Source organism: Klebsiella sp. S69 (assembly GCF_016516145.1).
Lineage (GTDB): Bacteria > Pseudomonadota > Gammaproteobacteria > Enterobacterales > Enterobacteriaceae > Klebsiella > Klebsiella oxytoca.
On sequence record NZ_JACVUU010000001.1, the window covers coordinates 396264 to 453934 of the forward strand.

At 56.0% G+C, this 57671-nt stretch carries 49 protein-coding genes (2 of these 49 cut by a window edge); 24 read left to right on the forward strand and 25 right to left on the reverse strand.

Going from position 1 to position 57671, the window contains the following annotated elements; genetic code table 11:
• On the forward strand, positions 1-431 hold the 3' portion of the coding sequence (locus IAE27_RS01930) for a glycoside hydrolase family 1 protein (RefSeq protein WP_108704113.1). 994 nt of this gene lie to the left of the window's left edge; 431 of the gene's 1425 nt are visible here — the last part of the coding sequence; the start codon falls outside the window, past its left edge; its stop codon occupies positions 429-431.
• Positions 428-1267, forward strand: coding sequence for a BglG family transcription antiterminator LicT (gene licT / locus IAE27_RS01935; protein WP_004099899.1), 840 nt, complete (start codon positions 428-430; stop codon positions 1265-1267). Before IAE27_RS01930 ends, licT begins: the two co-directional genes overlap by 4 nt.
• Before the next feature lies 1 nt (position 1268).
• On the opposite strand, the gene IAE27_RS01940 is transcribed toward licT, so the two are convergent.
• The 5 genes from IAE27_RS01940 to IAE27_RS01960 all read right to left on the reverse strand — a co-directional run bounded on the left by IAE27_RS01940 (position 1269) and on the right by IAE27_RS01960 (position 7815).
• Entirely contained in the window at positions 1269-2273 is a 1005-nt protein-coding gene (locus IAE27_RS01940; protein WP_200091645.1) for a LacI family DNA-binding transcriptional regulator, read from the reverse strand.
• Positions 2274-2303: 30 nt separating this feature from the next.
• Entirely contained in the window at positions 2304-3704 is a 1401-nt protein-coding gene (locus tag IAE27_RS01945; protein ID WP_070557244.1) for a sucrose-6-phosphate hydrolase, read from the reverse strand.
• Complete coding sequence (locus IAE27_RS01950; protein ID WP_154022115.1) at positions 3704-5074, reverse strand: sucrose-specific PTS transporter subunit IIBC; 1371 nt, start codon at positions 5072-5074, stop codon at positions 3704-3706. The genes IAE27_RS01945 and IAE27_RS01950 overlap by 1 nt, the downstream gene beginning before the upstream one ends.
• A 135-nt stretch (positions 5075-5209) precedes the next feature.
• Positions 5210-6727, reverse strand: a complete 1518-nt coding sequence (locus IAE27_RS01955; protein ID WP_154022116.1) for a carbohydrate porin — start codon at positions 6725-6727, stop codon at positions 5210-5212.
• Between the two features lie 164 nt (positions 6728-6891).
• Positions 6892-7815 carry an aminoimidazole riboside kinase gene (locus IAE27_RS01960; protein ID WP_017146430.1) on the reverse strand — a complete coding sequence of 308 codons (924 nt, stop codon included), beginning with the start codon at positions 7813-7815 and terminating at the stop codon, positions 6892-6894.
• 389 nt (positions 7816-8204) lie between these two features.
• On the opposite strand from IAE27_RS01960, the gene IAE27_RS01965 reads away from it, so the two are divergent.
• From IAE27_RS01965 to IAE27_RS02020, 12 genes are all read left to right on the forward strand, one after another.
• The gene (locus IAE27_RS01965; RefSeq protein ID WP_004099916.1) at positions 8205-8594 is read left to right on the forward strand and encodes a hypothetical protein; all 390 of its coding nucleotides are present in this window, start codon (positions 8205-8207) and stop codon (positions 8592-8594) included.
• A 312-nt stretch (positions 8595-8906) separates the two neighbouring features.
• Positions 8907-9404 carry an RcnB family protein gene (locus IAE27_RS01970; protein ID WP_070557245.1) on the forward strand — a complete coding sequence of 166 codons (498 nt, stop codon included), beginning with the start codon at positions 8907-8909 and terminating at the stop codon, positions 9402-9404.
• A gap of 431 nt (positions 9405-9835) precedes the next feature.
• The gene (locus tag IAE27_RS01975; protein ID WP_004099935.1) at positions 9836-11014 is read left to right on the forward strand and encodes a M20 aminoacylase family protein; all 1179 of its coding nucleotides are present in this window, start codon (positions 9836-9838) and stop codon (positions 11012-11014) included.
• A gap of 19 nt (positions 11015-11033) precedes the next feature.
• Positions 11034-11810, forward strand: a complete 777-nt coding sequence (locus tag IAE27_RS01980) for an ABC transporter substrate-binding protein (RefSeq protein ID WP_023320502.1) — start codon at positions 11034-11036, stop codon at positions 11808-11810.
• Between the two features lie 131 nt (positions 11811-11941).
• Positions 11942-12895, forward strand: a complete 954-nt coding sequence (locus IAE27_RS01985) for an aldo/keto reductase (protein ID WP_108704112.1) — start codon at positions 11942-11944, stop codon at positions 12893-12895.
• Positions 12896-13236: 341 nt separating this feature from the next.
• A complete protein-coding gene (locus tag IAE27_RS01990) occupies positions 13237-14319 on the forward strand; it encodes a YncE family protein (RefSeq protein WP_064344981.1) in 1083 nt (360 codons plus the stop codon).
• A gap of 57 nt (positions 14320-14376) precedes the next feature.
• Positions 14377-16578, forward strand: a complete 2202-nt coding sequence (locus IAE27_RS01995; RefSeq protein ID WP_070557248.1) for a TonB-dependent receptor — start codon at positions 14377-14379, stop codon at positions 16576-16578.
• A gap of 140 nt (positions 16579-16718) precedes the next feature.
• Positions 16719-18095 (forward strand): phenylalanine transporter, encoded by a 1377-nt coding sequence (pheP, locus tag IAE27_RS02000; protein WP_004099947.1) that lies wholly within the window; start codon positions 16719-16721, stop codon positions 18093-18095.
• 150 nt (positions 18096-18245) lie between these two features.
• Positions 18246-19487: an MFS transporter gene (locus IAE27_RS02005; RefSeq protein ID WP_200091648.1), complete on the forward strand. Its 1242-nt coding sequence runs from the start codon at positions 18246-18248 to the stop codon at positions 19485-19487.
• A gap of 16 nt (positions 19488-19503) precedes the next feature.
• Entirely contained in the window at positions 19504-20532 is a 1029-nt protein-coding gene (locus IAE27_RS02010; RefSeq protein ID WP_023329401.1) for a sugar phosphate isomerase/epimerase family protein, read from the forward strand.
• Positions 20529-21680, forward strand: a complete 1152-nt coding sequence (locus tag IAE27_RS02015) for a Gfo/Idh/MocA family protein (RefSeq protein WP_070557249.1) — start codon at positions 20529-20531, stop codon at positions 21678-21680. The genes IAE27_RS02010 and IAE27_RS02015 overlap by 4 nt, the downstream gene beginning before the upstream one ends.
• Before the next feature lie 378 nt (positions 21681-22058).
• Positions 22059-22754, forward strand: a complete 696-nt coding sequence (locus IAE27_RS02020) for a helix-turn-helix transcriptional regulator (RefSeq protein ID WP_168217106.1) — start codon at positions 22059-22061, stop codon at positions 22752-22754.
• A 6-nt stretch (positions 22755-22760) separates the two neighbouring features.
• Here IAE27_RS02020 and IAE27_RS02025 read toward each other — a convergent pair whose 3' ends face one another.
• From IAE27_RS02025 to IAE27_RS02055, 7 genes are all read right to left on the reverse strand, one after another.
• Positions 22761-23444 (reverse strand): fimbria/pilus periplasmic chaperone, encoded by a 684-nt coding sequence (locus IAE27_RS02025; protein WP_070557251.1) that lies wholly within the window; start codon positions 23442-23444, stop codon positions 22761-22763.
• The gene (locus IAE27_RS02030) at positions 23441-25060 is read right to left on the reverse strand and encodes a fimbrial protein (RefSeq protein ID WP_115239851.1); all 1620 of its coding nucleotides are present in this window, start codon (positions 25058-25060) and stop codon (positions 23441-23443) included. Before IAE27_RS02030 ends, IAE27_RS02025 begins: the two co-directional genes overlap by 4 nt.
• Positions 25050-27587 carry a TcfC E-set like domain-containing protein gene (locus IAE27_RS02035; protein ID WP_108704108.1) on the reverse strand — a complete coding sequence of 846 codons (2538 nt, stop codon included), beginning with the start codon at positions 27585-27587 and terminating at the stop codon, positions 25050-25052. The genes IAE27_RS02030 and IAE27_RS02035 overlap by 11 nt, the downstream gene beginning before the upstream one ends.
• Positions 27588-27595: 8 nt before the next feature.
• Positions 27596-28273, reverse strand: a complete 678-nt coding sequence (locus IAE27_RS02040) for a hypothetical protein (RefSeq protein ID WP_070557254.1) — start codon at positions 28271-28273, stop codon at positions 27596-27598.
• A gap of 64 nt (positions 28274-28337) precedes the next feature.
• Positions 28338-28916 (reverse strand): common pilus major fimbrillin subunit EcpA, encoded by a 579-nt coding sequence (gene ecpA, locus IAE27_RS02045; RefSeq protein WP_014228280.1) that lies wholly within the window; start codon positions 28914-28916, stop codon positions 28338-28340.
• A gap of 70 nt (positions 28917-28986) precedes the next feature.
• Positions 28987-29604 carry a LuxR C-terminal-related transcriptional regulator gene (locus IAE27_RS02050; RefSeq protein WP_070557255.1) on the reverse strand — a complete coding sequence of 206 codons (618 nt, stop codon included), beginning with the start codon at positions 29602-29604 and terminating at the stop codon, positions 28987-28989.
• A 674-nt stretch (positions 29605-30278) separates the two neighbouring features.
• Positions 30279-30677 carry an NUDIX hydrolase gene (locus tag IAE27_RS02055; RefSeq protein WP_070557277.1) on the reverse strand — a complete coding sequence of 133 codons (399 nt, stop codon included), beginning with the start codon at positions 30675-30677 and terminating at the stop codon, positions 30279-30281.
• Between the two features lie 211 nt (positions 30678-30888).
• Between IAE27_RS02055 and IAE27_RS02060 the strand changes: the two genes are divergently transcribed.
• Positions 30889-31869, forward strand: a complete 981-nt coding sequence (locus tag IAE27_RS02060) for a LacI family DNA-binding transcriptional regulator (protein WP_004099966.1) — start codon at positions 30889-30891, stop codon at positions 31867-31869.
• 3 nt (positions 31870-31872) lie between these two features.
• On the opposite strand, the gene IAE27_RS02065 is transcribed toward IAE27_RS02060, so the two are convergent.
• Both IAE27_RS02065 and IAE27_RS02070 read right to left on the reverse strand, forming a co-directional pair.
• Positions 31873-33117, reverse strand: a complete 1245-nt coding sequence (locus IAE27_RS02065) for a mechanosensitive ion channel family protein (RefSeq protein ID WP_108704107.1) — start codon at positions 33115-33117, stop codon at positions 31873-31875.
• Between the two features lie 77 nt (positions 33118-33194).
• Positions 33195-34622 carry an MFS transporter gene (locus IAE27_RS02070; RefSeq protein ID WP_070557257.1) on the reverse strand — a complete coding sequence of 476 codons (1428 nt, stop codon included), beginning with the start codon at positions 34620-34622 and terminating at the stop codon, positions 33195-33197.
• 109 nt (positions 34623-34731) lie between these two features.
• Here IAE27_RS02070 and IAE27_RS02075 point away from each other — a divergent pair, with 109 nt between their 5' ends.
• From IAE27_RS02075 to IAE27_RS02085, 3 genes are all read left to right on the forward strand, one after another.
• Positions 34732-35598: a helix-turn-helix transcriptional regulator gene (locus IAE27_RS02075; RefSeq protein ID WP_023320516.1), complete on the forward strand. Its 867-nt coding sequence runs from the start codon at positions 34732-34734 to the stop codon at positions 35596-35598.
• Between the two features lie 192 nt (positions 35599-35790).
• A complete protein-coding gene (locus IAE27_RS02080; RefSeq protein WP_049593412.1) occupies positions 35791-36828 on the forward strand; it encodes a hypothetical protein in 1038 nt (345 codons plus the stop codon).
• A 91-nt stretch (positions 36829-36919) separates the two neighbouring features.
• Positions 36920-39649, forward strand: coding sequence for a sigma 54-interacting transcriptional regulator (locus IAE27_RS02085; RefSeq protein WP_154022117.1), 2730 nt, complete (start codon positions 36920-36922; stop codon positions 39647-39649).
• A 52-nt stretch (positions 39650-39701) separates the two neighbouring features.
• Here IAE27_RS02085 and IAE27_RS02090 read toward each other — a convergent pair whose 3' ends face one another.
• The 9 genes from IAE27_RS02090 to IAE27_RS02130 all read right to left on the reverse strand — a co-directional run bounded on the left by IAE27_RS02090 (position 39702) and on the right by IAE27_RS02130 (position 46314).
• Entirely contained in the window at positions 39702-40688 is a 987-nt protein-coding gene (locus IAE27_RS02090) for an SIS domain-containing protein (RefSeq protein WP_115239848.1), read from the reverse strand.
• 64 nt (positions 40689-40752) lie between these two features.
• Positions 40753-41814: an SIS domain-containing protein gene (locus IAE27_RS02095; RefSeq protein WP_049594339.1), complete on the reverse strand. Its 1062-nt coding sequence runs from the start codon at positions 41812-41814 to the stop codon at positions 40753-40755.
• A gap of 17 nt (positions 41815-41831) precedes the next feature.
• Complete coding sequence (locus tag IAE27_RS02100) at positions 41832-42686, reverse strand: PTS system mannose/fructose/sorbose family transporter subunit IID (RefSeq protein ID WP_004099982.1); 855 nt, start codon at positions 42684-42686, stop codon at positions 41832-41834.
• Positions 42687-42688: 2 nt separating this feature from the next.
• The gene (locus tag IAE27_RS02105; RefSeq protein WP_004099986.1) at positions 42689-43432 is read right to left on the reverse strand and encodes a PTS mannose/fructose/sorbose/N-acetylgalactosamine transporter subunit IIC; all 744 of its coding nucleotides are present in this window, start codon (positions 43430-43432) and stop codon (positions 42689-42691) included.
• 14 nt (positions 43433-43446) lie between these two features.
• Positions 43447-43917, reverse strand: a complete 471-nt coding sequence (locus tag IAE27_RS02110; RefSeq protein WP_004099987.1) for a PTS sugar transporter subunit IIB — start codon at positions 43915-43917, stop codon at positions 43447-43449.
• Entirely contained in the window at positions 43910-44344 is a 435-nt protein-coding gene (locus tag IAE27_RS02115; protein ID WP_004099989.1) for a PTS sugar transporter subunit IIA, read from the reverse strand. The genes IAE27_RS02110 and IAE27_RS02115 overlap by 8 nt, the downstream gene beginning before the upstream one ends.
• 248 nt (positions 44345-44592) lie before the next feature.
• Positions 44593-45246, reverse strand: a complete 654-nt coding sequence (nfsB, locus tag IAE27_RS02120) for an oxygen-insensitive NAD(P)H nitroreductase (protein ID WP_004111163.1) — start codon at positions 45244-45246, stop codon at positions 44593-44595.
• A gap of 118 nt (positions 45247-45364) precedes the next feature.
• Positions 45365-45733: an MmcQ/YjbR family DNA-binding protein gene (locus tag IAE27_RS02125; RefSeq protein ID WP_004099993.1), complete on the reverse strand. Its 369-nt coding sequence runs from the start codon at positions 45731-45733 to the stop codon at positions 45365-45367.
• Positions 45733-46314 (reverse strand): TetR/AcrR family transcriptional regulator, encoded by a 582-nt coding sequence (locus tag IAE27_RS02130; protein WP_004111165.1) that lies wholly within the window; start codon positions 46312-46314, stop codon positions 45733-45735. The genes IAE27_RS02125 and IAE27_RS02130 overlap by 1 nt, the downstream gene beginning before the upstream one ends.
• 190 nt (positions 46315-46504) lie before the next feature.
• On the opposite strand from IAE27_RS02130, the gene IAE27_RS02135 reads away from it, so the two are divergent.
• Both IAE27_RS02135 and IAE27_RS02140 read left to right on the forward strand, forming a co-directional pair.
• Positions 46505-47605 carry an MBL fold metallo-hydrolase gene (locus tag IAE27_RS02135; RefSeq protein WP_004111167.1) on the forward strand — a complete coding sequence of 367 codons (1101 nt, stop codon included), beginning with the start codon at positions 46505-46507 and terminating at the stop codon, positions 47603-47605.
• Positions 47606-47637: 32 nt separating this feature from the next.
• Entirely contained in the window at positions 47638-47979 is a 342-nt protein-coding gene (locus IAE27_RS02140) for a RamA family antibiotic efflux transcriptional regulator (protein WP_004099996.1), read from the forward strand.
• 36 nt (positions 47980-48015) lie between these two features.
• Here the strand turns inward: IAE27_RS02140 and IAE27_RS02145 are convergent, their stop codons facing one another.
• Positions 48016-50160, reverse strand: a complete 2145-nt coding sequence (locus tag IAE27_RS02145; RefSeq protein ID WP_154022119.1) for a TonB-dependent siderophore receptor — start codon at positions 50158-50160, stop codon at positions 48016-48018.
• Between the two features lie 153 nt (positions 50161-50313).
• Between IAE27_RS02145 and IAE27_RS02150 the strand changes: the two genes are divergently transcribed.
• Positions 50314-51936 (forward strand): alpha/beta hydrolase-fold protein, encoded by a 1623-nt coding sequence (locus IAE27_RS02150; protein ID WP_004099999.1) that lies wholly within the window; start codon positions 50314-50316, stop codon positions 51934-51936.
• On the opposite strand, the gene IAE27_RS02155 is transcribed toward IAE27_RS02150, so the two are convergent.
• Complete coding sequence (locus IAE27_RS02155) at positions 51865-52113, reverse strand: DUF1158 domain-containing protein (RefSeq protein ID WP_004100000.1); 249 nt, start codon at positions 52111-52113, stop codon at positions 51865-51867. The two genes, IAE27_RS02150 and IAE27_RS02155, sit on opposite strands and share 72 nt — an antisense overlap.
• 503 nt (positions 52114-52616) lie before the next feature.
• Here IAE27_RS02155 and IAE27_RS02160 point away from each other — a divergent pair.
• From IAE27_RS02160 to IAE27_RS02170, 3 genes are all read left to right on the forward strand, one after another.
• Positions 52617-55331 (forward strand): cation-transporting P-type ATPase, encoded by a 2715-nt coding sequence (locus IAE27_RS02160; protein WP_097365599.1) that lies wholly within the window; start codon positions 52617-52619, stop codon positions 55329-55331.
• Between the two features lie 69 nt (positions 55332-55400).
• The gene (locus IAE27_RS02165; RefSeq protein WP_016809129.1) at positions 55401-56483 is read left to right on the forward strand and encodes an efflux RND transporter periplasmic adaptor subunit; all 1083 of its coding nucleotides are present in this window, start codon (positions 55401-55403) and stop codon (positions 56481-56483) included.
• 10 nt (positions 56484-56493) lie between these two features.
• Positions 56494-57671 carry the 5' end (the start) of an efflux RND transporter permease subunit gene (locus IAE27_RS02170; RefSeq protein WP_200091650.1) on the forward strand. The gene runs 1915 nt beyond the window's last position, so the window shows 1178 of its 3093 coding nt (coding positions 1-1178); its start codon is at positions 56494-56496; the stop codon falls past the right edge of the window.

The following is a 57671-nucleotide window of genomic DNA, read 5'->3' on the forward strand; positions in this document are numbered from 1 at the left end:
CGGAAAATCCATGGGTCGGCAAAACCCCCTACGGCTGGGTGGTCGACCCGGTAGGGCTGCGTCTGACGCTGCGTAAAGTGTGCGAGCGCTATGGTCTGCCGATTCTGATTAGCGAAAACGGGATGGGCGCGCCGGACAAGCTGGAGCCTGACGGGACGGTGAATGACGACTATCGCATCGCTTTCCTCGACGCGCATATCGCACAGATGCGGCTGGCGATTGCCGACGGCGTCGAGCTGATGGGCTACTGTCCGTGGGCGGCGATTGACGTGGTCAGCACCCATCAGGGATACGCCAAGCGCTACGGTTTTATTTATGTCGATCGCGGCGAGGATGACCTGAAGCGGCTGCAAAGGATCCGCAAACGCAGCTTCTGGTGGTATAAGGATGTCATCGCGCAAAACGGCAACCACGACGAGTCGCAGAGATGATTGTTCAGAAGGTGCTCAATAATAGCCTCGTGCTCTCGATGGACGACGATAACAGGGAGGTTATCGTCATGGGGAAAGGCATTGGTTTCAATAGCAGGCCCGGCGATGCAATCGCCCCGGAGAAGATAGAGAAGCTATTCGTAACCCAGGCGCTCGGCGCGCGCAGCGGCTATCTTGAGGCGCTCTCCGCCATTCCGGATGAGGTCATTGAGATGGCCGCAATGATTATTTCCCGCGCCAATATGCAGCTCGCCAGCAAAGTCCGCGAGCAGATTTTCTTTACCCTCGCCGACCATCTGACTTTCGCCATCGAGCGCAGCCGCAAAGGGATCGCTATTCAGAACCGCCTGCTGCCGGAAGTCAGGCGCTTTTATCCGCAGCAGTTCCGCGTCGCCAGTGAGGCGGTGACGATTATTCGCCAGCAGTACGGGATTGAACTGCCGGAGGAGGAAGCCGGGAATATCGCCTTTCATCTGGTTAACGGCCAGAGCGAGGGCGACGACGTAGCGCAGACCATGCAGTCGGTGAAAATGCTGAAGGATATTTTTAATCTCGTGCAGTACCACTTTAAGCAGCAGATAGACACCGAATCGATAAACTACTCGCGCTTTCTGGTCCATATGCAGTTTTTCCTCCAGCGTTTACAGGAGGGGGAGCTGGACGGCGCGCGGGACAGCTTTCTGCTGGTGCAGGTGATTAAGGCGTATCCGGACGCTTACCGCTGCGCGCTGCTGATCCGCGACTACGTTAAAGCCCAGCTCGATATCACCCTCGGCGGCAACGAGCTGCTGTGGCTCACCGTTCATCTGGTGCGGATCGCGGGGCTGGATGCGTGAATCACCGATGCCGAAACTGCAGCGTCGCCGGCAGGTAGCGCTGTAGCGGTTCAGGCTTGTTGCCCTCGATCAGCTGACTGATTAAATCGTAGCAGTGCCAGGCCAGCTGGCGGTTATCCTGCTGTACGGTATCAATACGCAGCGACAGCGAATCGTAGAGATAGTGATCGTCAAAGCTCGCCAGGTGGATGTCGGAGTCGAGTAAATGGTGCTGGCTCATATAGCGCAGTACCCCTTCCAGCAGCCCGCAGGCGGCGGTAAATAGCGCCTTTGGCGGCCTTCCCAGGCGCGCGCAGAGGGCGGCGAACATCTCATAGCCGGAGCTGGGATGGTAGTTGCCGTTGATCACCCACTCCGGGCGCAATTCAATACCCGCCTGGGCCAGACCCTGCGTAAACCCGGCCAGACGATCGCGGGAGGGCGACAGACGCGGCTGGCCGCCTAAAAACCAGAACTCATCGCTATGCTGAGGCGCGATGCGGGAAATCAGCTCCGTCGTTGGGGTAATCGAATCGGTCATCACCAGCGGCAGCGCGCTTTCATTAGGACAGCGGTCAAACAGCACCACCGGCAGCTGTTCGCTGAGCTTCAGGTAGTCGGCATCGTTGTGCATACAGGAGGCGACGATCAGACCGTCAACCTGGCGGGCAATCATGTTATTGACCACCATGCTCTCCTGACCGGGGTTTTCATCGGTACAGGAGATCAGCAGCTGGACGCCTGCTTCGCGGCACAGCATCTCCAGCTCATGGGAAAAGACCGCAAAGCCGTAGTTGGTGATTTCCGGCACCACCAGGCCGATGGTGTGGCTACGGTTGTCGCGCAGCGAGCGGGCGTGGATGCTCGGCTGATAGTGCTGCTCGCGGGCAATCGCCAGCACGCGCTCGCGCGTTTCCTGCGCCACGCGCAGCTCCTTGCCACGCCCGTTCAGCACCAGGCTGGCGGTCGCTTTGGAAACGCCCGCCAGTTCGGCGATATCTTTAATGGTTACGCGTTTGGTTTTCATTACGACGCCATGAGCCTGAAAGCAAAACGCTTATTCTACCATGCATGTTCGCAGCGGCCAGTAGCAGAATGCGTCCGGCGCGCTGCCGGAGAAAATCAGCTGCGCCGGATAAGCCGGGAAGCAGCGGCTGCTCATCACCCCCTCGCCGTCGTTGATGAAAATCTCCACGCTCGACCGGTCGATGAAAATCCGCAGCGAACGGACCTCGCCGCGCCAGTAACGATAGTGCATCTCGTCGCCGGCGAGGCTGCGTCGCGCCAGGCGAATCCCGCGGGTATCGCGCTCAAGGGTCAACGCGCCGCCGAAATCGAGGCTTAACGCATCGTCCCGGGCGGTTTGCAGGGCGATCTCCATCGGCGCCAGCGGCAGGGCGTTCCCCGGCCAGCCGTGCGCTTCGCCGCGCAAAGCGGTCAGCTCGCGCAGCGGACGCTGGTAGAGCTGACCGTCGATCAACTCCAGCTCACGCAGGCAGGTCATCTGATGGATCCAGCCGTTGGCAAGAGTCGGCTGAAGCATCTCTTCGCCGTCCGGCACGCCCATCCAGCCGACCAGCAGACGGCGGCCATCGCGGGTGTGCATGGTTTGCGGGGCATAAAACTCAAACCCGGCGTCCAGTTCGTGCAGCTCGCGGTGGCTGAAAGCGGCGCGGTCGTAGTCGAAACCACCGGCCATCCATACTGCCGGATAGGTATTGAGGAAGCGCTCTTCTTCGCGAGCCATCCCCTGCGGGCAGCAGATCAGAATATGCTGGTCGCCGAGCGGAAACAGATCCGGGCACTCCCACATATAGCCGGCGTCGTCGAGGCCATTGAGGCCGTAGCCGGCGATTTCGCCCTCACTCGTCCACTGATGGAGGTCTGCGGAGCTGAACAGCAGCACCTTGCCGCGCTTTTGCCGATCCTGCGCGCCCAGTACCATGTACCAGCGTCCTTCGTGCCGCCAGACTTTCGGGTCGCGTACGTGGCCGGTGTAGCCCTCCGGCAGGGGCTGGACTGGGCCAATTTTGCGGAAGGTGCCGTCGGCGTTTTCCGTTGCCAGGCACTGCCAGGCGGTTCGGCCGCCATCGGCAAACTTCACGTTGCCGGTATAGCACAGGGTGAGCGTACCGTTGTTATCCACCGCGCTGCCGGAGTAGCAGCCGTTACGGTCATACTCTTCGTCCGGCATCAGCGCAATCGGCTCATGCTGCCAGTGCAGTAAATCGGCGGAGCTCCAGTGCCCCCAGCACTTAAATTTATGATCGCAGGCGAGCGGGTTCCACTGATAAAACAGGTGATAGCGTCCGGCAAATTCGACAAAGCCGTTGGGGTCGTTCATCAGCCCGGTAACCGGCGCATGGTGCCAGCGCGGATAGTGACTATCGGCCAGCGCGCGCGGCTGGCCCTGCATAACGGCCTGCAAAATCGCAGGCAGCCGTGATGGAAGTGACATTATTCAGCGTCCGTTTTGTATTTCAGCACCAGGGAAACCGTAAAGGCGACGCCAAAGGCGATAACCATTCCGATAATGTAGTTCAGCAGCGAGCTGGCCTGCACGATGGCCATGCCGGGGATCGCCGTCAGGCCTACCGCGGTCATGTAGACGTGCATGGATACCACCCATGCGCCGCCCGCCGCGCCGCCGATCAGCGCCGCGATAAACGGCTTCACAAAGCGCAGGTTGATACCAAAAATCGCCGCCTCGGTGATGCCAAGCATGGCGGAAAACGCTGAGGGCAGCGTAATGGCTTTAATTTTTGCGTCTTTGGTTTTGAACCACACCGCCAGGCAGGCGCCACCCTGAGCGACGTTAGCCATCGCCCAAATCGGCAGCAGGAAGTTGACGCCGATGGAGGGATTGCCGAGGAGTCCGGCTTCGATGGCGTGGAAGCTGTGGTGAATACCGGTAATGACGATAACCGAATAGAGACCGCCAAACAGCAGACCAGCTAGCCAGCCGGCGTGGCTAATCAGGGTGCTGAGGACAAACGAAATACCGTCGCCGAGCGTGCGACCGGCCGGGCCGATAATCAGCAGGGCGATAAAGCCGGAAATAATCACCGTCAGGAACGGCGTCAGTATCAGGTCCAGGGCATCGGGGATCGCGCGGCGCAGCTGCTTTTCAACGATGCTCATAAACCAGACCGCCAGCAGCACCGGGAACACCGTACCCTGATAGCCGATCATGGCGATTTCGAGGCCGAAGAAGTTCATGGTATGGAAACCGGCGGCGACTCCCCAGGCGTTCGTCAGCGCCGGGTGGGTCAGAATGCCGCCGAGCGTTGCGCCGAGATAGGGGTTACCGCCGAATTCGCGGGCGGCGGTAAAGCCAATCAGAATCGGTAGAATGATAAACGCCGCCGAGCTGCACATATCCAGCATGATGTAGATGGCGTTGCCTGGGTCAACCCAGCCGTAGGTTTTGACCATTCCCAGCAGGCCCATCAGCAGACCGGAAGCGACGATAGCCGGGATAATCGGCACGAAGATGTTTGACAGCAGGCGGGCGATGCGCTGGAACGGGTTAAGCTTTTTCGCCGCGATGTCGGCGGCTTCCGATTTACTGGACTCGCTAATACCTGCCGCCTGAATAAAAGCGGCATAGACTTTATTTACCACCCCGGTGCCGAAAATAATCTGCATCTGCCCGGCATTACGAAAGCAGCCCTTAACCCCTTCAATTTTGCCGATGGCCTGCTGGTCAGCCAGCGCGTCATCAACCAGCACCAGGCGCAGGCGCGTGGCGCAGTGCGCGGCGCTGGCGATATTTTCCTTGCCTCCCAGAAGCGGAAGCAGCGAGCGGGAAATCTGTTCAAAATCCATAGTACCCTCTGAATGCGTAAACATTTTCGTGTTGTCGTCCCGTGTTCACGGGGGCGCAGTTTCTGCGTCGTTATTGTGTCCGGGGCGACGAAGGCGTTTTGCCGCCCCGGCGGTTCCTGTCATCTGATGTAACCGTCAGAACCAGGTTTCCATCTGCATACCGAACGACCATTCGCCGCCCGAGTTAAAACCGTTGCTGCCCAGCGCGTCATCGCTGGCGTAATTATTCAGTTTTTTGCTCCAGTCCATCCAGGAGGTGTAGAAACGAATCTCCGGACGACTGAAGAAATCACCGATGCTGCCGACCTTAAAGGTTGGAGCGAAGGTGAGCTTGTAGAAGCTACCGTTCACCGCATGACGATCGTTATAACCTTCGGGTTTGAGATCCATATACTGGTAGCTGCCTTCGTAGGCGAGGGCGAAGTTCTGATTGATCTCCTGGATCAGGCGCACGTTGAACGTTGCCCACTGGTAGCTATCGCCATCGACATAGCGGTCTTTGCTGCTTTGCGCCAGGATCGCCGGGGCGATAGACCAGTTTTTGCCGATCGGCGTGGTACCGTAGCTGGCAATGCGCCATGTGTCGGCTCCCGAACGAAGGGCGCCGTCAGAGCCGATACCTTTAACCTCTGCGCCCAGGCCGTGACCGTAGAGCAGGGCGGTTTTGCTGCTACCGTCGCGCAGGCCGTAGAAACTGTCGTTATGCAGGCCGAGCAGCGCGTGTACGCCGGTATTTGCCGCATCGCCTTTCACCAGATTGCCGTTGGTATCTTTACGCTCGTCGTTATCTTTCGCCCGCAGACCGCTGACCATCATCTGCAGCGGACCGGCGAAGTGGTTCATGGTGAGGATATAGTTCTGCACGCTGTTGCTGGAATCATCGATGTCGCCGAAGTTACGCCCGTAAAGGGAGAAATTACTGCGCAGGCTGTCGTTCCACTTCACGTCGTAGATACCGCCGCCGGTACCGGCGAGAAACACGACGTCAGAGTCGATCCAGTGAATATCAAAGTTGTCGCGGTCAAAACGTTTCCCGGCCCACAGGGTGGAGCCTTTAAACGGCCCGGCGAACGTAGGCAGGTTACCCAGTTCGACAAAGGCCTGACGAACGTTCAGATCGCTGGTGCTTGCCGTCCAGTCGTTATAAGTGGTTTGCCCGTCGGCGACCATCACTTTGAAACGGGTGGTGGCCCCGTTATCCAGGGTCTGCTTATGTTCAAGGTTCATTTCAACATAGGTATCGGCCTGGTTTCCCAGACGGCCGATTGCTCCGCCGGTTTCCCCCGCTGGCGTCATGTAGGCTCCGGATTTGGTGCTGGCGCCGGAATCATTCATTATTACGCCGGAGCGGGCGTAGCCGTGAAACTCAAAGCCGCTTTTCTCATCGGCCTTTTTCTCAAGTTTGGCGGTACGCTGAGCCACTTCCTGAGTCGTGTCCTGGTTTTTTTGCTGCTGCGCGGTGAGTTGCTGGACTTTTTTCTCCGCCGACTCGGCGCGGTTTTCCGCCGTTTGCGCCCTGTTTTCCGCTTCCTGCAGGCGCTTTTCCAGCGCGATGAGCCGGGCTTCAATGGTGCTGAGGTCCGTTTGCGCGTGGGCTGAGGCGGCGCCGGTTAGCAAAGCGATAAGAACCGCAAGTGTGCTTTTTCTATACATGCTGGTCGCATCCCAAAAGTAAAATGAAAAGTAGTGTTTTTTGCTAAACCGGTTTAGGCGCTATGTTAAGCCCGACCTTTAACATTTTTAAAATGAATTTGCTAAACCGGTTTAATAAATGTGATGGATGCAACAAAGTGAGCCGCGCAGGGCGGCTTTAACGATTAAAACTGGCGATTAAGATCGCGCTGATAAGGCAGGGCGGTCATCGCGCCTTTCGCCGTTGTCGCCAGGGCGCCGCAGGTTTGCGCCAGCGTGAGGGTCGGTTCCAGCGCGGCGATATCCGTCGGCATCCCGTTGGCGGCAAGGCTGGCGAGCAGTCCGGCGACAAATGCGTCTCCCGCGCCGGTGGTGTCCACGCTGACAACGGGCCTGGCGCTGAAATGGGTAAACTGCTGCTGGAAGGCGGCAAGCACGCCCGCCTTACCCTGGGTCACCAGCAGCAATTCCGGCTGATAGCGCTCAGTTAGGCTGGCGATTCCATGCGCTAAATCATCACTGCCGCTGATGAATACCAGCTCCTCTTCCGATAGCTTCACCACGTTGGCCATCCGCAAAGCGCGATCGAGGCAGGCGTGCAGCAGTTCCTGATCCTGCCAGAGATCCGGGCGGATATTGGGGTCAAAGCTGACCCGACCGCCGGCATATTTAATGCGCTCCATTGCCGCGAAGGTGGTACTGCGGCTGGGCTCGGCGCTGAGCGCAATAGAGCAGACGTGCAGCCACTGCCCGGCGGCAAACGGCGGCAGGTCTTCTTCGGTGAGGAACAGGTCCGCGCTGGGGCGCACCATAAAGGTAAAGGTGCGTTCCCCCTGATCGTCAAGGTCGACTACCACGGTGGAGGTACGGTGCTGGCCGTCGAGGTGCATATGGCTGACGTCGACCTGCTCCTGTTGCAGGGTATGACGCATAAAGCGGCCAAACGGATCGTCGCCGACGCGTCCGATAAACCCGCTGTTTCCGCCAAGGCGGGCGACGCCTACCGCTACGTTAGCCGGCGCGCCGCCGGGGCACTGCAGCAGGCGGCCTTCGCTCTCCGGCAGCAGGTCCACTACCGCGTCGCCCAGAACCCAAACTTTTGCATTCATGCTGAAAATTCTCCATAGCTAAACTTAATTAAACCGGTTTAGCACATTAAAGCATAGCGACAGAGTGAGGGGAACGTTGCAGGCGGAAAAGTGCGATTCCGGGTATAAAAACGTGAGCGGCCTTGCAAAACCGCGGTGATTTGGCCGCGCGGGGGGTCATGCCGATCGCCGCCGTCTGCATAGCGGCATCAAGCTTCAGCCCGGACGGTTACGCTACGTCGCCCAGGAAAGGAATGCTGGCTGAGCAGCCGGAATCTGGACCCGACAGGTAAAAAGCGGATAGAAAAGTCTTAAAATAGTTTTAAGAACAATCCCTAAAGCCAGACGGCAGAATCTTGTGCCATGCTGAATGCGACTCATAACATTAAGTTCGTTAGAGAGAGGACAATATGAAAAAAGCAATGATTGCGTTATCTGCGATTCTGGTAGCAGCTCCTGTTTTTGCTGCAACGACACACGCAACCGATGATACCGTCGCGGCGGCCCACGAAGGGGCGAACACCGCGAAGGAAAAACTGCACGAGGCCCAGCACCAGGGTGAAGAGCAGCAGCTGAAAGCCAAACATGCGGCAGAAGGCAAAAGCGATAGCGTAGGCAGTGAAGTCAGCGAAGGCGCGCAGAAAACCTGGAACAAAACCAAAGAAGGGACTGAGAAAGGCTGGAACGCCACTAAAGAAGGCACCGAAAAAGGCTGGAATAAGACCAAAGAGGTTAGCAAAGAAGGCTGGGATAAAACCAAGCAGGGTGCCGAAGAGCTGAAAACAAAAGTCACTGAATAATCACTGACTATTTGCTAAAAAAGGTCGCGAAAGCGGCCTTTTTTGTTATTCAGGGCATTTAATTCAGCACCGGGATAATATTGATTAATACGTTATACGGCTCTACCCCCTGGATTCCGGGCAGCATTAAGGCGGCCAGTTCATCTTTTCCCATGCGCGCGGGTAACGCTGTAACAAAGGTGAATGAATGCAGCCGACAAAAAAACAACTTAAACGATGAAGGATATTAGCCAGGAATTGTCCTGGTTATAGTGTTACTCACTATTCCTCCACATTTTCCCGGTAGAAAGGAAATATATCAGGAGGTGTATTATGAAAAAGATTCTTTCACTGGCAATTATTTTATCGTGTGCTTTTACTTCCGCCTCATGGGCGGATGGCCCTGGCGGCAACAGCCACGGTCAGCAGCAGGTCTGGCAGCAAGACGCCGGCCGCGGCGGCCCGGACGGCAACCGCCAGCAGGGGGCGCAGGCCAACAACCATCAGGGCAATAATCATCAGGGGAACGGTGATAACCGTGGCCCGGATCGCGGCGATAAAGGGCGCGGGGGCCAGGCGCATGATAGCCGACCTCAGGCGCGTCATGAGCAGGATCACTTTGCGTGGAACGGGCACGATTTCCGCAAAGGTCAGCCGGCTCCGGAACGTTTCCGCGGTAATGATTATCGGATTAACGACTGGAACGATCGCGGATTACCGGCACCGCCGCGCGGGCAGCACTGGTCGTATATTGACGGCAACTATGTGCTGATTGCCGCCGCCAGCGGGATTATTACGTCTATCCTGATTAACGGCGCGCTGAATAACTAACGTTTTTTACCTTAACCTCGCCGCCGCCTCTCCGGAGGCGGTGCTGTGTACTTGCCCGGTCTACCGATGTCCCTGCGTCTGAGGGCCGCTAGATCGGCCAGCGTTACGCCATCGCACCCGCCTTTGTTCTCACGTCAAATTCGCTTGAAAGCTGTAAAGCGGAAAATATCACCGAGATGGCTCTTTTTTGATTTTTTATCTGTTTCTTTGCGCATTTTGAATTGTTATTGTGCTTCATGATTAATAAAAAGCAGAGAATTTAAGAAGAGTCCTGGTTCGGGCGATAGAAAAAAGAATGCGCTTCATCGTTAAACCGCTATGAATAAATCCGATGAAAACTCCGCGTGGAATAAGAAATCCTGCTTGCATTAAACCCTTAGCACGTTAAGTTATTAAAGCTTAGCACCTGATTCTATATCCCGGAGACCGGCATGACCGACTGTGTAATTCCCGAAATTAAAGCCACTGAAGAAGAAATGATTGCGATCCGTCATTATTTACACGCCAATCCGGAATTAAGTCTGGAAGAGTTTAATACCAGCGAGCTGGTGGCCGGAAAACTGACCGAGTGGGGCTATACGGTAACCCGCGGGCTGGCGAAAACCGGGGTGGTCGGAACCTTGAGCAAAGGCGATTCTCCACGCACTATCGGCCTGCGCGCCGACATGGACGCGCTGCCGATTTTCGAAGCGACCGATCTCCCTTGGGCTAGCACCGTTGCCGGGAAAATGCACGCCTGCGGCCATGACGGTCATACCACCATTCTGCTGGCGGCGGCGAAGTATATCGCCTCTCCGGCCTGTCAGTTCAACGGCACGGTTCACCTGATATTCCAGCCTGCCGAAGAAGCTATCGGCGGCGCGGATTTAATGATTAAAGACGGCCTGTTTGAGCGCTTTCCCTGCGAGCGCATCTTCGGCCTGCACAATATGCCGGGCCTGCCGGTAGGGAAAGTTGGCTTTTACGCCGGTAATTTTATGGCCTCGGCGGATACGGTAAAAATTACCATTACCGGCTACGGCGGCCACGGCGCGCACCCCGAGCGCACCGTCGATCCGATTGTCACCGGCGCGGCGCTGGTGATGAATCTGCAAAGCATCGTTGCGCGTAACGTACCGCCGGGCGAAACCGCGGTAGTGAGCGTCGGCACTTTCCAGGCGGGCATTGCTTCGAACGTCATTCCGGAGAACGTGGTGATGGAGCTGAGCGTGCGGGCGATGAAGCCGGAAATCCGTGACCTGCTGATTAAACGCATCAAGGAGCTTGCTGATTTTACCGCCAAAAGCTACGGCGCCAGCAGCGAGGTAGAGGTCTTTGACTCTTATCCGGTACTGACCAATAGCGTTGAAGAGACCGAATTCGCCAAAGCGCTGGCGCTGGAAGTCTTTGGCGAGGAGGGCGTGCTGGAATCCATCTCGCCGATGAACGCCAGCGAAGATTTTGCCTTTATGCTCCAGCAGCGCCCCGGCTGCTACTTCCTGCTGGGCAATGGCGAGAAAGGCGGGAAGGGCAGCTGTATGGTGCATAACCCTGGCTATGACTTTAATGACGATATTATTTCCACCGGCGCGACGCTGTTTGCCCGGTTAGTTGAAACACACTGCCGTTGATCTCTGGAGTCCATAAATAATGAAAAAATCTCTTCTGCTGTGGGTCGCGCTGATGGCCTCAACCTCAGCCCTGGCCGCAGAAAATAAGGAAATTCGCTTTGGCGTCGACCCGACCTTCGCGCCGTTTGAATGGAAAGATCCGCAGGGTAAGCTGCAGGGTTTTGATATTGACCTCGGCAACGCGATTTGCGCACAGCTGCAGGCGAAGTGCGTGTGGGTGGAAAGCAATTTCGACGGTATTATCCCGGCGCTGAAAGCGCGTAAGTTCGATGCGATCCTCTCCGGCATGTATATGACCGAGAAACGCAAAGAGCAGATTGGCTTTAGCGACAAGCTGTACAACGGCCCGGTATTCCTTGTTGCGCGTAAAAACACCCTGGCCGGAAACACTGTCGAGCAGTTGAAAGGCAAAACCATCGGCGTCGAGCAGGGATCGGCGCAGGAGACTTACGTTAATCAGCACTGGCGTCCGGCAGGAATCAATATCGTCGCCTATCAGGGGGCGGATCGCGTGGTTCAGGATCTGGAGTCCGGGCGTATTGACGGCGCGGTGCTTTCCGGCATGATGGCCGACTACAGCTTCCTGCAGCAGCCGCAGGGGAAAGATTTTGCCTTCGTTGGCGGACACCTGAAGGACGACAAGCTGTTCGGCGCCGGCGCGGCGATTGGCCTGCGCAAAGAGGACGATGCTCTGCGCCAGGAGATTAACGGCGCGATTGCCACTATTCTTGCCGACGGCACTTATAAAAAGCTCGCCGGGAAATATTTTAGCTTTGACGTCTATTCCGGGACATAATGTTGTTATGCATTCAGCGGGCGCGGAAAGCCCGCTTCTAGCTTCCTTTTCTTACTATCCCGTAATTGTCCTTTTCTGGCCCTCACGGCGTTCCGAAGGATACTGAATATAAGCGATAAGGAGTGAACGGCATGATCACACGTCCCCTGGGCAAAACCGGATTTTCCATCGCCCCGCTGGTGTTTGGCGGTAACGTTTTTGGCTGGACCACCGATGAAAAAACCAGTTTTGCCATTCTTGATGCGTTTATAGACCACGGCTTCGATGCTATCGACACGGCGGATGTCTACTCCCGCTGGGCGGATGGCAACCGGGGCGGCGAGTCTGAAACCATTATCGGTCGCTGGCTACAGGCGCGGCCAGGCATGCGCGAGAAGGTGAAGATCTTCACCAAAGTGGGTTCCGATTTAGGCCTTCCTGGCCATAAAGGGTTGAAAAAAGCCTGGATCCAGCAGGCGGTAGACGATTCGCTCCGTCGCCTGAACACTGATTATATTGACCTCTATTTTGCCCACTGGCCGGACCCGGAAACGCCGGTTGCCGAAACGCTCGAAGCCTTCCACGCTCTGCAGCAGGCGGGTAAAATCCGCGCGATGGGCGCCTCGAACCTTGACGCGCAGCAGCTGTCGAGCGCGCTGGAGGTGTCGCGTAAAAGCGGCCTGCCTGCCTGGCAGGTACTGCAGCCGGAATACAATCTTTATCATCGCTCGGCTTTTGAAGGCGCGCTCTGCGACCTGTGCGTCAGCCGCGAGATCGGCGTGGTGACCTACTACAGCCTGGCGTCCGGTTTCCTGACCGGTAAATACCGCCAGCAGTCCGATCTGGCGCAAAGCCAGCGCGGCAGCGGCATTGGTAAATACCTTAATCCTCGCGGGCTGCGTATTATTGATACCCTGGCTGAGGTCGCGGAGCAAAACGGCGCTAAACCTGCCGAAGTCGCTCTGGCCTGGCTGATGACCCGCGAAGGCGTGACGGCGCCCATCGCCAGCGCCACCAGCATTGCTCAGGTGGAGAGCTTTGCCCGCGCCGCCGCGCTGAGCCTGAGTGCGGAACAGCTGGCGCGCCTGGACACCGCCAGCGCGTAGTCATTGAGGCCGGATTCTGTCGGGTCCGGCCCTCTGCATCTCAGCGTTTTGTCGCGCATTGTTCCTCACCTTCAGCTCATCCCTCTGCGGCGAATCCCTTTCAGCGAAAAATGAAACGTTTTTCCATTCGCCAAAAGCCAGGCTTGATTACGATAAGATAATGAGTATAGTTCTCATTCTTCTTCTTGTTTGCGTTTTTATCAGGAGATAACCTGCGTTCGTCGCGGGCTCACAGGGAAACGGCGAAGGCACAGGATGGGGCTCACAGGCGCAAGACCGGAAACGTTAATTTCGGCGGCGGAGTCACTATCGGATCGTTGATTTTGTTCAGGATTGATCTTATGAAATGCACTCTCCCGGCGCTGGCGCTGGCTATTTCTGCTGTCTTAAGCGGCTGCGCCGCCACCTATACCGTTCCGGCTTCTCAACACGTGGCTGAAAAAAGCGCGGTTACCCCCGCACAGCCGCTGAAGCGCGAGCTGGCGGAGGGGCTGTATGAAATGGCGCTCAGCCCGAAAGGCGATGCGCTATACGTGGCCAGCGCTGAAGGCTTTAAAGATGTGCAGGGCGGGGCGGTCTATAAGCTGGACCCGACGACCCTGAAAACCCTCGGTATGACCCACACAGACCTGAAAAACTTTGCCGTACAGCTTAGTCCGGATGGCAGTACGCTGTACGTGACCAACTCGCTGGACGGCGGCATTAGCGCCATTGATACCGCCAGCGGCAAAGTCAAAAAACGCCTGCTGTTCAGCGAGCGTAACAAAGAGGGATTCCCGTACGGCGCGCGGCAGATCCTGTTGCTCAATAACACGCTCTACGTGGGCGCGGTGGCCGATCCGGCACAAATCTGGGTCGTCGATGCTGACACGCTGAAGCTGAAAACGCGGATTAAAAATACCGGCAAATGGATGACCGGCCTGCACTACTCTGCGCAAACCGGACGTCTCTATGCGGCAAACGGCAGCGGCGAGGTGTTGGTGATTAACCCACGCAACAACCGTATCGAGCAGCGCTGGAAGCCGCTGGGCGCTAAGCCAGCCCTGCTGCTGAATATGGCCGAAGATAGCGCCACCGGCCGCCTGTTCGTCACCGACAACTCGCAAGCGAAAACCACGCTGGTGCTTGATATCCATACCGGTAAGCTGATTAAGCAGCTGGAAGTGGGCGATTCGCTGGCGGTGCAGTTCAATCCAAAGCGCAGCGAGATTTATATTTCCCAGCGTGAATCCGGCAAAGTAATCAGCCTGGATGGCAGCAGTTACGCGTTGAAAAAAACATGGGATATTCCGGCTAACCCCAACAGCCTGCTGATCTCCGCCGACGGGCAGACATTGTTTGTCACCGTTAAGCAGCCGTTCAATAAAGATCATTCGACGAAAGGGCCGGACAGCGTTGTCCGCATTGACCTGACCGCAAAATAAAAAATCTGGCCCGGCAACGGGCCCCTGGCTTTATTTTCCTATCTATGGGACCAAATTATGCGTAGCTCCTGCTCTCCGGCCTTCCCACTGCGAAAAACGCTGCTGGCGTTAACCGTTGGCGCGATCACCCATTCAGCCGCTGCGGTAGAAAACGACGCCGGCGAACGTCAGAAAAACGAAGAAACCATGGTCGTTCAGGCGACGCCCGACAGCCGCTTTAGAGCCGGCGGCGACCTGGTGGTGCCCGCCTATCTCGACGGCCAGGTCGCCAACGGCGGCCGCCTCGGAATGCTCGGCGAACAAAACGCGATGGACGTTCCGTTCAGCATTATCGGCTATACCTCGAAGCTGATTCAGGATCAGCAGGCGAAAACCATCACCGATGTAGTGAGTAACGATGCCGGGGTTCAGCCGGTGCAGGGCTACGGTAACTACGCTGAGACCTACCGCATTCGCGGCCTTAAATTTGACGGCGACGATATGACCCTGAGCGGGCTGGCGGGCGTGGTGCCGCGTCAGGTAGTGGATACCGCCATGCTTGAGCGGGTCGAAATTTTTAAAGGCGCCAATGCTCTGCTGAACGGCGCAGCCAGTTCCGGCGTCGGCGGCATGATCAACCTTGAACCCAAGCGCGCGGAAGATATCCCGACCGCTCGCGTGGGCGTGGACTATACCTCAGATTCTCAGGTCGGCGGCTCGCTGGATTTGGGTCGCCGCTTTGGCGACGATAACCAGTTCGGCGCGCGGGTGAACCTGGTGCACCGCGAAGGCGAGGCGGCAGTGGAGAGTGATAAGCGCAGAACCACGCTGGCTTCAATTGGTCTCGATTATCGCGGCGAACGCATGCGCAGCTCGTTTGACTTTGGCTATCAGAAAAAAACCTTCCACGGCGGCCCGATGGGGATCAACATTTCGGGTGTCGATTTTATTCCGCGCCTGCCGGATAACACCCACAACTACACGCAAAAATGGGCTTACAGCGATATCGAAAATGAGTTCGGTATGCTGAGGATGGAGTACGACATTGTCGATAAATGGACCGCCTATGCCTCTTTAGGCGCGCAGCACGCCCATGAAATCGGCTTATATAGCGCGTCGAAGCTCATCGACCGGGCGGGCAACGCCACGGCGGGGCGCCTGGATACCAACCGCTATATTGATACCGCCAGCGGTATGGCCGGGGTACGCGGCGAGTTCGCCACCGGTTTTGTATCGCACAAGGTCAACGTCGGCTATTCGGCGAAAACCCAAAACGATAAAACCGCATGGCGGATGTCGAAGGCGGCGGATAACCCGCTGGTGAATATCTACGATACTCAGCAGGTTGCGCCTCCAGCGAACGCTTCCTTCGGCGGCGATTATTACGATCCGCTGACCAGCGGCCGTACCCGTTCCCAGGGCTGGCTGCTGAGCGACACCCTCGGCGTGCTGGATGATACGCTACTGTTCACCGCTGGCGCTCGTCATCAAAAAGTGGTGGTGCGCAACTACGATAAAACCACCGGCCTGCAAAGCGATGCGTATGACGACAGCCGCTGGATGCCAACCTATGGAGTGGTCTACAAGCCGTGGCAGGTTATCTCTCTATACGCCAACCATACCGAAGCCCTGCAGCCGGGCAGCAATGCGCCGAACTCCGCCGCCAACTATGGCGAAAGCGTCGGAATTATTCACTCCAAACAGAACGAAGTCGGGATGAAGGCGGATTTTGGCCGCATTGGCGGCTCGCTGGCGCTGTTTGAAATTAAAATGCCGTCAGCATTCCTCGATAGCCAGAAACGCTATGGCCTTAACGGCGAGCAGCGTAATCGCGGTGTTGAATTTAATCTCTTCGGCGAACCGCTGTACGGTCTGCGCCTTAACGCCAGCGCGACCTGGCTGAAAGCCGAACTGTCGAAAACCAAGGATGGTATCAACGACGGTAAAACAGCGATCGGCGTACCGGGGTTCTACGCGGTGCTTGGGGCAGAGTATGACATCAAGCCCATCGACGGCCTGACCGCCACCGCGCGCCTCAACCATTCCGGTTCGCAGTATGCCGATCAGGCGAACAGCAAGAAGATTGATAGCTTCACGACCCTGGATCTCGGCGTGCGCTATCGCCTGGCGCTTAATGAAAATCAGAACCAGATGACGGTGCGTGCTGGGGTGGATAACGTGACGGATGAGAACTACTGGTCCGGCGCGGATGACAGCGGAACCTATCTGTTCCGTGGCGAACCGCGGACGTTCAAGGTTTCGGTCGGCTACGAGTTCTAAGCAAAACGCTGGGGCGGGCAGGGCTGCTCGCCCCTTGTGATAAATCAATGAACGTATGAAGCCAGGGCATCTGCGGCTTGAAGTATGACGGGGATAAGTGTTACAAGGTGCCCCTTCATATAAACACACAGGGGATCGACGTGAAAGACGCGTCAACGCCGTCGGATGCCGTAGAGGAAAGCGGCCCGACGCTTCACCGCGGTTTACAGAACCGACATATTCAGCTTATCGCCCTTGGCGGCGCCATCGGTACCGGCCTGTTTCTCGGCATCGGGCCGGCGATTCAAATGGCGGGACCGGCCGTACTGCTCGGCTATGCCGTCGCCGGCATCATCGCATTTCTGATCATGCGCCAGCTTGGCGAAATGGTCGTTGAAGAACCGGTTTCTGGTTCCTTTGCCCACTTTGCTTATAAGTACTGGGGACCGTTCGCCGGCTTTCTTTCCGGCTGGAACTACTGGGTAATGTTCGTGCTGGTCGGGATGGCGGAACTGACCGCCGCCGGGATCTATATGCAGTACTGGCTGCCGGACGTGCCGACGTGGATCTGGGCCGCCGCTTTTTTCATCATTATCAACGCCGTCAACCTGGTGAACGTGCGTCTGTACGGTGAAGCGGAGTTCTGGTTTGCGCTGATCAAGGTGCTGGCGATTATCGGCATGATCGGCTTTGGCCTGTGGATGCTGTTCGGCGGCCACGGCGGCAGCAAAGCGGGCATCGATAACCTGTGGAAACACGGCGGTTTCTTCGCCACCGGCTGGCACGGCCTGATCATGTCGCTGGCGGTCATTATGTTCTCCTTCGGCGGGCTGGAGCTCATCGGCATTACCGCGGCGGAAGCCCACAATCCGGAAAAGAGCATCCCGAAAGCGGTTAACCAGGTGGTATACCGTATCCTGCTGTTTTATATCGGCTCGCTGGTGGTTCTGCTGGCGCTCTATCCGTGGGTGGAAATTAAATCCGACAGCAGCCCGTTCGTGATGATCTTTCATAATCTGGACAGTAACGTGGTGGCTTCAGCGCTAAACTTCGTCATTCTGGTAGCGTCGCTGTCGGTCTATAACAGCGGCGTTTATTCCAATAGCCGGATGCTGTTTGGCCTGTCGGTACAGGGCAATGCGCCGAAGTTTCTCGCCCGCGTCAGCAAGCGCGGCGTGCCGGTTAACTCTCTGCTGCTATCGGGAGTCATTACCTCGCTGGTGGTGCTGCTTAACTACCTGCTGCCGCAAAAAGCCCTCGGTCTGCTGATGGCGCTGGTGGTAGCGACGCTGCTGCTGAACTGGATTATGATCTGTCTGGCACACCTGAAGTTCCGCGCCGCCCAGCGGCGCAAAGGGCGCGAATCGAAGTTTAAAGCCCTGCTGTCGCCCGCCAGCAACTATATCTGTATCGCCTTTCTTGGGCTGATCCTGGTGCTGATGTGCACGATTGACGGTATGCGCCTGTCGGCGATTCTGCTGCCGGTCTGGATCCTGTTCCTGTTTGTGGCCTTTAAAACCCTGCGCCGTTCGGCGTAAGGCGATCGCCCCGTCGTCCGGCGGGGCATTATCTCTTTTTATTGTGATCTTCTTCGCGCTTAGCGTATTTTGCTCGCGATCTTCTTTTTGTAATCGATTACTTTTTATTTGGGCGTATTTGTAATCGATTACTTTTTGAGGGCGGTCGAAATGGTCACAACAACCGAAGGTCGTGAAACATCCCGCGTAGCCCATCGTTTTCTGGTGCCGCGGCTGTCGTTAATGATGTTTATGCAGTTTTTTATCTGGGGAAGCTGGTCGGTGACGCTGGGGTTGGTGATGACCCGCTATGAGATGTCGCTGCTGATTGGCGATGCCTTCTCCGCCGGGCCGATTGCCTCTATTCTCTCACCGTTTGTGCTGGGGATGCTGGTCGATCGCTTTTTCGCTTCGCAGAAGGTGATGGCGGTGATGCATCTGGCCGGAGCGGTTATTCTGTGGTTTGTCCCGCAGGCGCTGGTGGCGCAAAACGGCGCGCTGCTGATCGGCCTGCTGTTCGGCTATACTCTGTGCTATATGCCGACGTTGGCGCTGACCAACAATATCGCTTTCCACAGCCTGGCGAACGTCGATAAAACCTTCCCGGTGGTGCGCGTCTTCGGCACTATCGGCTGGATCATCGCCGGTATCTTTATCGGCGTCACCGGTATCTCCGATACCACCGGTATTTTTACCCTGGCGGCGCTCTGCTCGGTGGCGCTGGCCGTTTATAGTCTGACGCTGCCGCATACGCCGGCTCCGGCGAAGGGGACGCCGGTACAGTTTCGCGACCTGCTGTGCGCCGACGCTTTCGCGCTGCTAAAAACGCGCCACTTCCTCATTTTCTCCCTCTGCGCGACGCTGATTTCGATTCCGCTCGGGACCTACTACGCCTACACCGCCTCTTATCTGGCGGATGCCGGGGTGGCGGACGTCAGCACCGCAATGTCTTTCGGTCAGATGTCAGAAATCTTCTTTATGCTGGTGATCCCGCTGCTGTTCCGCCGCCTGGGGGTTAAATACATGCTGCTGATCGGCATGGCGGCGTGGTTCGTACGCTACGCCTTCTTTGCCCTTGGCGTCAGCGAAGAGGGGCGGTTCCTGCTCTATCTGGGCATCCTGCTGCACGGCGTCTGCTACGACTTTTTCTTTGTAGTCGGCTTTATTTATACCGATCGCGTGGCCGGTGAGAAGGTCAAAGGCCAGGCGCAGAGCATGATTGTTATGTTCACCTATGGCATCGGTATGCTGCTGGGATCGCAGATCTCCGGCGCGCTGTATAACCATCTGGTCGCCGGCCAGAGCGTGCCGCAGGCATGGGTGACCTTCTGGTGGATCCCGGCGGTGGCCGCTGCGGTTATCGCGCTGATTTTCCTTTTCTCTTTCCAGTACAACGAGAAAGAGCAGCGTTAATTTTTCAGGAGGTGGTATGAAAACCATTAAAGGACCGGGCATTTTTCTGGCGCAGTTTATCGGCCCGCAGGCGCCGTTTAATACCCTGGAGGGCGTGGCGCAGTGGGCCGCAGGTTTGGGCTATCAGGCATTGCAGATCCCCTGCAACCATCCGGCGATTTTCGACGTTGAACGCGCCGCCGCAAGTCAGAGCTACTGCGATGAGGTGAGCGGCATACTGGCGGAACAGGGCCTGGCGATCAGCGAGCTGTCCACTCATCTTGAGGGACAGCTGGTGGCCGTCCATCCGGCTTATGATAAGGCCTTTGACGCGTTTGCGCCCGCCGCGCTGCGCGATAACCCGCAGGCGCGCCAGCAGTGGGCGGTCGAGAAAGTGCGCCAGGCGGCGGTGGCTTCGGCGCGTCTGGGGCTCAAGGCGCACGCCACCTTTTCCGGCGCGCTGGCGTGGCCTTATTTTTATCCGTGGCCGCCGCATAATCAGCCGCTTCTCGATGAGGCCTTCGATGAACTGGCCCGGCGCTGGCGACCGCTGCTGGACGTTTTTGACGAGCAGGGCGTGGATGTCTGCTACGAAATCCATCCCGGCGAAGACCTGCATGATGGCGTGACATTTGAGCGTTTCCTGCAGCGGGTCGATAACCATCCGCGCTGCAATATGCTCTATGACCCCAGCCATCTACATCTTCAGCAGATGGACTACCTGGGTTACATCGATATCTATCATTCGCGGATCAAAGCGTTTCACGTCAAAGATGCCGAATTCCGCCGCAGCGGGCGCAGTGGGGTCTACGGCGGCTATCAGAACTGGCAGCAGCGAGCGGGGCGTTTTCGTTCGCTGGGCGACGGGCAGATCGATTTCAAAACGATTTTCAGCAAGCTCACAGAATATGATTTTGACGGCTGGGCGGTGCTGGAGTGGGAGTGCTGCCTGAAGGATGCGGAGGTTGGTGCGCGCGAAGGCAGCGAGTTTATCCGCCGCCATATCATCCCGGTCTCCGGGCGGGCGTTTGATGATTTTGCCGCAGGCAAGGAGGGAGGAGAATGATTCAGGTCGGCATTATTGGCTCCGGGTTTATCGGGCCGGCGCATCTGGAAGCGCTGCGTCGGGTAGGCGACATCGAGGTGGTGGCATTGTGCGACGGTTCGCTGGAAGTGGCGCAGCAGAAGGCGCGCCAGCTCAACGTGGCGCACGCCTACGGTAGCGTCGAGGCGCTGCTGGCGCATCCCGGATTGCAGGTGGTGCATAACTGTACGCCGAACCACCTGCATGCGCGGATTAACCGACAGATCCTCTCCGCCGGTCTGCACGTTTTTTCAGAAAAACCGCTCTGCATGACCACCGAGGAGGCCCGCGAGCTGGTGGCGCTGGCGGAAAGCGCCGGGGTGGTTCATGGGGTCAGCTTTGTGTATCGCCAGTTTGCCATGGTGCAGCAGGCGGCGGCGATGATGCGCAACGGCGACGTCGGGAGGCTGTTTGCGGCGCACGGCAGCTATTTGCAGGACTGGATGCTGCTGGAGAGTGACTATAACTGGCGCGTGGATTCGGCGCAGGGCGGGGCCTCGCGGGCGATGGCCGACATTGGTTCCCACTGGTGCGATACGGTGCAGTTTATGACCGGCCGACGCATTGTGGAGGTGATGGCGGATCTGTCTATCGTCTGGCCGACGCGCCAGGCGCCCGTGGCCGGCGACGCGACGTTCAGCCAGCATCGCGATGGTACCGCGTATGAAGCGCGGCCCGTCGATACCGAAGATTTGGGGTCGGTCCTGTTTCGCTTCGACGATGGCAGCAAGGGGAGCTTTATCGTTTCGCAGGTCAGCGCCGGGAGAAAAAACGGCCTGACGGTGGAGATCGGCGGCAGCCGCTGTTCGCTGGCCTGGGATCAGGAGGTGCCGCAGCGGCTGTGGATTGGTCATCGCCAGCGGCCAAACCAACTGCTCAGCGACGATCCGAGCCTGATGCTCGGCGAGGCCGCCGCCAGCGCCCATTTCCCCGGCGGGCATAATGAAGGCTGGCCCGATGCGTTTAAAAATATGATGCTGAGCTTTTATCAGGCGGTGCGCGCCGGTGAGATGCCGCCGGCATCGTCGCGGCGTTTCGCCTCGTTCTACGAGGGGGCGGACGTGATGTACATCATTGCGGCGATAGTGAAAAGCCATCAGCAGCAGCGCTGGGTGAAGGTAGCCAGATAAGCCAAAAGCCGGCGCGCATTTCGCGCACCGGCTGAACTCTTACACACCAGATAAGCCAACAAACCTTATATTCTCTTCATATCTAAACCGCTCCGACACCAGACCCAGACTGATTAAGCCGCTGGTTTGCATATCAAATTTATCTTTACACACAAGCATAAAAATAATAAATATGATATTTATTTATTACGTATAATGAATGAATATTGCGCTTTAATATAAAACGATAGCATGTAGTTAAATTTTTGTTGTTTGCTTTTTTTTGGTTTTTGATTGTTTTTGTCGATATTTATTGGCCTGCACGACGCTACTATAAATTAATCTTTATTTAATTATTTTATAGTAAATAAAATACGTTTTGGGTTTATTGTTTATACTGTGTTTGATATTTCTTATGTATCTTTACGGAATTTTTTAATGACTTGTGAGGTAATTGTCATGATAGGGTGTAATTGTGAGATTAAATGCATAGCCTGTGGTTTAAACTGCCGTATTGAAGCAAAAAATAAAATAGAACGTTCTCTTTGTGGAGAGAGGAAATTTTCTGTGTGGCCAGATAAAAACTATTTTTTTAAGCGTGCGGTGAATGATTTAGTATTTCGTGAACTCACCTGCTTTGTACCTGAAGGTATAGTGGTGGTGGATTTTTCATTGGAAAACATATTGTATTTTTTGAATGAATGCTGGACCAGAAAATTGCGTGATACGGGTCTGAAAATCATTCTGGTAGCAGATAAAAACATGCTGCCCATGGCTAATTTTTGGATGTTGCGTTCCGGATTATTATGGTCGGTGGTGGAAGTCAACGATAGCTTAAGCAGCTTAATCAAGAAAATAAAACGCATTATGCTGGGGCGGAATCTTCGCTGCCGGCGCACACCGTCGTTGACGGAGCATGAAATGAAGACGCTGCGCCTGCTGGCAGACGGGCACTCCAGTCAGGATATCGCCCGCATCATGGCGTGCGATACCCGCAGCGTCTACCGCTTTCAATACTCTTTATGCAAAAAGTTTGGCGGGCTCAACCGCCTGCGCGAGCTGCGCTTCAGGCATAATATCCCCGCTCTGGATTAGCGGCTGTTAGCCCGGCGAATTCATAAAACAGCCCTTGCCTAACTGATGATAGCGGCCTAATGCGACAATGTATTTCCTGTTGCTAATCTTCGCCTCGGGTCCTGTCCAGCTCTCCCCTGGCAGCATATAAAATTGCGTTGAACTTTCATCGTCACCATTGCAGCCTTTCTGCAGAATGACTCTAAAATAGGTATTGCCGGTATTTTTAATAGTGCCTGCGGCTTCATTAATTTCATACTGGAATCGCGTCTTGCGGGGGCGAACGATGAGAATCGTGCTCATCGATACCGAAGGGACAACATCCATTTTTTTCTCATCCAGACGCCAGGGGAGAACCATAACGGGCGTCTCCTTAAAGATTACCCGATAATAGCGTTCAACGTCATCTTTGGGCCCGCGATAATAGAGTTTAAAATATTCCTGGCCTTTGGCCTGGACGGTGAACTGCAGCGGCGACCAGACGAGGTCTTTGTTCTGACCGGGTACCGGTCTTTCATCGCCGTTGCCCGGCCGGGAGATTTTGTAAGCCGATATAGTATATAAATTATTGCTTTTGGTATCATTGACGATTGGCCGGGAGATAAAATCTTTACTGGCATCCATATCATAAATGATGGAATCAAAGTACACCGCGGAAGCGGGCTGAATACATAGCCCGCATAATCCGATGACAAGGATTTTTTGCATCATACCCCCCGGTCCACGCCGACCCACGTGGCGGTCACTTTTACATCCCCGGAGGCGCTGACGGTACCCATCCAGTCATGACCATCAGTGGTGAACTGTGAATGCGGGTCATCCATTGGAAACAGCAGTTTCAGCGTGGTGGTAAAAAAGAAACCATCGTTGACGTTGGCGTTCCAGGCCGTCTGAACCCAGGCGGCATTGGTCATATCGACGGGATTTTCACCGCAGCTGTTGCGGACTTTAACCGCTTTACCGGCAGCGGACGTCCATTCGAGGTAGGCCGGGATCGGCACTTTTAGCGTCTCGTCCGCTGAGGTAAACAGGCAGTACGGCAGACCATATATGTTGATGGCGTCGCCGGTCACCTGGGCGGTGATGCTGTCGGCCTGACGCGACGCGGAGGTAGTGACTTTATACTCAAAGGTAATGGGCTCTTCGCTACCGATCTTGCCGGATGCTTTGGGATGAGAACTCCCATCGCTGGCAATAATGCTGATGCCGTATTCCCGCGGGATGATGTTAATTAATGTTGATGGCGTAAACTGATAATAACCCGACTGCGGGGTGACGGAGTTATCAAAATAGAAGGTGAACAACTCATCTTTGTTGGTTAAATCCGCGCCTGCTTTGAGGACTTTTTTGAAAAAGGCGTTGGACAGAAACACGTAGACGTACTCGCCTGATGGTTTGAAAACCTTGTTATAGGTACTGACCGTACCAAAATTGGTCCAGCTTGCCCCATCACCGCTGTACTTTACGTCAGACGAAGAAGGAGAAAATCCCAGCATCGCCGTGTCGATAACCATCCGGAAATCAAGTGAGGTAGTGAGGGTTTTGGTCTCCTGAAAGGTGTAAGACACCATTTTACAAATGATCCCCGAAGCGCTCCCGACCACGCCCATCTGGCACAATTCAGAACCCAGGTTGACGCTTGGCGTACCATCGCTGGCAATCCACACTTCCGCCATCGACCCGGTACTGTTCAAGGTCAGATGCGAGACTTTTTCGAGGTTCATCGTGTAGTAAACCCACTTGCCTCCGCTGGGGAGATCTTTACAGCGAACGCCGGAAGCAAAGTCATAATCGGCTTTGGAGTCCATGTAGCAAAGATTAAGCTGCAAAGTATCAATGGTACCTACGGGCTGGTTGCGAAAATACTCGTAGGCCGCCGGACTTAGCGTTCCGGCGCCATAGCTGCCGTTTGCGACGCTGTTACCTGACATCACATGATAGTAGCCATCTTTATCGAGGACATCGGGAGTGATATAGCCTGAGGCTGGGCAGTTCGCACCCGTAGACATGCAGCGAAGACCGAGAAACGGCTGGTTAATGGGCGAATTTTCGATCCACAGATCATAATAGCGGCCTGTATAGCTCCAGCCTGAGTTGCCCAAATACCCCAGGCTACGCTGGTTCGTTTTATATTTTGTCCAGATATTGGCCCCGGTGAAGCGCGGAGAGAGGGAACTGGTGGTGATGAAATATTCATCATCGACATCGTTGTCGATAAACATATAGGTGTTGCTGCCGCTGCCATCGTTGGTCGCGGTAAGTGCCATAACCGGCGCGGCCAGCAGCCAGCCGGCCAGCAGCATGATGGCCTGGGGTTTAATAGACATTCTTAACATCTCCAGTCACTGATGCCGTTTGTTGTTGGATCTCACAAGGGATCTCACCGACCCATACGGCGCCTTTCGCCTCTGTCAGATCCAGATCCACTTCGCAAATGCCGCCGAATTTATCCACCAGGGTAATCACCGGATAGCGCTTATCGACGTCCATGGCGAACTCGCCGAGTTCGTCGGTTCGGGTTTTACCAATGTGGTTATGAATATCGGCATTGGCGTAGTAACCGCCGCGACGATCTTTCACCCGGCCAAAGACGGTGACCAGCTGTTTGACTTCCGGGTTAAGCACGCTGACGTTGCCGGGATAGAGCACGACTTTGCTGCGGCGACCGGTCACGATATCGACGCTGTCTTCTGAGTTTTTGTCGTTCATCAGCTCCACCTTATATTCCGCGTAAGGCGGAAGACTGATGAAGTTGCTTTTGCCGGTCAGCGGGTAGTTCTGGCCGTTGATCTGCGCCATCATCCTGCCCTTGCCGCTGAAATGGGTATTCACCACCAGGCCTGCGGTTTGCGTGCCTTTGCCGACATAAACATTTTTTTCCGTCCAGGCCACGCTGCCCTGCGAGCTCAGGCTGTAGTTTGAGCTGTGCTGCGATGAGCGGCTAACGGAGACGGTGCCAGCGTTATATTTTGTGTCATAGCTGACGTAACCATTAGCGGCGTAATCGTCGGAACGATAGCGACTATCGTCATTTTTATTCTGTTTAATCTGTTTTGAAACCGATGCCCCCACCTGGGTAATGGCGCTGTTATCAAAGCTTTTGCGCAGCGTGGCGTTCGCCAGCATGTTTCCGTTCTGGCTGGACACGCCGGTGCTGAGCCAGGTGGAGAAGGGGATAGAGACGTCAATATTGACGTATTTATCGCGCAGATTTTCATGGTTGTTGTACTGATAGTTCTGAATACCGGCGCGTAGCGTAACGGTTGCGTAGCGATTAGCTAACAGGGATTGATCGTAATCGACGTTGGTATAGGTGCTCCCGGTATATTTGTTATTGGTGCGGCTGACGCTTAGCGTACCGAGGAAGGGCGCGATTTTTCGCAGGTTAGCGTTGGCGCCGACGGTCACGTAGTCGTTTTGCTGCATCGGTAGCGCGTTACCGATGGAACTGTACTGGCGCGACCCCCACAGGTTGCCATATCCGTCTGGTAGACTCATATTGAAGGTGGAGGTACTTTGCCAGCTGCCGTCGGTAGCGAGCAGCCCCTGCTGGTTAAAGCTGAACGCGTTGTTGAAAATCACGTTCGCTTCCGTTTCATTAACGCCGTTACTGTCAAAACCGTAGAGCGTGGTTTTCAGATTCACGCCGGAAAGCCAGGGTTGGCTGGTTGCAGCGGCGACCCCGGCTATCCACGTATTCCGTGTGCCATAGTTGATGTTGTATTTATGGCGATAGTCCATCTTATTGTATTCGAGGCTGCCCGCGAAAGTTTGCCACGAGAGATCGCCGGTGACGCTTGATTTCCGGGCGAACGTTTTATTGATATTTGCCGTCCGGCTGCTGACCACGCGCCCGTTAACGACCACCTGTATATCAACGTTGTAGATGCCAAACGGCAGGCGTGACGTATCGAGCTCGTAGCTGCCCATCGAGAAGTTTTGAATGCTGAGCAGTTTTCCGTCACGATAAACGTGCACTTCGCCGGCGGCCGGCAGGAACACCGTGACGGGCACCAGAGCTAGCGTATTGTCCTGCGTTTGGGAACTGCTTTTATTGCCATAGCTGATACCGTATATGCGGCTGGAGTTCAGGGCGCTCATGCTGGCGATCGATTGCAGATTCCAGGTATCCACCATCCCCATTGCGAAACGGCGTCCCTGATAGTCACGTTCGTACATCGAGCGATACAGTTTACCCTGCTGGTTGCCGGTACCAATCCCGTACAGGGAACCGTTGAAGTTCAGATGGTGCTCCCGCAGCGACCAGGTGTTGTCCAGCGTCAAATAGCTGCTGGCGTTATCGGTATTCTCATATTTGTTGTAATAGCTTCCCATTGAGTAATTCAGTACGCTCGAGAGATTCTGGGCGGTGGATTCCCCAAGCATATTGGTACGCGGTAAAATAGCGGCCTGCATGGCTGCCCGGTTAACCGTCAGCTCAAGATAAAAGGAACGCGTATCGAGTGAAAGTGAGGCGTCTTTATTGATATAAACGCGCTGACCATCGCCGATGCTTTTGTCCTGCATCTCGTTGAGTAATGATTTTATCTGAGGTGATAATTCGGTTCTCTCCGGCAGATCGCTGAGTGCGATCTGGTTCAGGCGAAACTCATTATCCTTGATGGTAAGGATGGCATCAGCGATTTTTTGCTGGCTGCGTTGGTTACTATTATCGCCTTCATAACGAATAAAAACAGGGACCGACATGCCCTGATATAACGCGTTAGCAAATACCGAAGGAATAACATAGTTACTGACTTTAACTGGCGCTGTGGCATTAGCTGCCCAACCCTGGTTTACCGTAATCAATAACCCAGCGAACAACGTCCCTTTGACATAACCAAGATTATCCATAATGTTACTCAGTTTACATTTATATATTGCTCACCGTGCCATATTCCAATTCGCGTTTTTTTGTTGGTGAGATCGGTATGCTTTATTTTTACGCTGACTCCAGGCATGACATAATAGCGTTCACGGCAGCCTTGCCCCTCATCCTTCGCTTTATCACGACAGGGGCCGTAGGAGATAACGCGGAATGAAGCGTTACCGGTATTGGTTACCGTGTCATTATCGCGACGATAGTCAAATCTTTCTTCACGCGGCGCAACCACCAGAATGGTCCCAATAATGGCAGAGGTCGTTGCCTCGCCCTGTTTTTTCTTCTTACTGGCTTCAAACTCGGTCACCGGCTCATCGGTCCAGGATATGCGATAATAACGTTCCTGGCTGTCCTGCGGTCCTTTGTAAAAAAAACGAAAGTTCTCTTTAGCATTTCCGGGTAATATCAGGCTGGCTGGCGTTGATAATAATTCCGATCTGCTCGCCATCGGGATAACCTTGCCGTCGGCCATCGGCGATGATATTCGCTCCACGCTGACGCTAACGTAACGCGCCGTATCGGTGGTATTAATGATTTCTTTTGCCAGCGTCGAGGCATCCGGCCCCATTATTGAGGTGACGTCTCCGACATTAATCGCATGGGAGGAGGGCGTCACGGTGAATAAAAAGAGAGAGATGAATAATGGATTCAGTTTCATGGCGCATCCTTATAAGGAGGCCGAAGCCTCCTTGTCATACCGGACAGGTGTTGGCTACACCTGATTAGATAGTCCAGACCGCGTTGAACTGAACGCGAACGTCGCCGCTCCAGTAACCGTCGGTTAAATCTTTGAACTCAGCGGCGGTGCTGCCGTCAGAAGTCGCGGAGTCGACAGTGAAATCGAAGTTACCCTGAGTGCTGACGCGATCGGCGCCTGCGAAAGCGGTCGCGACAGCCAGCGCATCCAGACCTGCGGAGATATTGTTGGCGGTATCAATCATCGTTACCGGAGTGGTTTTGTTCAGCGCGTTGCCGTTCCAGCTCACACCGACGGCCAGAGTGGAGGCGTCAGTGGTACGGCTCAGGGTGTTGCTGACGATCTGAGAGGTCAGCGTGAAGTCAGTCGCGCCAGACTGGCCCTGGATGGTGATGTCAAAAGCGCCTTTCTGGGCGTTAAACGCTTTAATCCCTTCCGCGTACTGGAAGTTCAGGGATTTCAGCGGAGTGACAACCAGCGCGCTGGTGGTGTCTTTCGTTGCGCTTGCATCCCAGCTTGCAGTGGCGGAAGTGGTCACGTCAGCCATTGCGTTGGAAGAGATAAGAGCCGCAGCCACAACACCCGCTAATACGATTTTTTTCATTTTAAATTTCCTGAGAATAATTAAGTTAGTTCCATTTATGGAGTTATTGCTGTAAATACTGATAATTAGTTTATCCAGATAGAATAATGTTTAACTTCCCTCTGCCTCCCATCTTATTCTGCAAGCTGAGCTTGATTGCGTAGATTCTCTTTTCTGCCATCTGCAATTCTTTTGCTATCTCTTTAACCGAGTTCTCTGCGAGTAAAAGGTCGAGTACCAATACCTCTTGATCGCTGAGTTTTTGACGGTAGCCTCGACCATCTTTTTGGCCGAGAAACGAAAGCTGTATTTTCTTTTCAATTTCATTTCGGGTATCGCTGGTATTGATAATCGAAACTATCTGCTGACAGCGGTGTTTCCAGTACAGCGCCAGCGGCTGCGCTAATCTATCGGCAATCAACACTACCCGCAATCCTGTTTTGAGCAGATATTCAATCCATTTATCATTGGTGAATAATCTGATGTTGTAGCGAGAAAAATCAACAAAAATATATCCAGAATTAGAGAAGTTGTAGTGCTTGTTAATTAGAAAAAAGTGCACACCATTTTTTAAATAAATATTTTTATCAGGCCATATGCAATAGTGTGTTTCAGTGCAGTTAATCGATTTTATCGTAGGTCGTGGATAGATTTCGCACTGATACTGACAGCTTATGCAGTATACCTTCTCATATTTCTGCGGAAGCATATGTCGATTTATTTCCCTATATTGTTTTACCCTATCGTTCAATGATGTGGCTATATTATGGCTAGTTAATAAATGTGACAACTTTAATTTCTGGATAGTTATATAGATGAAAAATGTGTAAATTCTTAAGGTAGAAAATTGTCTGGATTTATACTAACCCACTCTAATAAATAAGAAAAATCTGAAGTGCAGAATTTTATGTCGATTCATATTTAAGAATTATCCATGGTGACCAGGAATTTTCTCGCTGAATGAGTGGGAATTGGTTAAAAAAAAACAGCACAAAAAGTCAAAAAAAACGCTGTCTCATTACTGTTTGTTAATATTGTGTTTTATTTATGTTTTGTTTTGTGGGGTTTACTGTGGGATAGCCTATTATTTGTAAGGGAAAGTTGCGATATTTTAGATTGTGGGGGAAAGGATTGTCTGGCGAAATATGATCTGGCGTACAAAACAGGGCGTTTTTACGCACTAAAACGCGTCGGCGTTTGAAGAGGAGCGAATCAGAAAGATGTGCTAAATCTTAACCGGAAGAAGCGGACAAATGCTTCTCGGAGAAACAGGGCGCTTCGGCCGGAACTGGCACTGCCTGCAGGCCGCCGTAGCGCCACCGGGACGATGGCAGCGTGAATGTGCAGACAAATGAGCCAATACTTTCGATGCGCCCCGGGCGCTTACGCCCCTTTCAGCAGAGGAAGCAGGTGATTCTCGGTAAGAGGAGCAAGCTTAATATGCCGATCCTGGCCCGGCGTATACCAGATAACTTCTTCTATTTCTGCCGTTGGTATAAAGCTCGCTCTGTTGGTGGCTATCTGAAAGATATCCGCCGAGACCGTATGGCCCGGCTCGTTTGCCGCCCTATCGGTGAAGCGGCCTACCGGGACCAGTTCTTCAGGTGAGACAATGAAGTTGAGCTCCTCTTCGAGCTCGCGGATCAGCGCCGCCTCCGGGGCTTCCCCGATTTCAGGCTTTCCACCGGGCTGCATAAAGTACTCAGTCCCTCGTTTGCGTACTAAAAGACAGCTTCCCTGACCGTCGGTGATCACTGCCGCCGCGATATGAATATTTTTTATTGTGTTCAAGAGATACCCCAGTTATATGCCGATGATGTTCAACGGCCGGCGTACGTTTCGTCTCTCGCGAAACAACGCCGACGCTATCATGATAACGACCTTAGCGTGCTAATCAATCCCGTCAATTCTCGCAAAACCTGCTGACGGCGCGGGCGGGGCTCATTTATGATAGCCTGCGAAATATAACGTCTATGCGGGAAGTGCAGCCTCTATGTCAATTCAGAAAATCGCTCGCCTGGCGGGCGTCTCGGTGGCGACCGTATCGCGGGTATTGAATAACAGCGATACCGTGAAAGCGAAGAATCGCGAACGTGTGCTGCAGGCGATTAAAGAGAGTAACTACCAGCCTAATTTGCTGGCCCGCCAGCTGCGAACGGCCCGCAGCAATATGATTCTGGTAATGGTCTCTAATATCGCCAACCCTTTTTGCGCGGAGGTGGTCAAGGGTATTGAAGAAGAGGCGGAAAAGAACGGCTACCGGATCCTGCTGTGTAATTCCGGCTCGGATTTGGCCCGTTCTACCTCTGGCCTGCAGCTGCTCTCCGGCAAAATGGTCGACGGCATCATCACCATGAACGCGCTCTCCAGCCTGCCGGAACTGACCACCATGATCGGCGACGCGCCCTGGGTACAGTGCGCGGAATATGCCGATAACGGCAGCATCTCCTGCGTCGGCATCAACGATGTCGACGCGGCGCAGGGCGCCGTTTCCCGGCTGGTTGACGGCGGGCGAAAACGCATTGCCTTAATCAACCACGATCTCAGCTATCGCTACTCGCGCCTGCGCGAGCGCGGCTACAAAAGCGTGCTGCACGTTCGCGAACTGGCGTATCAACAGGTCACTTACGCCAGCGACCTGAGCGCCGCCGCCGGTACCCGGGCGATGGAAACGCTGCTGGCGCAGAAAGAGAAACCGGATGCGGTATTTGCGGTCTCAGATTCGCTGGCGGCGGGCGCGCTGCGGGCTATCGCTCAGGCCGGATTGCGGGTGCCGGAAGATATTGCGGTAATCGGTTTTGATGGTACCGAACTGGCCGAAGTGGTATCGCCGCAGTTGACCACCGTGGAACAGCCTTCGCGCGAGATTGGCCGTACGGCGGTCACGCTACTGATGAAGAGAATCGATAATCCCGACGCTGCGGTCGAGCGGGTGATGATGGACTGGCGCGTGATCCCCCGCGCCAGCACCTGAGCTTTACCCGGATACCACGCCCGCCAGCGAACGAATATCGTTGCCGGTGGGGGACTGGTGAATCCGCAGGCCGAACTCATCAACCACGGCAAAAACGTGGTCGAAAATATCCGCCTGAATGCTCTCATACTCCGCCCACACCACGGTGTTGGTGAAGCAGTAAATCTCAATCGGCAGGCCGCTGGCGTCCGGAGCCAGCTGGCGCACCATCAGCGTCATGTCCTTACGGATGCGCGAATGGTTGCGTAAATACTCCTGCAAATAAGCGCGGAAGGTGCCGATATTGGTCATTTTGCGCTGGTTTAGCACCGACTGGTCGGTGGCGTTCTGCTGGTTCCACAGGCTAATTTCCTGATGACGCGAATCCATATACGGCTTCAGCAGCCGGGCCTGAATTAAGCGCTGCTGCTCCTGTTCATCGAGAAAATGAATGCTAGTGGTATCGATATTCAGGCTGCGCTTAATGCGGCGACCGCCGGATGCCGACATACCGCTCCAGTTTTTAAACGAGTCGGAAACCAGAGACCAGGTGGGGATAGTGGTGATGGTATTATCCCAGTTGCGCACCTTTACCGTGGTCAGGCCGATGTCGATCACCGCGCCGTCGGCGCCATATTTCGGCATCTCCAGCCAGTCGCCGAGCTTGAGCATATCGTTGGCGGAGAGCTGAATACCTGCCACCAGGCCAAGAATCGGGTCTTTAAACACCAGCATCAGTACCGCGGCCATCGCGCCGAGGCCGCTAATCAGAATCGCCGGCGACTGGCCAATCAGTAAGGAGATAACCAGAATGCCGACAATAATCGCGCAGACCAGCTTAATTCCCTGAAATATCCCTTTAAGCGGCAGCTGAGAAGCGGTGGCGAATTTCTGCGATAAATTGAACACCACGTCCAGCAGCGAAAAGAAGGACAGCATCGCGTAGATCATCACCCACAGCTGCGCGCAGGTAGTGAGTATTTCCGCCGCCTCGCTGCCTTTTTGCAGCCATAGCACCGCCTGCACGTTGACGATAATCCCCTGCAGAGTGAAGGCCAGACGATGAAACAATTTGTTCTGGGTAATAATTTGCAACCATAGGTGGCTGCTGGCCTGCGCCCGCTTTTCGAAGGTACGCAGCACCACTTTGTGCAGAATAAGGTGAACGACAATCGCCGTCAGAAAAATAATGCCGAAGATAATAATGAGTGAGGTGGTGGGGGTAATTTTGATGCCTAATGCGGCGATGTGCGATATTAATTCCTGCATAACGTCTCCTTTACATCCAGCGGTTATGATGACCGCTGGATGTCTATTATGCAAATCGCAGGTTACGCCGATGTGAATTATGGCGTCGCTACCGCCGGACGGACGTTAAGGTGTCGGCGTAGCCACAGCGCGATGGCGCCCAGCACCAGCATCATCACCACTTCCACCGCCAGGAAATCGATCAGCGCCCGGGGATAGTCGCCGCCGCTGCGCTGGGCGAGAGTTAAGAATAGCGACCCGAGAATTGCCGGGCCCAGGCCCAGCGTCGCCTGCTGCAGGGTGCTGAGAATTGCGCTCCCGGCCCCGGCGTCAGAAGCGCTGATGTCGCGCATCCCGATGCGATAAAAGCTATTCACGATCAGCGCCTGCCCGTAGCCGATAAGCGCCGTGGAGGGGACCAGCGCGAGGGTGCTGGTGTGGGTAGCGAGGCGATAAAAGGTCGCGCACAGCAGCAGCAGGCCGACAATCTGCACCGACAGGCCAGTCAGCAAAATGCGTCCCATGCTGTAGCGGGCAATCAGCTTCGGCGCGTACAGCGCGGAGATGAAGTAGGCCACGCCGAGCGCGATAAAGCTATTCCCGGACTGCCACGGCGCCATTCCCAGACCGGCCTGCATGGTCAACGCCATACAGAACATAAATCCGGACCAGGCGCTGAAAAAGAGCAGGGCGATGGCCATGCCAAAGCGAATGCTGGTGAGCTTCAGCAGGCGAGGTGGCAATAGCGGCTGCTCGCCGCGCTGCTGTTTGCTCAGCGCGCTGGCCCGCATCCAGACCAGCAGCGGCAGCACTGCGACTAACATTAGCTGCAGCGTCCACGGCCAGTGCAGTTCCGGCCCCAGCGCCATTGGGAACAGAAGGCAGCAGAGGATCAGCGCAAGGCTAAACGTGCCCTGCCAGTCGATACGCGAATGCGCTTCGCGCCGGGTCTCCGGGACGTAGCGCGGGCTAAGGGTCAGCACCAGCAGGCAGATCGGCACATTAATAAAGAAGGCGTTCCGCCAGCCTAAACCGGCGATATCCGCCGAGACCAGCCAGCCGCCGCCCATCTGACCGACGATAAAGGCGATACCGCCAATGCCGCCGTACAGGCTGATGGCCCGGGCGTGGGCGTTGCCTTTGAGGGTGATATGCAGCGTGGCGAGGATCTGCGGCACGATTAGCGCCGCGCCGGCGCCCTGGACCGTGCGCGCCGCCAGCAGCGTGGTGATAGAGTTTGCCATTCCGCACAGCAGGGAGGCGACGCCAAAAATCGCCACGCCCCACATAAACAGACGGCGGCGGCCATAGTTATCGCCAAGTTTGCTGCCCATCGCCAGGCAGACGGCAAAGGCGACGCCGTACAGCGCGACAATCAGCTCCAGCTGGGTGGCGCTGGCGTTCAGCGATTGGGTGATGGAGTCCAGCGCGACGTTGGCGATCGAGGTGTCGATCAGCGGCAGCATCTGGCCGGTCAACAGAAGGAATAAACCGGCGCGGCCGGGTGAAACAGCAGACGAATTCATCGGATCTCTCCATTGCGTCATTCAGCGGATGGCCGTAGCATCACCGATAAATTAAACGGGTACCAGTTCCTGCTTATACTGGTATTGGCACTACCATGCTGGAGGTTTTATGACGACCATGCCGCAACGTGAATCGACGATCGCCGCGCCCGATGATGCCCGTAAACAGCTGGGGGCATTTCTGCGCGCCCGGCGTGAGAGCCTCGATCCGCAGCGCCTGGGGTTGCCGCGCGTTGGCCGACGACGCACGCCGGGTCTGCGGCGGGAAGAGGTGGCGATGCTGGCGGAGGTCGGCGTCACCTGGTACACCTGGCTGGAGCAGGGGCGGGACGTTAATCCGTCCGAGTCCGTGCTGGTGTCGGTGGCGAACGCGCTGCAGTGCAGCCCGCTGGAGACCCGGCACCTGTTTGTCCTGGCCGGACTGACGCCGCCGGAAGCCGCGCAGGTCACGGTATGCGAAGGCATTAGCCCCGGCACCCGGCGGATGCTTGATAGCCTGATGCCGCAGCCCGCCAGTATTCAGAAGCCGAGCTTCGATATTGTGGCCTGGAACGACAGCTTCTGCCGCCTGATGGGTATCGATTTCGCCACCATTCCGGAAGAGGATCGCAACTGTATTTATCTGTATCTGACCAATGAAACCTGGCGCAGCCGTATTGAAAATCGCGATGTGCTGGCGACGTTTGTCTCCTATTTTCGCGCGGCGATGGCGGAGCACCGCGGCGATCCGCTGTGGGAGAATAAGCTGGCGCGCTTTTTTGCCGCGTCGGCGGAGTTTGAGTCCCTCTGGCATCAGCGCTATGAGGTGCGCGGGGTGGAAAATCAGGTGAAAAACTTTAACCATCCGCAGCTCGGACGCTTCAGCCTGCAGCAGATGTACTGGTACTCGGCCCCGCGTAACGGCTCGCGCCTGCTGGTCTATTTGCCGATGGATGAAATGGGCGAACGGGCGCTGGCGTGGCTGGATAAACACTAATGACAAGGAATCAGATTGCTGACAAAGTGCAATCTTCAGGAACTGCCCGGCGGCGCGATGCTTGCGCAGGCCTACAGCGCATTGCATAGCAGGTTGATATTGCGGTTTTTCGTAGGCCCGGCAAGGCGCCGCCCGGCAGAAGTGCGAGCACAATAGCCAAAAAAGGTTTGTCATCAGTCTCAAGGAATGCCCATGAATATTACCCGTAAAGAGCAGCGCATTATTCAGCGCGCGCTAAAGTCGTGGCAGGCCAGCGGCGATTTAGCCCCTGAGGATAGCCAGCGGCTGGCGCAAACGCTGCGCGTCTCTCCCTTCGACTGGCAGCGGCTGAGCCGCTATGCGTTCTGGACCGCGCTGGCCTGCGTGCTGGTCGCGCTGGGCAGCCTGTTTGCCGACAGCGCCCTGATTGAGCTTCTGCTGAGCCTGTTCAGCCGCTCGGCGCTGACGCGAATCATCCTGCCCGCGCTGCTGGCGGTAGCCTGCTACGCCTGGGGTTTTCGCCGCCAGCGGCGGGAAACGCAGTGGCACTACAGCACTGAGGCGATCCTCTTTCTGGGGGTTATTTTTACCGCCGTGGCGCTGTGGCAGCTTGGCGAACGTCTGGATACCGGCAGCGGTCATATCGCGCCGCTGTTCCTGGCCGGATGCCTGATTTACGGCGCGATTGGCTTTTTTGCTCGCTCCGGGCTGGTGTGGCTCTTTTTTCTGCTGTCGCTGGGCAACTGGTTCGGTGCAGAAACCGGCTACGTTTCGGGCTGGGGCGCCTACTGGCTGGGCATGAACTACCCGATCCGCTTCGTGCTGTTCGGCGGCGCGCTGCTTGCGCTCTGCTACGGCGCGCAACACGCTTTGCGCCAGCGCCAGCTGTTTACCGTCAGTAAAGCGATGGGGCTGATCTATCTGTTTATCGCCCTGTGGATCCTGTCGATTTTTGGCAACTATGACCTGGATAGCTGGTCCAGCATAGCGCAAAGGCAGCTGCTGCCGTGGGGGCTGCTGTTTGCCGTGGCGGCGGGGATCTGTATCTATATCAGCCTGAAAACCGACGACGGCATGCTGCGCGGCTTCGGTCTGACGTTCCTGGCGATCAACCTCTATACCCGTTTCTTCGAGTTCTTCTGGGATGGCATGCACAAAGTCGCATTTTTCCTGATCCTCGCAGTCTCGCTGGCGGTAATTGGCCGCTATGCGGAGCGCATCTGGCATGCGGGAAGGGTAACCCATGAATAATTAAGCTTTTTTAAGAAGTGTGGCAGGGGGCAGCGACGTCTTACGCGAATTGTCGTATAAGCGAATTTTACGCTTTTGACAGGGGCGCAAGATGAATAAGGAGTCGATTTTTCGCCAGCTAGAACAACGGATCGCCGGGCGACCGCTGACCGCGGAAGCGCTTGGCGAGTTTAATGCGATGACGATTGCCGATAGCCTGAAGCAAAAACGCAGTATCATCAGCCATCATCTGAATAATCTCCATCGCGAGCAGCGGGTGGTCAAAGTAAATGGTCGCCCGGTGCTGTTTTTACCCATTGCCGCGCTGCGCGACCACCACCGCCTCGCGGTTCGACACGGCGAATACGCTTCCCTTCAGGCCCTGTGCGCTGAGCGCCAGGATAGTCTGGCGCAGCTGATAGGCGCTCAGGGCAGCTTGCAGGAAGCTTTGCGGCAGTGCAAGGCCGCCATCAGCTACCCCGGCGCAGGTCTACCGCTTCTGCTGCGCGGTCCCACCGGCACGGGGAAAAGTTTCCTTGCGCGCCAGCTCTGGCGTTATGCGATGGAACAGGGCGTTTTGCCTGCTGATGCGCCTTTTACCGTGTTTAACTGCGCTGAGTACGCGAATAATCCAGAGCTGCTGACCTCGAAATTATTCGGGCACGCGAAGGGCGCCTTTACCGGTGCGGATAAATCAGTCCCCGGTCTTATCGAGACCAGCAACGGCGGGGTACTGTTTATTGATGAGGTTCATCGTCTGCCCCCCGAAGGACAGGAGAAGCTGTTCCATTTTATGGATAACGGTAGCTGGCGGCGGCTGGGGGAGAGCAGCGAGGAGCGCAGCGCCACGGTACGGCTGATTTTTGCTTCAACGGAGGATCTGGAAAAGCACTTCCTGGCGACTTTTATTCGTCGTATTCCGGTGATCGTCAAAATCCTGCCGATCGCCGAGCGTGGACAGTATGAAAGACTGGCGTTTATCCATCACTTTTTTCGCCGTGAAGCGCAGCGATTACATCACGATCTGGCGCTGGACGGCGAAATCATCAGCCAGCTGATGCGCGAAACGCTCGAGGGTAACGTCGGCGGACTAGAGAATTTGATCCGCAATATTTGCGCCAGCGCCTGGACATTTGGCGAGCGGGATAGCGATCTTTTACAGATAAAAGCGGGTTTACTGCCCGACCGGTTGCTGGCGGATGCGCCTTTTTCTCTTCAGCAAAATAGCGAACGGGTCATGATTTACCGCGATGGCGACGCGCAGCCTTTGTTTTCCGGTCGTCATCATGAGTATCAACGGCTAACGGAAAATATTTGCAGCCTCTGCGAGGAACTCGGGAAGGACAATATCAGCGCAAGGACCTTTGAAAAGCTCATTTATCAAAACGTGACGCTCTATCTCGATGCGTTGATGAATCAGGAGAGCGCGGTCTCTCTTCAGGACAAGCGGCTGCGCTTTATTGAGGATGTGGGCAAGGCGATCGCCGCCAATTACGATCTCCAGCTGAATGCCGAATTCGCCTATCTTACTGGCCGCTACCTGACCAGCCTGCCTCTTGCTCCGCGCAGCGTTGCCGAGCCCGCGCGTCTGGTGATGCAGCGCTGGCTGGAGTCCTCAGCGGGGCTGGCGCAGCGTATCGCGGGGAAACTACTGGATGTCGTCAATAACAAATACGATCTGCTCATCGATACGCTTGACCGCCTGGCGGTTGCCGCTATCGTCAGCAATGCGATTGATGCGACCAGCGGCGGAAAAGTGAAAGCGGTGATTATCGCCCACGGCTATTCGACCGCCAGCAGCATTGCGGGGGTCGCCAATCGCCTGATTGGCGAGAAGATCTACCAGGCGATGGACATGCCGATGGAGGTGGCGTTCAGCGACGTCAGCCGCGCCGTGGTTGATTATCTCCAGCATACCGATACCCGAGCCGGAGTCATGGTGCTTATCGATATGGGCTATACCAAAGAGATTGCCGATGCGCTTTTGTCGGTGATTAACGGCCCGCTGGTGGTGGTGGATAACGTCACGACGCGCATGGCGCTGAACGTCGCCAGCGAGATCGCTCTGGGGAAAAATATCGAACATATTGCCGAAGAGATCGTGCCGCTCAATCAGTCGCGCTGGGATGTCTTCTGGCCGACAGAAAAAAAAGAGCGTGCTCTGCTGGTGACCTGCATTACCGGAATCGGTACTGCGTTTAAATTTAAAAATCTGATGGAGAAGAGCCTGCTCAGCGACTTTGATATTAACATTATCGCCTGCGAGTATACGCGCTTAAAAAATAGCCGCACGGCGATATCCTTGCTCCACCAGTATGAAGTGATTGCGGTTGTGGGTACGCACGACCCACAGCTGGCGGGGGTGCCATGGGTAGGTATTGAAGAGCTGCTGGGCGAGCAGGGGCATCGGCATCTCAGTCAGCTCTTAAGCGGCTATCTCAATGAGAAGCAAATTGCGCTGATTAATAAAAATATGGTTCGTGAGTTTTCGCTGCATAACGTCGTCAACTCCTTGACGATACTGAATGCCGGAAAAACGATGAGCCATATTGAGACTATTATTGCAGAGTGGCAAAACACGCTTGGCTTTAATTTTAATAATAATTTAATTATTAGCCTGTATGTGCATCTCAGCTGCATGATTGAGCGTCTGGTAATGCGTAATGAAATTACCCATTATAAAAATCTTGAGCAATTTTCTCGCCAGCACGGAGAATTTATTGCTATGGTGAACCACTCGTTTCAGCGCCTGAAAATACTCTATAACGTGACGCTGCCGGTAGCGGAAATTGGTTATATTCACGATATTTTTGAATTACGCGTTGACGATTTTCGCTGGTAATCCTCAGCGCAGCCCCGGAGCAGGTCGCCGGGGCTGGCAGAGGGTTAGCGAATTAATATTCGACTTTCCACATATAGCGGCGGGTGGTCAGAGGATGGTTGCGGGCGGTGGCCAGCGCCAGGTTGTACACATCAAGAACGCAGTTGTGCAGCAGGCCGCAGAAATATTCGCGCACGCTGGCGTGAAGCGCATCAATTCCCACTTTTTCCACGTCAATAATCTGCAGTTTTCCCTGATAGCGTTCGATAAAGCGGATCGCGCGATCGTCCAGCGGACGGGTGCGGCCGCTGCTTTTTAATAAAATGAACGGCGTTCCCGTTTCGGTAATCTCAAAGGGGCCGTGGAAATACTCGCCGCTATGGATGCTGGCGGAGTTAATCCACTGCATCTCCAACAGAATACAGATGGATTCCTGATGCGCGGCACCGAACGAAGGACCGCTGCCCATCATATAAATGACCTTTTCACTTTTCCAGGCTTCGGCAAAATGCTGCGCATCCGCTTGCACCTGCTGCTGAGCGCCGCGCACCACGGATTCAAAACTGGCAAAGGCGCTGACCATCTCAGCGTAATGGTCGTATCCTTCTGTTTGCGCCAGGATCTCCAGCGCCAGCCACAGGCTGTACGCCGCTTTTTGCTGTGTCGGATCGACAGTTTCGGGATAGCGAGCCCAGCAGTATTCGATAGTGTAATCGCTGTGTTCGCACAGCGGCGTGCCGGGGGTATATACCAGTCCAATCGTAGCCGCGCCTTTTTGACGCGCGATGCGGGCGGCTTCGACCGTTTCAGCGGTGTTGCCCTGCTGAGAGGCAAGGATCACCACGCTATTTTCCCCTAATGCTTGCGGCGTCGCGTGGACAAATTCATTACTGGTCACATAGCCGACGGCCAGCTTTTTCGCTTCACAATCGAGAAAATATTTCCCCGGCCAGAAGCCGGTCAACGAACCCCCGCAGCCAACAAACCACACGCGTTCAATACGTTGCCTGGTTAAAATATCGCGAATAATATGGTGGGCGTTTTTCTGAGCTATAGACATATTGGTCTCCTTGAGATGTAAAGGGTCCTCCGCTGCATGGCGGATAACTTTTACAGGGCATTATTTAATTAAGTTTTTTACTTTTCATTTTCTGGTGGAACTGCGGATCCTTAGGTATTGCGGGATCGACACCCTTCACTGGCGGTAGCCTGGCGCAAACCATTTGCAATGGAATAATATATTCAAAGATTGCAAAGTCTGGATCGTTAATAAACGTAAAGGGCATGTTCTTACCGTTATTGTCAACATGCGGGCCAATGCGATAAATATGCGGCGTCCAACCAGACAGTATTTCCGCCAGACGATCCTGGCGCTCATCGGGATGCGGATCGAGCATAATCAGGGTTGAACGCTCATCGAAGGCGTTATAGATCCCGTGGATGAATTCCTCAAATTCATAGCCGGCCACCGGGCAGCGCAGCGTTTCAAGCATCTTTAGCGCGCCTTCCTGAACGGTGCCAAACAGTTCTGCCGGGCCGGTCAGGCGAATATCTGCGCTGTCGATAAGCGGCCGGGCGTGATTGAGAACCCACGCCTGCGAGGCCTCAATGAGCGTCGGCATATGATTGAACGTCCTCTCCATGCGGACGAGTAGCGCCTTGCGCTCCTCATCGCTCAGGCGCTGCTGGCGGCTGGCGACGGCAAGCGCAAGCAGTATCAGGTTGAGTATGGTGCAGTGATAACCTTTGGTTTTGGCGCCGGCGCGCTCTTCTCCACAGGGGACCGTCAGGATCAAATCTGCCGCCTGGTCGATGGCAGCTGGCGCTTCCCCGGCCATGGAAGCGGTAAGGTGCCCGGCTGCCCGGGCGCGCTCCATTGCGGCGAGAGTGGAGAGGCTGCCGCCTCCCTGAGAAATGCCGATGACCAGCGCTTTGCCGCTGAGGGAAAGTGCCATCTCGTCCAGCAGGAAGGGCCAGTATACATCGACCGGGATGCCGCACCACTGCTGCATAAACGACCGCGCGGTCAGCGCGCCGTGGTAAGACGTACCGGAACCGGTCAGGATGATTCGAGAGATCCCGCGATCCGCCAGCGCTTTCGCCGCTTGCCAGAGATCTTCCCGCGTCTGCGTTAGCATAGCGAGCAGGCGAGCGGGGGTTTCATTCATATAGTCTTCTACGTGCATGGGTAATATTCCTCTTCTTAAAGCAGGCCTAACGCGCTGGCCGCCATGCCAAACGCGATGGTGCCTAACAGGATCCAGTTGATGTTGACTCCCTTACGGATCAGCTTGTACATCCCAAGGGTGAAAAGCAGAGGCAGCAGCGAAGGAAGTATTTTGTCGATAAACTCCTGTGCCTTCATGGTCGTCTGCCCGGCAGTGAAGCTGAGCGGGGTGGTGATATCTATCATACTGGCGGTCATCGCGCCGACGACCATCAGGCCAACGATTGAGGCGATATAGGTGACCCGATCCATGAGTCCGCTTTGGTAAATCCGCATCAGCCAGGTGGTGCCAGCCCGATAGCCGAGCTTCAGCCCATACCAGCGGCACAACAGATGCGGTAGGTTATAAACTAACAACGCCATTATCGGTCCCAGGAGGCTGCCCTGCTGGGCGAAATAAATCCCCATCCCGGCGGCAATCACCTTCAATGACCCCCAGAATATGGAGTCACCGATACCCGCCAGCGGCCCCATCAGGCTGGTTTTAATCGCGTTTATCGATTCTTCATTAAATTCGGGATTGCGCTGATTCTCCTCTTCCATAGCGATCGACAAGCCGAAGATAAAGGTGGAGAGGTGCGGCGTGGTGTTAAACAGCACCAGATGGCGCTGCAGGGCGCGCCCCAATTCCGTCGGGTCCTGATAGATACGCTTCAGGGCCGGCGACATTGCGAAGGCGTAGCCCATATGCTGCTGGCGCTCGTAGTTCCACGAGCCCTGCAGCGTAAAGGAGCGCCAGAACACGCTGCGTAAATCCCGAGCGGTGACCCGGCTTGCGTCATCGCTTTGCGGCTGGGCGGCGCCTGACAGGGTCTGCGTCATTTCACTCATGATTAGCTCTCCTGCTGCTTAAGATTAAGAAACTGGCTGATGATAAAAGCCAACACCACGGCGAATAGCGCGATGGCGATGATATCCAGTTTGGTATATGCCGCTATCAAAAATCCCAGACCGAGGTACGGCATAAGTTTGCTGCTGAGCATCATGCTGATCAGCAGGGCGAAGCCGAGCGCCGGCAGGATCTTACTGGCGACGATCAATCCGTTGGTGATCACCGGCGGAATCGCCTCAAGGAACCAGCTAACCGCCGAAGAGCCGAGCAGGATGGCGAAAAAAACCGGCAGAAATCCGTTTAAAAAATAGAGCAGCGTCGGACCGCCGAGGTGCATCAGGCCGACCATCCGGGTATTACCTTGCGCCGCATAGCGGTCCGCCAGATGACCGAAGCGGGCGTTCACCACGCGTACCAGAATGCCCAGCGTTTGCGCCAGCATTGAGACGGGGATGGCGATGGTGAGCGCAGCCTCCGGACCGCGGCCGGACATGATCGAAAACGCGGTCGCCAGTACGGAGCCGGTCACGATATCGGGTGGGTGCGCGGCGCCGATGGCGACGTTGCCGAGAAAAATAAGCTCCAGCGTAGCGCCAATCAGAATCCCCTCATGCAGATTGCCGCAGACCAGACCGGTGAGGGCGCACATCACCAGCGGCCGGTCGATCATCGATACCCCAAGCAGGCGGCCATCGAGGATCCCCAGGGCGGCAATCAGTCCGAGTAACGTTGCGGTGAGCAACATAGTGACCTCCGAAGTTAAAGTTGTTCGTTGAGGAGCTCGGCCGAGTGGGCGGGTACCTGACGCATCTCCAGCCGAATGCCTTTCTCTTTCAGCGCTCTGCTATCGGCGATTTCCTCTTCGGTCAGATAGATGGCCTTGCCGAATTGTCTTGCGCCCTCCTTCTGCGGCAGACCGCCGTAGTTAATGGCGTTAATTCCCGGGACTTTTTCTACCAGCGCGAGGGTTTCAGCAGTATTACCAAGGACCACCATGACTTTTTTATGATCCAACTTGCCGCCGTTAAGCTTTTCCGCCGCCTGTTCAACGGTGGCGATGTCCAGCGTGACGCCCGCCGGCTTGGCCAGGTTAAGCGACATCGTAATGAAGGCATCCGCCGCGGCTTTGGCGTTAGCGACGATGATATGATCGATATCCAGCGCTCGGGTCCAGGCAAAAACCACCTGGCCGTGCAGCAGCCGATAATCAATGCGCACGAGTTTAATCATGAGATTCTCCCTGTGGGTCAGAGGATGGTTGTGTTAGTAGAGGGTTGATGAAAACAATGGATTCACGCGCCGCGCTGGTGGCGTAGACAATCGCGGCCTCGGTAGTGGCTTCTTCGCACAGCAGAAACTCCAGCAGCAGAGTCAGATTGATGCCGGCGACCACGAAAACGTTACGATGGCGCATCAAGACGCTTACGGCGCTATTGTTGATACTGCCGCCAAGCAGGTCGGTAAAGATCACCACTTCATCACCATTCGCCTGGACGATGAGATGCTCCAGGGTTTGCTCCAGCTGTTCGGTGGTCACGATATCTTCGTCATAGGCGCAGACCGGGATAACGCCGTGTTCGTCGCCAATCAGCAGCGATAAACTGTTCACCAGTCCGCGAGCAAAATGGCCGTGGCTGGCCACATAGATATGTTTCACCCGGTTTCTCCTTCATCCAGATAGTGGTATCTGTTAAGAGCAAAGGGCGTGCCAGAAATAAAAAATATTATTTATCAATTAATTAAAGCGGCTGGTTCACACTAAAGGCGTTATTCCTGGCACAAGCGGGCTTATTAACGCCGGAAACCTGGCACAAAAGGCAGAAAAAGAGGGGGAAAGAGTGGGGGGAGAAAGTCCCGGGCGAGACGCTGCTGCGCCATGGCCCGGGCGTTCCCGGCAGAGGGGAATTAAATCTCGGTAATCGTCGTCGCCTGCGGCAGGCGTGATTTCGGCAGGGAGGCGTTAAAATCTTCAACGCTATGATGGCCGACCGGCACCACGACCAGGCTGGTGTAGCCCTTGGCCTTCAGGTCAAATTCGGCATCGAGAATTGCGAAATCGACGCCTTCAATCGGTACGGCGTCCAGGCCCATTGCCGCCACGCCCAGCAGGAAGTTGCCGACGTTCAGATACACCTGCTTCGCCATCCACTGGTCGTCGTCATGCAGATCTTTGCGGTGCATATCGGCAAAGAAGGTGCGGCCTTTATGGTTTGCCGCTTTGGCTTCGGCGTTAGCGAAGCGGCCATCGGCCTCTTCCTGATCGACCACGCGCTCAAGCCAGGCGTCGTCCATTGCGGTTTTGGCGCAGAACACCACCACGTGCGATGCGTCGAGAATTTTACGTTCGTTAAACACGTAGGTGCCGCTCGCCGCTTTGGCGACGCGCGCTTTGCCTTCATCGCTGCTGGCAACGATAAAATGCCACGGCTGGGAGTTGGTGCTTGACGGGCTGTACTGCAGCAGCGTTTTCAGGTTTTCCGCCTGCTCGGCAGTTAGCTTTTTGGTGGCGTCAAATGCCTTGGTGGAGTAGCGCTTTAAGGCAACCGATACGATATCCATACTCTTCCTCACTGTTTACAACCCCTTGCGGGTGCGTTTCGTGAAGGAAGAGTACAGCGATGGCGGGCAAATGATAAGGGGCAAAAATGCGATAACACTTATCGCGCAGCGCTGAAAATCACCCCGGGCGCAGCCGCTGCTGCTCTTTTTTGCTCAGTTTATCGACGATCAGATTCCACGAATCATCAATCAGCTCCGCCAGCAGGTCCACGCTGATATCCTCGCCGGGAACCACGGTGATCCAGTGCTTTTTGTTCATGTGATAGCCGGGCTCGATGCTGCGGTAAATGGCCTGATGAAGCAGCGATTTTTGCGGATCGCACTTCAGGTTGACCAGCGCGCGGCCGCGTACCGTTGCGGTGAGCATAAAAATCCGCCCGCCGACTTTAAACACATCGTACTCCGGGCCGAACGGCCAGCAGTGCTCGGTAAAGGGAAGCTCCAGCGCAATACGGTGCGCGTGGTCATGCAGCGAGCGGTGGTCCATCAGTGCGTATCCTCATGTAACGCCTGCCACATTGCCTCAAAGCCTAGCGCAATGAGCTCCGGGGCACGCTGCGGATCGTTGCTGGCGTACTCAATCGTGGTTTCCGCCAGCGACAGAAACAGCGCATCGCCAAAGGTGCGATAGGCATCGCTAAGAAAAATTGGCTTAACCGAAAGCTGGCATATCTCGTTGAGCTCGGGAAACATCTCTTTAACCCGGGTACGCGTTTCATCGGTAATCCGTTCGCTCAGGGACATGCGGCGTATGGCTTTATGCTCCATCGGTTTGCGCATACCCCAGTCGATATAGCTGTTCCAGATATTGCGGGCATTCTCTTTCGGACGGGATTCGTTCGGTTTAAGACTGGCCACCATGACCTGTACTAACCCCGATTTGATAGAGAGATAAAGCTCGTTAAGCAGATCGTCCTTGGTGGCAAAGTAGCGAAACAGCGTCCCCTCGGCTACCCCGGCGCTGCGGGCGATAGCGGAGGTTGAGGCGGCGATTCCCGACTGGGCAAAGGCGGCGGTTGCGGCCTCCAGTAACGCTTGCTTTTTATCTTCACTCTTAGGACGAGCCACTACACTTTACCTCACAGGTTATAAAACCACGATCTAAGCATGCCCGGTACGGGCACTGCAACGTTGTCTGTCAAAATTTGAAAATCGTCTTGACGACTTTCAGCTTCTTCCTAATAATGAGTGCTTACTCACTCATAATCAACCCTTATAACAAAAACCTCCAGGAAGGAGGATTTCGCCAGGTCAGGATATGAACCGTGTCATTTTCAGCGTGGTCGCCATCATGTTATTAGCGTCAGCAACAACTTTGCCGTTTGTGTTAAATGCCGGATTTGGCCAGGCGCCGCAGGGCGCGCAGCTCAGCCTGGTGGAACAGTCGCCGCACTATCATGACGGCCAGTTTCACAATCAGCTCCCGACGCCGGGTTTTACCGGGCAAAAAAATATGCTGGCCGCGTGGTGGGAGTTTCTCGTCGCCAGGCGCGAGAACGCCAGACCGGCCCAGCCGCTGCCGCTGGTGAACACCGATCTGGCGGGCCTGCCGTCAGGGCAGGACGCGATGGTCTGGCTCGGTCACTCCTCCTGGTATCTGCAGCTGGCGGGCAAACGCATCCTGATTGATCCCGTATTTAGCAACTATGCCGCACCCTTCTCTTTTATTAATAAGGCCTTTACCGGGGATTACCCATGGCACGCTGAGGGAATGCCGGAGATCGACCTGCTGATCATCTCGCACGATCATTATGATCATCTCGATTACGCCACCATCAAAGCCCTGATGCCGAAGGTCAAGCGCGTGATAACGCCGCTGGGCGTGGGGTCGCACCTGCGCTACTGGGGAATGGAGAGCGCGATAATCAGCGAGGCGGACTGGAATCAGGCGCTGCAGGTGAGCGATGAGCTGACGGTACATGTCCTGCCCGCGCGCCACTTCTCCGGCCGCGGCCTCAAGCGCAACCAGACCCTATGGGCCAGCTTTATGTTCGTTACCCCGCAGCAGAAAATTTACTACAGCGGCGACAGCGGCTACGGCCCGCACTTTAAAGCCATTGGCGAACAGTTTGGCGAAGTGGATTTAGCGATCATGGAAAACGGTCAGTATGACCAGGACTGGAAGTACATCCACATGATGCCGGAAGAGACGGCGCAGGCCGCTGACGATATTCATGCACGCGCGGTGCTGCCGGGCCATGCCGGGCGCTTCGTGCTGGCAAAACACACGTGGGACGATCCGTATAAACGACTGGCGGAGGCCAGCACAGGGCGACCGTGGCGACTGCTGACGCCTATGCTGGGTGAGCCGGTTTGGGTCGCTGATAAAACGCAATCATTTAACGCCTGGTGGCGCTAACGATGAGAGTGGTTCAGGAGGAGAGAGGACATATGACTATTTCCGCTCAGGTCATTGATACTATCGTCGAGTGGATTGATGAAAATTTGCATCAACCGCTACGTATTGACGATATTGCGCGCCATGCCGGTTATTCGAAGTGGCATTTACAACGACTGTTTTTACAGTACAAAGGGGAGAGTCTGGGGCGCTATATCCGCGAGCGTAAGCTGCTGCTGGCGGCGCGCGATCTGCGCGATACCGATCAGCGGGTTTACGATATTTGCCTGAAATACGGCTTTGACTCGCAGCAAACTTTTACCCGCATCTTCACCCGTACGTTTAACCAGCCGCCGGGCGCCTACCGTAAAGAAAATCACAGCCGCGCGCACTGAAAAAGCGTCCGCCGGGGAAACCGGCGGAGGCTGTTCTTACCAGGCGTAGCTGACCGTTGCCGTCACCGTCCGACCAATGCCGTAGAAGCAGGCGCTATCGCTGGCGCAGGAGGCCACATACCTGGTATCCGCGATGTTGTTTACGTTGAACTGTACCTGCGCGCCTTTCAGGCTCGAGTTTAGCTCGCCCAATTCATAGCTGACCATGGCGTCATACAGATCTACCGCCGGAACCTTAAAGGTGTTTTTCGCATCGCCATAGCTGGTACCGATATAGCGTACGCCCACTCCCGCAGTCAGGCTTTTCAGCGCGCCGTCCGGCAGGGTATAGCTGGTGAAGGCTGAAGCCATATGGGTCGGAATACGCGCTGGCGTTTTCCCTTCGGTACCGACAACGGTAGTGTTGACGGTTTCTGCATCGGTATAAGTGTATGAAGCGATCAGATTGAGATTCTCAAAGAGCGTCGCGTGCGCTTCGGCCTCAACCCCTTTGGAACGCACTTTACCGCTATTCTCAAACCATCCGGCGGCGCTGTTGTAGGTGGCGACGTTACTTTGCGTTAAATCATACAGCGCAAGGGTGATTAGCGCGTTTGGGTCAGGCTGGTATTTCACGCCGACTTCCACCTGCTTGCCTTCGCTGGGATCGAACGGTCCAACGCCAGGCGCGCGGTTGGTTTGCAGGTTAGGTTCAAAGGAGGTGCTGTAGCTGATATAGGGGGAAAGACCGAAATCAAAGGCGTACAGCAGGCCGGTGCGCCAGGTGAACTTATTATCATTCTGCTGGGTGCTGCTGGCATCGGTAAAATCGGTGGTGCGTACTTCCGCCCAGTCATAGCGCCCGGAAACTAACAGTTCCCAGTTCTGCCAGCTCAGCTGATCCTGAACATAGACCCCAGCCTGATCGAGATTTTGCTGTTCATTAGTGGCGGGGCTGAAGGCGCTTTCATCGACGCTAACGCCGTAGGTCGGGCTGCGCCAGTCGAGATCGTACTGCGAGCCTCCGGCCCGGCCAAGATACTGCTTATCTTTACTGGTTTTGTAATCCAGACCGCCAATCACCGTATGGGCCACCTGGCCGCTGGCAAACTTTGCTTCGAGCTGGTTATCAATGCCAAATTCATCGGTCTGGCGCGTTTCATGCTGGGCGCGGCGGGAGAGTACCGAGCTGTTGGCGGGGCTACTGGAATAAACCAGGTAGCGATACTTCTGTTTGATGATGGCGTAGCGGGCGTTCTGGCGCAGAGTAAAGGTATCGTCTGGCTGGTGCTCAAATTCATAGCCAATCATCGTTTGTTCCCGCCACGACTGATTGTAGCTGGGATCGCTGACGTTAAAATCACGCGGAATATAGCTGCCGTCGACGCTTTCCACCGTACCGTAGCGCGGCAGGAAGTTACGGTAACCGGCATCCGGGTCTTTCTGATAGCTGGTTAATAACGTCATGCGCGTGGCGTCATCAGGATACCAGGTGAGGGCGGGGGCGATGGCCATCCGCGTCTCTTTATAATCTTCAACCTGGCTATTCTGGGTACGGGCGATCCCGTTCAGACGATAGAGCAGGCGGCCATCATCGCTCAGCGGGCCGCCAAAATCGAAAGCGCCTTCGGCAAGATGATGATTGCCGGTGCGGAACTGCAGTTCATGAATCGGCTGGCTGACAGGGCGTTTGCTGGTCATGGCGATCAGCCCGCCGGGGTTTACCTGGCCAAACAGCACCGAGGCCGGGCCGCGTACCAGCTCGACGCGTTCCAGCAGCCACGGGTCGAAAGTACCGGTTTGCGAGGAGGCCGTCGCGCCGTAGCTCAGGCCATCGAGAAACTTGGGCACATAGCTAAAGCCGCGAACGAAAACCTCGTCGTTGCGGTTAGATGAACCGCGATATTCGGTAAAAACGCCCGCGCTATAGCGCAGCGCCTGGGATACCGAGGTGACGTCCAGCGCGCGCATTTGATCGCGGGTAACCACCGATACTGACTGCGGCGTTTTGACGATCTCTGCGGCGGTTTTTGTCGCGGATAGCGTCCTGGTGGCCACTATTCCCTTAAGCGGCGCTGTAGGATCTTCGCTACTGCCCGCGGTGACGACAAGCGTTTCCTCCGCCGCCAGCGCCTGATTCCCGATCGAAGATACCGCCAGAGTCGCAGTCCATAATGCTGTTATCTTATTATATTTAAACATATTTATGATTTTTCCTTGGTTAAATCGCCATCAAAAACCGCCCTCATCGAAGTGAATCCTTCAGCGGTCATCATTAACGGCCTTAATGTTATTGCAAATAGTTATTATTTGCATTAGCGTTATTAACAAATTCTTACAAGGAACTATCGGGCAATGAAAACGGCATGGAGCGGTCTGCTGCTGGGGTTAAGTGCTTTACCGGCGGCGGCGATGAACTGTGAATCCCCTTCGTTACAGGGAGAGCTGGAGGGGAAGTTCGACGCCAGCGGTGAGGTCTGTTTTGACTTGCCCAGGCTAGGAGAGAACTACGTCGCGGCGACGCTCTCCGGCGTTACCGATGCCCGACTGCTGGATGAACATAACCGCCGTCTGCGCACGCTGCTGGCGGGCGGCCCGGCGGACGGCGAGCAAACCCTGCTATTTTCTCTGCCGGTAAACCGCGCCTCCTCGCTGGTGCTCCACGGTGAAGAAGGAGCCCGCTGGCGTTTTCAGTGGCAGATGCGGGAAACCACCGCGCTGGCCAAAATCCAGACGCTGGACCCGGTCAGCCCGCGCCTGCAGCTGCTGAAGAAGGAACTGGCGGCGGGAGGCTCAACGGCGACTTTCTGGCGGGAGCGTGAACTGGAGGGAACGCCCATGGTGGAATCGGTGGACGCCAGCCATAAGCGGGTGACCTTCTTGTGGCGCGGAGCGAGCCGCAACGTGTTTATTCTGGGTTCGCCGGCGGGGGATCACGATCCGCTGTTTCGTCTCGGTGATTCTGACGTCTGGTTTCGTAGCTACGTCGTACCTGCCGATACCTTAATGCAGTATAAGCTGGCCCCGGATGTGCCGCAGGTAGCCGGCGGCGCGCGCGAGCAGCGGCGGGCTATTCTGGTCAGCGCCCAGGCCGACCCGCTAAACCCGAATAGCGTCAATGCCGCCCACGACCGCTGGAGTCGCTACTCCCTGCTGGCTCTTAACCCCGCGCGTTTTTGCTCGGCGCCGCGGATGGCGCAGCCGCTACGCTACGGGACGCTGACCCGCCATCAGCTGCGCAGCGACTTTTTGCAAAACGCGCGTGAAGTCATGATTTATCGCCCACGTTTGCCGCAGCCCGCGCGCTGGACCCTGCTGCTCTTTGACGGTAAAACTTACCAGGACGAATACCGCTTCGCCAACGTGCTGGACGCCCTGATCGCCAGCCACAGGCTACCGCCGATTAACGTGGTGTTTATCGATAGCCTCGATCATCCGCGGCGGGCAAAGGAGCTGCCGCCAAATCCGCACTTTGCCGATTTTATGGCCCATGAGCTGCTGCCCTGGCTGAACCGCCAGGGGCTCAGCCTGACCCGGCAAAAAACCGTGGTTGCAGGATCCAGCTACGGCGGGCTGGCCGCGTCCTGGGTGGCGCTGCGCTATCCCCGGCAGTTTGGCAACGTACTGAGCCTGTCCGGGTCGTACTGGTGGGCGCCGAAAGGGGAAGAAGCCAGCTGGCTGACCCGACAGTATCAGCACTCGCCGCGCTATCCGGTCCGTTTCTGGCTACAGGCGGGAAGATTTGAGACCCGCGGGCCGGACGGCGGTATTTATGCCAATACGCTTGAGTTCGGGCGGGTACTGAGCGAGAAGGGATATAAGGTGAGCTTTCATCCCTCCTCGAGCGGCCACGATTATGTCGCCTGGTGCGAAGGCCTGATCAACGGTATGCGCGACCTGAGCGGATTAGCGCTCAAGAGAGAACCAGCGACGCCAGACCCAGCGCAGCGCCAGATACTCGATGGCGCCCAGCGCTAAAAACCACAGGCAAAAGATCAGCGTATAAAGCTGGTTGAGATCCATCAGATGGAACGTCGCCACCAGCTTCTGCGCCAGCGTCAGACCCAGCGAGGGCGCCGGCAGCAGCAGACAGGAGAGTAAAGCCAGCAGGAGAATGCCGGCGGCACTCATGAGCGTTTCTAGCGGATGTTTCATTATTTGTTAATCATCAGTTAAAAACATATTGTCCGGTAAAAAGGGAATCAATGCAATATCGTTTCGTACGCAATTAAAATACGCTTTAAGTATTATATTTAAACGTTCTCACTCATTTCTTTGTTAATTATTTTGGGCTTATTTGTGATTAAGTTAATTACGCTTTAATGTAAATTAACGTCATTATTAAGCCAGCGCTTTTACAAAAGTATAGGTGCTATATCCCACCAGAGTAGCGATAATAATGGCCAGCAGAATGTACAGCACCAGGCGGCGTCCGCGATAGATTCCAAACATAGTAGACCTCGTTTAGTTTAGGTTTATTAATATTCTGCAATAGTTGTTCTATAGAATTAACTTACCATAAATTTTGTATTTGCGAGAGATTAAATATTGCGCAAGCTCAAATTATCTCCCGCCTGTTTAAAATTTTTCTCATTGGCCCGGAATGATTCCAGGCTTTCCGCCTCACGGAATTTTAAGGGAGATATATTTTGACCAAAATGATCAAAACTAATAATACCACCCCCTCAGGGGATGTCGCGCCACGCCGGGCATATCAGCAGACGGTTGATGCGGTGCTGGCGCAGAAAAAAAGCCATGTCGACGGGCTCAGCGCCGCTGAAGCCGCCGAGCGTTTGCAGACCTTCGGCCCGAACGCCTTGCCGGAGAAAAAAGGCAAGCCAGCCTGGCTGCGCTTCCTTGCCCACTTTAACGACGTCCTGATTTTCGTCCTGCTGGCCGCCGCCGCGCTCACCGCGGTTATGGGGCACTGGGTCGATACCCTTGTCATTCTTGGCGTCACGGTGATCAACGCCCTGATCGGCCATATCCAGGAGAGCAATGCCGAAAAATCGCTACAGGGCATCCGCAATATGCTCTCCAGCGACGCGCGCGTGCAGCGCAGCGGTAAACACGAAACCATCCCGACCCGCGACCTGGTGCCGGGCGATATTGTGATTCTGCGCGCGGGCGACCGCGTGCCGGCCGATATGCGCCTGATTGAGAGCCATAATCTGCGGGTTGAAGAAGCCATTCTGACCGGCGAGTCGACGGTGGTGGATAAAACCACCGACGCGCTGGAAGGCGAACTGCCGCTGGGCGACCGTACCAATATGCTCTTCTCCGGCACGACCATCAGCGCCGGCGGCGGCGTTGGCGTGGTGACCGCAACCGGCCAGGATACCGAACTCGGCCACATCAACCAGATGATGGCGGGCATTGAAAAGCACCGTACGCCGCTGCTGGTGCAGATGGATAAGCTCGGTAAAGCGATCTTCGTTATCATCCTGGCGATGATGGCTGCGCTGTTCGTCTTCAGCCTGGCGCTGCGCGATATTCCTCTCGGCGAGCTGCTGCTCTCCCTGATTAGCCTGGCGGTGGCCGCCGTGCCGGAAGGCTTACCGGCGATTATCTCGATTATTCTCTCTCTGGGCGTACAGGCAATGGCGCGTCAGCGGGCGATTATCCGCAAACTGCCGACGGTGGAAACCCTGGGCGCCATGACCGTGGTGTGCTCGGATAAAACCGGCACCCTGACGATGAACGAGATGACCGTTAAAGCGATCATCACCGCCGACTGCTGCTACCGCGTCGAAGGCGACAGCTACGAGCCTCAGGGTAACATCTGCCTGGAAGGCAGCAACGAGCCGGTGCAAATTAAACCGGGCAGCGTGCTGGAAACCTATTTGCGCACCATCGATCTGTGTAACGACAGCCAGATGATTCAGGACGAGCGCGGCCTGTGGGGCATTACCGGCGGGCCAACCGAAGGCGCGCTGAAGGTGCTGGCGGCGAAAGCGCGGCTGGAGCCCGTCGATGCCCGCCTGGTCGCGAAAATCCCGTTCGACTCGCAGTACAAGTACATGGCGACCCACCAGAAAATGGGCGACGTCGAGCAGGTGCTGATTACCGGCGCGCCGGACGTGATTTTTGCCCTGTGCCGCCAGCAGATGAGCAAGCAGGGGGCGGTGCCGTTTGAGCCGCAGTACTGGGAAGAGGAGATGGCGCGCTTTGCCCGCCAGGGCCTGCGTATGGTCGCCGCTGCCTACAAACCGGCTGACGTCGGCAGCACCACGCTGTCCCACGACGATCTGCGCGAAGGGCTGGTGTTCCTCGGCATTGCCGGAATGATGGACCCGCCGCGTCCGGAAGCGATCGACGCTATCCACGCCTGCCAGAACGCGGGGATCCGCGTGAAGATGATTACCGGCGATCACCCGCAGACGGCGATGAGTATTGGCCAGATGTTAGGGATCACCAACAGCAGCCAGGCGATGACCGGCTACCAGCTGGAGCACATGGATGACGCCGAGCTGGCGAAAGCCGCCGTGGAGTTCGATATCTTTGCCCGCACCAGCCCGGAGCACAAGCTGCGCCTGGTGAAAGCGCTGCAGGATAACGGTGAAGTGGTTGGCATGACCGGCGATGGCGTCAATGACGCTCCGGCGCTGCGTCAGGCCGACGTCGGGATCGCCATGGGCATTAAGGGCACTGAGGTGACCAAAGAGGCCGCCGATATGGTCCTGACCGATGACAACTTTGCCACTATTGCCAGCTCGGTCAAAGAGGGGCGCCGGGTCTACGATAACCTGAAAAAGACCATTCTGTTCATCATGCCGACCAACCTGGCGCAGGGGCTGTTGATTATCATCGCCCTGCTGGCGGGGAACATTATCCCGCTGACGCCGGTACTGATTTTGTGGATGAACATGGCCACCTCCGCCACGCTCTCCTTTGGCCTCGCGTTTGAAGCCGCCGAGCGCAACGCCATGAACCGACCGCCGCGTAAAACCGGCCAGCACGTCATGGATGCCTTCGCCGTCTGGCGCGTCGCCTTCGTCGGCACGATGATCGCCGTCGCCGCCTTTATTCTTGAAGCCTGGCTGGCGCCGCGCGGCCACAGCCCGGAGTTTATCCGCACCGTCCTGCTGCAGATGCTGGTCACCGCGCAGTGGGTCTACATGATTAACTGCCGCAGCAGCGACAGCTTCTCGCTGAATATGGGGCTTCTGCGTAACAAAGGCATCTGGCTGGTGAGCGGCGTGCTGCTGCTGATGCAGCTGGTCATCATCTACGTACCGGTGATGCAGACGATGTTTGGCACCGAAGGGCTGCCGCTGCGCTACTGGTTCATCACCCTGGTCATCGGTATCGCGATGTTCCTGGTGGTGGAAGTTGAGAAGCGCCTGACTCGTCGTTTCCGCAAAGCCGCGTAGCGTGTCTGACCCGTCCGGCGTCCCTTCTCCTGCGGGGAAGGGACGCCGCATCGTCGTAAGGAATTCCCCATGAACAAGATCATCCGCTCCGCCCTGCTGGCCTGCGGCCTGGCAGGCTACGCGCTTATCGCCGCCGCCGCGCCGGCCATTCCGGTGCGCGTTGCCACCGTTGAACAAGCGCCGCATGCCGATGAACGGCAAATCTCCGGCCGCGTTGAGGCCATTCACGCCGTCGACGTTCGCGCCCGTACCGAAGGGACGATCGTGCAGCGCCATTTCCAGGATGGGCAGTACGTCAAAAAAGGCGAGCCGCTATTTACGCTGGATGACGCCCAGCCGAAAGCCGCGCTGGCGCTCGCACAGGCCGAACTGAAAAGCGCGCAGGCTTCCCTGCGCCAGGCCCAGCAGCTGTTGAGCCGCTATCAGCAGCTGAAAAATAACCATTCTATCAGCCGTCATGACGTGGATACCGCGCAGATGCAGCGCGATGTCGCCGCCGCCGCCGTAGAGCAGGCGCAGGCGCGCATTACCGCCCAGCAGATAACGCTCGGCTATACCCGCATTACCTCGCCGGTGAGCGGGCGCGTCGGCCATAGTCCTTTTCACGTCGGCAGCCTGGTCAATCCCGCCAGCGGCGTGCTGGTTGAAGTGGTCCAGCTCGATCCGATTCGCGTGGCGTTCTCGCTCGATGAATCCGCCTTTTTCGCGAAAGCAGGGCAGCACACGGATATCGCCGCGATGAAGCAGGCGTGGCTGGCGCAGGTGGAGTTGGATGGACGGCGTGAAGACGGCGTCCTGACCTCCGTTGATAACCGTATTGATAGCCGCACCGCCAGCGTGGCGCTGCGCGCTGAATTTGCTAACCCGCAGCACCGTTTACTGCCGGGCGGCAACGTCACGGTTTTCTTCCGTCCGCAGCAACTTAAGGAGAGCCCGATGATCCCGGCCTCTGCGCTACAGCAGGATGCACTGGGCTTTTACTGCTGGGTCGTAACGGCGAACAACACCGTGACGATGCGCCGTTTAGCGCCCGCCGGTCAGCATGGCCAGAGCTTCGTGGTGGCGGATGGCCTGAAAGCGGGAGAGCGCGTAGTGACGGAAGGTGCCCAGCGCCTGCGTGACGGCGCGGCCATTCAGTTGCTGAGTGAATAAGGGAGAGGGGATGCTGACATTTTTTATCCGACGCCCGCGCTTTGCGATGGTGATTGCCCTGCTGATGACCTTTGTCGGCGCGGTCTCGCTAAAGCTGATCCCGGTCGAGCAGTATCCGCAGATTACGCCGCCGGTCATCAACGTTAGCGCCAGCTGGCCTGGCGCCAGCGCGGCGGACGTAGCGGAAGCTATTGCCGCGCCGCTGGAGACCCAGCTCAACGGCGTCGATCATATGCTGTACATGGAGTCCACCAGTTCCGATGAGGGGACCTACAGCCTGAGCCTGACCTTTGCTGCCGGAACCGACGCCGATTTAGCCGCAATCGACGTGCAGAACCGCGTGTCGCAGGCGGTGGCGCAGCTGCCTGCCGACGTGCAGCAGAACGGCGTACAGGTGCGAAAGCGGGCGACAAACCTGCTGATGGGGGTGAGTCTCTACTCTCCGCTCGGCACCCTGTCGCCGCTGTTTGTCAGCAACTACGCCAGCACCCAGGTGCGCGAGGCGCTGGCGCGTCTTCCCGGCGTCGGGGAAGTGCAGATGTTCGGCGCGCGCGACTACAGCATGCGCATCTGGCTGCGCCCCGACCGCATGAACGCGCTGAATATCACGACCGACGATATTGCCCTTGCGCTGCGCGAGCAGAACGTGCAGGGCGCGGCGGGGCAGGTAGGCACGCCGCCGGTGTTTAACGGCCAGCAGCAAACGCTGACCATCAACGGTATTGGGCGATTAAGCGATGCCGCCGGTTTCGGACAAATTGTGGTTCGCAGCGGCGAACGCGGCCAGCTGGTACGCCTGTCCGACGTGGCGACTATTGAACTGGGCGCTCGCAGCTACAGCTCCGGCGCGCAGCTCAACGGCAAAGACTCCGCCTATCTCGGCATCTACCCGACGCCCACCGCTAACTCGCTGCAGGTCGCTACTGCGGTACGCGCCGAGCTGACCCGGCTGCATGCGCGCTTCCCGGCGGATCTCACCTGGGAGGTGAAGTTTGATACTACCCGCTTTGTTGCGGCGACGATCAAAGAGATCGGCGTGTCGCTGGCGCTGACCCTGCTGGCGGTGGTGGTGGTGGTCTCCCTGTTCCTGCAGAGCTGGCGGGCGACGCTGATAGTCGCGCTGGCCATCCCGGTGTCGCTTATCGGTACCTTCGCGGTGCTCTACGCGCTGGGCTACAGCGCCAATAC

What these genes read in the sequence shown, in the direction of transcription:
- licT (WP_004099899.1), top strand. Translation starts at nt 428, where the DNA reads ATGATTGTTCAGAAGGTGCTCAATAATAGCCTCGTGCTCTCGATGGAC.
- IAE27_RS01940 (WP_200091645.1), bottom strand. Translation starts at nt 2,273, where the DNA reads ATGAAAACCAAACGCGTAACCATTAAAGATATCGCCGAACTGGCGGGC.
- IAE27_RS01945 (WP_070557244.1), bottom strand. Translation starts at nt 3,704, where the DNA reads ATGTCACTTCCATCACGGCTGCCTGCGATTTTGCAGGCCGTTATGCAG.
- IAE27_RS01950 (WP_154022115.1), bottom strand. Translation starts at nt 5,074, where the DNA reads ATGGATTTTGAACAGATTTCCCGCTCGCTGCTTCCGCTTCTGGGAGGC.
- IAE27_RS01955 (WP_154022116.1), bottom strand. Translation starts at nt 6,727, where the DNA reads ATGTATAGAAAAAGCACACTTGCGGTTCTTATCGCTTTGCTAACCGGC.
- IAE27_RS01960 (WP_017146430.1), bottom strand. Translation starts at nt 7,815, where the DNA reads ATGAATGCAAAAGTTTGGGTTCTGGGCGACGCGGTAGTGGACCTGCTG.
- IAE27_RS01965 (WP_004099916.1), top strand. Translation starts at nt 8,205, where the DNA reads ATGAAAAAAGCAATGATTGCGTTATCTGCGATTCTGGTAGCAGCTCCT.
- IAE27_RS01970 (WP_070557245.1), top strand. Translation starts at nt 8,907, where the DNA reads ATGAAAAAGATTCTTTCACTGGCAATTATTTTATCGTGTGCTTTTACT.
- IAE27_RS01975 (WP_004099935.1), top strand. Translation starts at nt 9,836, where the DNA reads ATGACCGACTGTGTAATTCCCGAAATTAAAGCCACTGAAGAAGAAATG.
- IAE27_RS01980 (WP_023320502.1), top strand. Translation starts at nt 11,034, where the DNA reads ATGAAAAAATCTCTTCTGCTGTGGGTCGCGCTGATGGCCTCAACCTCA.
- IAE27_RS01985 (WP_108704112.1), top strand. Translation starts at nt 11,942, where the DNA reads ATGATCACACGTCCCCTGGGCAAAACCGGATTTTCCATCGCCCCGCTG.
- IAE27_RS01990 (WP_064344981.1), top strand. Translation starts at nt 13,237, where the DNA reads ATGAAATGCACTCTCCCGGCGCTGGCGCTGGCTATTTCTGCTGTCTTA.
- IAE27_RS01995 (WP_070557248.1), top strand. Translation starts at nt 14,377, where the DNA reads ATGCGTAGCTCCTGCTCTCCGGCCTTCCCACTGCGAAAAACGCTGCTG.
- IAE27_RS02005 (WP_200091648.1), top strand. Translation starts at nt 18,246, where the DNA reads ATGGTCACAACAACCGAAGGTCGTGAAACATCCCGCGTAGCCCATCGT.
- IAE27_RS02010 (WP_023329401.1), top strand. Translation starts at nt 19,504, where the DNA reads ATGAAAACCATTAAAGGACCGGGCATTTTTCTGGCGCAGTTTATCGGC.
- IAE27_RS02015 (WP_070557249.1), top strand. Translation starts at nt 20,529, where the DNA reads ATGATTCAGGTCGGCATTATTGGCTCCGGGTTTATCGGGCCGGCGCAT.
- IAE27_RS02025 (WP_070557251.1), bottom strand. Translation starts at nt 23,444, where the DNA reads ATGATGCAAAAAATCCTTGTCATCGGATTATGCGGGCTATGTATTCAG.
- IAE27_RS02030 (WP_115239851.1), bottom strand. Translation starts at nt 25,060, where the DNA reads ATGTCTATTAAACCCCAGGCCATCATGCTGCTGGCCGGCTGGCTGCTG.
- IAE27_RS02035 (WP_108704108.1), bottom strand. Translation starts at nt 27,587, where the DNA reads ATGGATAATCTTGGTTATGTCAAAGGGACGTTGTTCGCTGGGTTATTG.
- IAE27_RS02040 (WP_070557254.1), bottom strand. Translation starts at nt 28,273, where the DNA reads ATGAAACTGAATCCATTATTCATCTCTCTCTTTTTATTCACCGTGACG.
- ecpA (WP_014228280.1), bottom strand. Translation starts at nt 28,916, where the DNA reads ATGAAAAAAATCGTATTAGCGGGTGTTGTGGCTGCGGCTCTTATCTCT.
- IAE27_RS02050 (WP_070557255.1), bottom strand. Translation starts at nt 29,604, where the DNA reads ATGCTTCCGCAGAAATATGAGAAGGTATACTGCATAAGCTGTCAGTAT.
- IAE27_RS02060 (WP_004099966.1), top strand. Translation starts at nt 30,889, where the DNA reads ATGTCAATTCAGAAAATCGCTCGCCTGGCGGGCGTCTCGGTGGCGACC.
- IAE27_RS02065 (WP_108704107.1), bottom strand. Translation starts at nt 33,117, where the DNA reads ATGCAGGAATTAATATCGCACATCGCCGCATTAGGCATCAAAATTACC.
- IAE27_RS02070 (WP_070557257.1), bottom strand. Translation starts at nt 34,622, where the DNA reads ATGAATTCGTCTGCTGTTTCACCCGGCCGCGCCGGTTTATTCCTTCTG.
- IAE27_RS02075 (WP_023320516.1), top strand. Translation starts at nt 34,732, where the DNA reads ATGACGACCATGCCGCAACGTGAATCGACGATCGCCGCGCCCGATGAT.
- IAE27_RS02080 (WP_049593412.1), top strand. Translation starts at nt 35,791, where the DNA reads ATGAATATTACCCGTAAAGAGCAGCGCATTATTCAGCGCGCGCTAAAG.
- IAE27_RS02085 (WP_154022117.1), top strand. Translation starts at nt 36,920, where the DNA reads ATGAATAAGGAGTCGATTTTTCGCCAGCTAGAACAACGGATCGCCGGG.
- IAE27_RS02090 (WP_115239848.1), bottom strand. Translation starts at nt 40,688, where the DNA reads ATGTCTATAGCTCAGAAAAACGCCCACCATATTATTCGCGATATTTTA.
- IAE27_RS02095 (WP_049594339.1), bottom strand. Translation starts at nt 41,814, where the DNA reads ATGCACGTAGAAGACTATATGAATGAAACCCCCGCTCGCCTGCTCGCT.
- IAE27_RS02100 (WP_004099982.1), bottom strand. Translation starts at nt 42,686, where the DNA reads ATGAGTGAAATGACGCAGACCCTGTCAGGCGCCGCCCAGCCGCAAAGC.
- IAE27_RS02105 (WP_004099986.1), bottom strand. Translation starts at nt 43,432, where the DNA reads ATGTTGCTCACCGCAACGTTACTCGGACTGATTGCCGCCCTGGGGATC.
- IAE27_RS02110 (WP_004099987.1), bottom strand. Translation starts at nt 43,917, where the DNA reads ATGATTAAACTCGTGCGCATTGATTATCGGCTGCTGCACGGCCAGGTG.
- nfsB (WP_004111163.1), bottom strand. Translation starts at nt 45,246, where the DNA reads ATGGATATCGTATCGGTTGCCTTAAAGCGCTACTCCACCAAGGCATTT.
- IAE27_RS02125 (WP_004099993.1), bottom strand. Translation starts at nt 45,733, where the DNA reads ATGGACCACCGCTCGCTGCATGACCACGCGCACCGTATTGCGCTGGAG.
- IAE27_RS02135 (WP_004111167.1), top strand. Translation starts at nt 46,505, where the DNA reads ATGAACCGTGTCATTTTCAGCGTGGTCGCCATCATGTTATTAGCGTCA.
- IAE27_RS02140 (WP_004099996.1), top strand. Translation starts at nt 47,638, where the DNA reads ATGACTATTTCCGCTCAGGTCATTGATACTATCGTCGAGTGGATTGAT.
- IAE27_RS02145 (WP_154022119.1), bottom strand. Translation starts at nt 50,160, where the DNA reads ATGTTTAAATATAATAAGATAACAGCATTATGGACTGCGACTCTGGCG.
- IAE27_RS02150 (WP_004099999.1), top strand. Translation starts at nt 50,314, where the DNA reads ATGAAAACGGCATGGAGCGGTCTGCTGCTGGGGTTAAGTGCTTTACCG.
- IAE27_RS02155 (WP_004100000.1), bottom strand. Translation starts at nt 52,113, where the DNA reads ATGAAACATCCGCTAGAAACGCTCATGAGTGCCGCCGGCATTCTCCTG.
- IAE27_RS02160 (WP_097365599.1), top strand. Translation starts at nt 52,617, where the DNA reads ATGATCAAAACTAATAATACCACCCCCTCAGGGGATGTCGCGCCACGC.
- IAE27_RS02165 (WP_016809129.1), top strand. Translation starts at nt 55,401, where the DNA reads ATGAACAAGATCATCCGCTCCGCCCTGCTGGCCTGCGGCCTGGCAGGC.